Raw genomic sequence first — 57,671 nt, forward strand, 5'->3', positions numbered from 1 at the left:
TACGTATGTGTGAAAATAGCTACTCATCAGATCTTCACTCGCAATAGAGCAGATTTACACTGTAAAGTGCCTATAAGAATGACACTAGCAGTACTTGGTGGTGAAATCGATATTCAATCAATTGATGGAGCTAAAATAAAAGTAAAGGTCCCTGAAGGCACTCAAACTGGTACCAAACTACGTTGTAGGGAAAAGGGTATGCCATATATGAACTCACATGCTCGTGGTGATTTATACGTACAGGTAATAGTTGAGACTTTAAATCCAAAGAATTTAACCCAAAAGCAGATTGAGCTATTAAAAGCGCTTGAGGAAGAGGAACATGAAAGTGTAGAGCAGAAATCTGAAGGATTCTTTGGAAAAGTAAAAAAAAAATGAGAAATTTGCTAAATGATATAAAGAGGTAGCTGTCTACACTTAATTCTTTTTACCAATTTGAAAGCCTTCTCTTTTAGTGAAAAGATTTTTTTAAGTTATGCAAAAGTGATAAATTCCTTTATTTAAGGTCGAAGTTTTGCTATCCTCGCATTTTAATAATTTAAAATTAATGAACATAAACAAAAATGAGTTTTTATTTCTTCCTCTTGGAGGAGTAGGAAGAATTGGGATGAACGTTAGCCTATATCATTATCAAGGCAAGTGGATTATGATCGACCTTGGTATCGGTTTTGCAGATGAAACTATGCCAGGTGTTGAGCTGCTCATCGCTGATGTAGATTTTATTGCTCAAAGAAAAAAAGATTTGCTTGGAATAATCATTACACATGCACATGAGGATCACTGTGGTGCAGTGCCTCATCTGTGGGAAGAGTTAGAATGTCCCATATATACAACAAAGTTTACGGTTAACTTTCTCAAAGAAAAATTGAAAGAATTTCGATTGGAAGGTATAGTGCCTTTGAAAGAGGTGGACATAAATGGCATCATAAATTTGGGTCCTTTTACCGTTGAGTTTATAAATGTAACTCATTCAATTCCTGAAGCAAATTCAATATTAATTAGCACTGAAGCAGGTAGTGCACTTCATACTGGGGACTGGAAATTTGATCCAAAACCTGTTGTTGGATTAACTTCTAATATGGAGCGTCTAAAAGAAATTGGCGATAAAGGTGATCTGCTTGCAGCAATTTGCGATTCAACCAATATATTAAGCAAGCATCACCCTGAGTCAGAAAGTGAAATTTATGATAATATTTACAATATAATAAAGCGGTCTAAAAAATTGGTTGCTGTCTCGCTATTTGCCTCGAATGTGGCGCGAATTGAAACAATAAGCCAAGCTGCAAAAGCACTAAATAGAAAAGTGGTTTTACTTGGCAGATCTTTATGGAGAATAGTGAAAGTTGCGCAGGATAGTGGTTATTTAACTGATTCTCCTGAGTTTCTAGAAGCAAAGGAGGCAGTAAATTTTCCAAGGGAAAAGCTGGTGCTACTTTGCACAGGTTGTCAAGGTGAGCCACTGGCAGCTACCGCAAGACTTGCCGCTAAGAGTCATCAAGCATTTAAAATGCAGCAAGGTGATACCATGATCTTTTCATCAAAAATCATTCCTGGCAATGAAACTCGTGCACATAACATGCTCAATGCCTTTATTGAGATGGGAGTGGAAGTTATTACTGAAAAAACAGAGAATGTTCATGCTTCCGGACATCCAGTAAAAGCAGAGCTAAGGGAAATGTATTCTTTGATAAAACCTAAGATAGCTATTCCAGTTCATGGTGAGTATATTCATACGGATGCACATGTAAAGTTCGCTAAAGAGTGCGGTGTGAAAAAAGCAATAATGATTGCACCAGGTGATATTGTTAATTTGGAGAATGGAGAAAAAGTTAGTTCAATTGATGTTGACTACTTTGGTATTGATGGTACGTTGCTACGCCATCCAGAATGCAGCGTTATAAAGATGCGTGAGAGAATGAGAGATGCTGGGGTTATTGTAGTAACAGCAATTGTGAATAAGAAAAACAAATTGCTCGCTAAGCCAAAAGTATTTGCACCTGGTGTTTTCGAAGCGCAAGAAGATGCAGCCATTATGCAAAAGATCATAGAGAAGGTTGAGTCAGCATTTAGTCCACAACCGATAAAAAAAATAAGAAATAAGATTGAAAGTTCAATATTTAGTATCTTAAAGGAATATTTACTAAAAAGACCTATAATTGAAGTCCAAATAGAACAGGTATAGAAATATACCTCTTTTTATTAACCATTATTTGAGTAAGAAGTTAACAATGTATTCTTTGATGTTATTTCAGCATGAAATACTGGAATCCGTAAAAAAAAATCAGTGTCAGATCACACAACTATACAAACATTGTGATTTGAATCTACCAGAAGGGTGCCATCTCAACGCCCAGGCAAACATTGTAGTTTTAGAGCAATCTCCACCAGTAGAGTGTCATCCCAGTGCTCTGACACTGGAATCCAGTTTTTCATGCAATCTTGTCAAAGACGTTTATTTTAGAATAAAACAGCTACTTTTATGCTTGCCACCTCAGTGCACTTACTTGCAGTCAAATTTCTGGATTCCAGTGTCAAGTACTGCAGAAATTGATTTACTCTACTGTCATGCAGTTTAACTTCAAAAGTAAGCTATTTGCTGAGATGACAGGAGGTAATGCAAGAAATCTAATGAAGCTATTCGTTCAACTGGTGTTATTTATTTCGTTATTTATTCCTTATTCCACAAAAGCTGTTTTATATGTTGATATAAAAAAAAGCAATATTGGTAATATTGATCTTGTTGTATCTAAATGTGCATGCAAGACAGAAGTGGAAAGTGAGCTAAGTGAAAGCATCACAAAAGTAATTGAAACAAATCTATCTAATTGTGGCTTATTTAATGTGAAACGTAACACGAAAGTTGAGTCTTGGAAAAGCGATACTGTAGTCACAGTAAGTTTAAGTGAAGTATCAAACAGAAATTTAGAGCTATCTTTTCGTTTATCTGACAGCTTTACAAACAGAGAATTACTTACTCAGTCGGTTGTTTTTCTAGCAAAAGACTGGAGGAAAATTAGTCATCTTGTTTCAGATGTGATACATGATAGATTGATTGGTGAGAAAGGGCATTTCAATACAAAAATTACATATATCGCTGAAGAAAAAGATAGCAATTACAAATCCGTCCGTAAAATTGCTGTGATGAATCAAGATGGAAGTAATATAAAGTACTTAACAAATGGTGAGAAATTTGTGTCAACACCAAGATTTTCACCAAATGGAAAGGGTATTGTTTATATCTCATACACAAATGGTAAAAGTTATATAATATTAAAAAATTTAAAAGATAACACTGAATCAATAATCAGCGCATTTGAAGGAGTTATTTCTGCACCAAGATTTTCTCCTGATGGTAAATCTCTTTTTATTTCCCACTCATTGAGTGGTGAAACAAATATATTATCTCTAGACTTAAGCAGTAAACGAACAAAAAAAATTACTAAAGGTTCAGCTATAAGTACTTCTCCCTCTTTGTCTCCAGATCAAAAGTACATGGTTTTTAGTTCTGATATAAGTGGAAGTCAGCAACTATATATCATAGATTTCACTAAAAAAAGCAAAAAACCCAAGAGAATTAGTTTTGGAAATGGAAGATATGCTACACCTGTTTGGTCGCCAAAAGGAGATCTGATAGCTTTTACAAAAATTCAGTCAGGAAAATTTTACATAGGAGTTATGAAGCCAGATGGCAAAGAAGAGCGCTTGCTTTCAGAGGGACATAAAATTGAATCTCCGGCATGGCTACCAAATGGCAGAGAAATTATCTTTACTAACGCAGAATCACCAAGCAACTCTAAATTATATTTAGTAGATTTAGTAAAGAAAAATCAAAAAATGGTTTTTACTCCAACGAATGCTTCTTTACCAGATTGGTCTTATTTTTGAAAGTAGATCTATAAAATCGGTATAAATCTTGCTTTATCTTAATCGTTTATAACCTTCGGTACTACGAAATACCCATGCTCCGATTTTGTATTGGATAATATTTCTTCTTTAATGTTTTGAGAATTTATAATATCATCGCGTACATGGACATCCTTATCTATAGTTCCATAACGCATAGGAGAAACACCTTCAGTATTAACTTTCAACAAAGTATCATGTATCCAATCCAGCATTGTCAGTTCTTTTGAGTAGTATTGAATCTCATCATCGGATAACTTAATCCTCACAAGCTGTGCAGTTTTAAGCATTTCTTCTTTAGTAATTGTTATTTTTCTCTTATTTGCAAATTCTATTAACGAAGTGATAACATCTTCTGTTGATCTAGCTGGCACTTTTACCTCCTTGCATAAAGCAAATTAAAATATTTGCAATTGAAACAACCTCTATCTTATCATTTTTTTCAAATTTGTGAAATACGGTGTCCGTAATTACTAATTTATCCAAAGAAGAGGAAGAGATTTTCTCAACTGCATTTCCTGAAAGTATTCCATGTGTAATGCACGAAACTACAGACTTTGCTCCTCGGTTTTTTAAAGCAAGAGCTGCATTACATAATGTTCCGCCAGAGTCAACTATATCATCAACAATGACGCAATTTTTGTTTGCAACTTCTCCGATTACATTCATTACCTCAGATGTACCTGCTTTTTCTCTATATTTATCTACTACAACAATATCATTATCCAACTTGTGTTTTTCCTCTAAAATCTTTGCAAAAGCACGAGCTCTGCCAATTGCTCCAACATCAGGCGCAACTATTGCCAAGTTTTCCTTGTATATAGAGTTAACAAATACTTCAAAACAGCTTAGATTAGTAACTGGTATATCAAAAAAACCTTCAATTTGACTTGAATGCAAATCAATAGCAGCAACACTGTTTGCACCAGCTGTTTGAATAAGATTTGCAGTTAATTTAGCACTTAAAGCAGATTGCATATTATTGTTTTTAATAACCCTATCCTGCCTACTGTATCCGTAATAAGGAATAATAGCTGTTATTCTCTTGGCTCCAGATCTCTTTGCTGCATCAATTGTAAGCAGAAGCTCCATAAGGTTATCATTTACAGGGGAAGAAAGAGATTGTACTATATATACTTCTTGATTACGTAGATCATTTGCTACTTCTACATTTACCTCACCATCGGCAAATCTTGACACCTGATTGGGGAATAGCTGAGCATTTAGCCCACTTGCTATTGAATCTCCTAATCGTTTACTAGCGCTACCTATTATTACCTTCATATATACCAATTAAGTTTTGAAAATTATACAGAAACCATGGAATGATTAAAACTTTATTCTTGCCGTCAAGTAGCTCATAGAAAAGAAAAAGTTACTCGAAACATTTCACTAGCTTTCTTATCATAATAACGGTACTGGCTGAGTTCATTAAGTAATTTTATGCGCAGCGTAATGACAAAAAGTGTTATTCACAAACACATTTTACTACATAATCAGCGCTAATATTAAAATGCTTATAAAGAGCTTCATAAGGTGCTGATTCTCCAAAATTTTTCATGCCAATAAATATACCGTTTGAGCCTACATATTTATGCCAACCCATTTCACTTCCAGCCTCAATTGCAACTTTAATGCTGTCATTATTTAATATTGCCCCTTTATATTCATCACTTTGCTCGTCAAAAAGCCTCCAACACGGCATAGAAATGACCCTTGTACCTACACCTTTTTCCTGTAATTTTTCTCTTGCCTCAACTGCAATTTCAACTTCAGATCCGGTAGCAAATATCGTCACTTCTAGCTTCCCTGAATATTCGCATAGTATATATGCACCAAATTTTGATAGGTTGGCCAATTGGTCAGTATAAGAGTGCATGTAATTAATATTCTGCCTTGAAAGCGCAAATAGTGCAGGTGACTCTTTTTTTTCAAGTGCAATGCTAATGCACTCTAAAGTTTCAATTGCATCAGCTGGCCTAAAAACATATAGATTTGGTATAACTCGCAAAGAGGCTAAATGCTCTATTGGCTGATGAGTTGGACCATCTTCTCCTACTCCAATTGAGTCATGAGTCATTACATATATAACCTGCTGTTTCATCAAAGCTGAAAGACGTATAGCAGGGCGGCAGTAATCGGAAAATACTAAAAAAGTTCCACCATAAGGAATAATTCCACCATGAAGAGCCATACCATTCATACAAGCTGCCATAGCGTGCTCTCTCACTCCATAGTGGACATAAGAGCTACTATAATTATTACTATCTATTGTCTGCATATGCTTATATTTAGTACAATTTGAACCGGTAAGATCAGCAGAGCCACCAATTAGTTCTGGCATAGACTTAGTTAATAGTTCCATTACTCTGCCGAAAGAAGATCGAGTAGCTTCGTTTGGCATTAGCTTACATATTTGTTTCTTCAGATCAGCCAAATCACTCTCGATATTATTCGGCAAACGTTTCTCAAGTCTTCTTTGTAGTTCTTTATTGATCAAGGATGTATAGTTTTGCTTTGCCCTCTTAACTGTTTCTATCCAAGCGTTTCTCACATCTTCTGGTACATGAAATGGTTCATAGTCCCAATTTAATTTTTCTCTCATCTGTTTTACATCTTCCTCTGTAAAGGCACCACTATGAGCAGAAGATGTGCCAGCACGGCTTGAAAATTTTCCGATAATAGTTTTGCAACAGATTAGTGTAGGTTTATCAGACTTTTGCGCCTGCTCTATTGCAAGGGATATAGCATCAAAGTCATGCCCATCGATTTTGTCAACATTCCATCCATACGCTGAAAAACGCTTTTCTACATCATCAGAGCAAGAGAGGCTAGTAGAGCCGTCTATAGAGATGTCATTGTCGTCAAAAAGTGCTATCAGCTTATTTAATTTAAGATGCCCAGCAAGGGACGCTGCTTCATGGCTTATACCTTCCATAAGACAACCATCTCCTAGCATTACATAAGTGTAGTGACTGATTTCAAACTGCTTTTCAAGAATCGATTCAGCAAGTGCCATGCCAACAGCAGTGGCAAATCCCTGACCAAGCGGGCCTGTTGTTGCTTCTATACCAGAAGTTAAGCCAAATTCTGGGTGACCTGGAGTTTTTGATGTAAGTTGCCTGAAGTTTTTTAGTTCATCTATACTAATGTAGCCTGTCAGATATAATATAGAGTATTGCAACATTGAACCGTGACCATTTGATAGGACGAAACGATCTCTACTGATCCATTGAGAATCATCAGGGTTATGGTTTAGATATTTAGCAAATAATACAGTGGCAACATCTGCCATGCCAAGTGGCATACCTGGATGTCCAGAATTTGCTTTTTGTACTGCATCAATTGATAAAAAGCGGACAGCATTTGCCATGGATTTTAGTAGTAGATGATTCATGTATTAATAGGAAAACTTAAAAGTGAAGTATACTATATCATAGTGGTAAAAACAAGTTGACACTTAATGTTAAAATCATTAATAATTTATAGTTAGATTGTGAGAATTTTTGTATGACAACTGTTATCAATAGAAAGTATAGAATCAGTCGCAGGCTTGGTGTAAACTTATGGGGTAGAGCAAAAGATTCAGTCAATAAAAGAAAATACCCTCCAGGTCAGCATGGTATTCTTGGATTTAAGAAGTTATCTGATTTTGGTAAGCAGTTTGCTGCACATAAGAAATTTAAGTTCTACTATGCAATTTCAAGTAAGCAGCTTAGACGTACATTTTTAGATGCTTACAAAAGAAAAGGTTATACGGCTGATAATTTTATTGGTGCCTTGGAATCAAGGTTAAGTTCTGTTTTATATCACTCTGGTTTTGTGCCAACAATTTACTCGGCAAAACAGCTTATATCTCATAAACATGTTACAGTTAATGATAAGGTGGTTAACATATCAAGTTATAGAGTGAAGCCTGGTGATATAGTAAAAATAAGGGAAAGAGCAGCAAAAATTCCTATATTAATAGAGGCTGAACAAAAACAAGAACGTAAGGCTCCAGATTATTTAGGGGCAGATAGCAAAGCACTTTCAGTGAAGTATTTGAGAGCGCCTCAATATTCCGAAGTCCCCTATTCAGCAGACATGGAAGTCAATTTAGTAGTAGAATTTTACTCTAGATAAACAACATAAGGCCCGTGTGGCGGAATCGGTAGACGCAGCGGACTTAAAATCCGTGGGTTTTGCGACCTTGGGAGTTCAAGTCTCCCCATGGGCACCAGTTTAATTTATTAAAAAAGTATGAAATGGCTTGATATAGAAGATATTGCAGAAGCTCTAGAAGAGAAATTTCCAAATGAAGATATAATTAGTATTAGATTCACTGAACTTAAAAGAAAAGTCTTGGATTTAGAAGAGTTTGATGATGATGAAAAGTATTGTAATGAAAAAATATTAGAGGCCATTCAAGCAGCTTGGATTGCAGAAAGATCTTAAAAAACAGATAGCTATAAGAAAATTACTGCATACAGTAAAAAGATAATTTTCTTGGAAATACTATACTTTACCCGAATTTTAATTAGCTTCATAATAATTTAACAAATTAAAATTAAAAATGATTACAAGGTAGGAAACACAAAATTCTGGCAAATGCTAGATATACAAATACTGCTTTTTATGTGTGAGGCCGAGGATCATGAAAACAATAAGTTAGTTTTTTGTATAAGAAAGTTGTAATATAATTTAATTTTAAGCACTGGAAAGATGTTTAAATATAGCGGGCCAAAGAAATTAAAATCTATAATAGAAAACTATGCATTAAAATGCATGAAAAATAAGATCAGCAAAAATGAAATACGTCTTATTTTAAACTGGAAAAGTATAGTTGGAGAGGAATTAGCAGAATGTACAAAACCACAAAAGATCTCATACGCACAAAACGTAAATTCTGGTGTTCTGCATCTGTTAGTAACAAATGGCAGTAAAGCATTAGAAATGCAGCATATGGTTTCTCTTGTAATAGAAAAAATTACAGTGTTTTTTGGCTATAAAGCAGTATACGGTATAAAAATCAAGCAAGGGAGTTGACTATTTAACTATATCAGGTTAACCTAGTTACATAGGATAAATTGGTATATTGAAGTGAGTAGAATTTGTGAATTAACAAATAGAAAAAAGTCTTTTGGTAATAAGGTATCGCACTCAAATCGTAAAACAAAGCGTACCTTTCTCTTAAATTTACATAAGGTTACATTAACGAGTAATATATTAGACAAAAAGTTTAGCTTTCGTATAGCAACAAGAACTTTAAGAACTATAGATTATAAAGGTGATCTTGATGCTTTCTTGCTCAATACAAAAACAATTAAACTAAGTAAAGAAGCGCAAAAGATAAAAAGAAGATTAAAGAAAGTTTTAGCAAAACAAGAGGTAGAGCTAGCTGTTTCAAATGCATAGTAAGCCTACATGGCTCAGAGCAAAAGCTCCAGCTGGTAAAGTATTCAATGAAACCTTAAATACTGTTAAGCTACATAACTTACATACAGTATGCGAAGAAGCTGCGTGTCCAAATATTGGTGAATGTTGGAATAAACGTCATGCTACTGTGATGATTCTCGGTTCTGTTTGTACTCGTGCTTGTGCGTTTTGCAACGTTGCAACTGGCATTCCTGATAAGCTCGATCCTCATGAACCAGAAAATTTAGCAAAAGCAATAAAAAAGTTAAATTTAAAGCACGTTGTCATTACCTCTGTTGACCGTGACGATTTACCAGATGGTGGTGCAAATCAGTTTATAAGGTGTATAGAAGAAATTAGAAAGATAACTTCGGAAACAACAATAGAGATCCTCACTCCTGATTTTTTAAATAAGAAAGGAGCGTTTGAAGCAATAGCTATTGCATCACCTGATGTTTATAACCACAACATCGAAACAGTACCAAGGCTGTATGCAAAAATAAGACCAAGAGCTCGTTATTTTCATTCACTATATTTGCTAAAGATGGTGAAACAGATTAATCCTAAACTTTTCACGAAGTCAGGGCTTATGGTTGGTCTTGGAGAAACAAAAGAAGAAATCTTTCAGGTTATGGATGATTTACGTAGCGCCGAAGTTGACTTCATTACAATTGGTCAATATTTGCAACCAACTCCAAAGCATGTAAAGGTTGATAGATATGTTACCCCAGAAGAGTTTGAGCATTATAAATATATTGCTTATTCCAAAGGCTTTTTGGTAGTTGCATCAAGCCCATTGACTCGGTCATCGTACCACGCTGAAGAAGATTTTAACAGGCTCAAGGCTTGTAGTTAATATCTTAATTTTTTCAAAGTACAGTTTAATATAGTAATTAATATTTCGACCTTATTTAGAGTATAATTTAATATAGGTATTGATGAAGCGAAAAAGTTATGGGCGATTCTAACGAAAAAGTTGACTACACTGAGTTATCAAAATGTTCTTTTTCTGACAAAATAAAGCCAAAAAGAAAGGTAACATTTTTTCAGCAAGTCCAAGTTAAAGAAATTCCACTTGAAGGAAAAAAAAGGAGAGTGTAAACGACGCAAGAAAAAGAAACAGAGCAAAAAAAAGAATTGGACCCGAGGGCAGTACCCGGCGCCTTCACCATATTTTCTGTTAATACGGGGGCGAGTACAGAAAACACAATTATGGGAAAGAGGTGCAGCAATTATTGTTCCACCAGTAATTGGGCTTCTAGGAGGTTTAATAACTTTAACACTCATAACAGAAGAAATAAGTTCACCATTTTTAATTGCAGCTTTAGCTGCTATAGCAATTACAGCAGCAATATATGAACTTGAGTATTTACTTAAACCTGAATTGCTAGAAAAGCCTGGTAAAACTTTAAAGGATTTAGTAACAGATTCTTTTGTAAAGGAAGAAAAAAACTCAAGAACTGTATCACAATAAATCAGAAAAGCTTAGTGAGTTGCCCTAGGCTTGACTTTTTACTTAGCTGATCACAAAAAGTATGAATTTTACAGCACCTAAACCAGCTGTTTAAGATCTTATATAAGCAATTGACAGCTACTGAGATGCCAGTTAAAATATTTACATAGTATATTAACAGAGGGTAAGGTGGGTTTTAGTGGATATGTACATGATAAAGCTTTAACAATATCAGATGTAAGTGCTAAAATTGATATAAGAGAGCTAGCAAACTTTCTACAGAGTAAAAAAGGCATTAACGAGCTTAATTTAATAAATGTAGAGATTGATAGTAAAGATGTAAAAGAGTTAAGTAAACTTACACATCTTACTTCGCTCACTCTAAGGAACAATAAACTCGGTTTTGAAGGTGCAGGATATATAGGTCAAGGCAATCTAAAAAACCTTACTTTACTTGAAATAAGTAATAACAATATTGGAGACAGAGGTTTTGCATTTTTGATTGGCAGCAAACGTCTCCCAAATCTTACTTTATTAAATGTAGAAAACAACAACATTGTTGGAGTGTGGCGCCACCACTATGGAGGAGATATAGCACTCAAAAATCTCACCTCACTTTATGTAGAAGGTAACGGTAAAAATTCTTAAATGATAAAGAAGTTATCCTTGATAGTATAAAAAAAAGCTCAATAACCGAAGCGCCTGGACACTCTAGAGTAAAAGATGGTGAAGGTGCTACAAAAAAATTAGTAGCTAAAAGAAAAAAAACGATACAAGCTACCAATAGTCAGTCAGATCCTAGTAGTATGTTAAGCGTCAAACAAGATGGGCTGCGTGAAATAGTACTTGACACTGAAACTACAGGTCTTGATGTCAATAGCCATCGAATTATCGAAATAGGGTGTGTAGAACTAATTAATCATATTCCAACAGGCAAAGTATTCCATCGATACATCAACCCAGAAAGGAGCATAGACAAAGGTGCATTTAAAGTTCACGGTATCAGCGAAGAATTTCTAAAGGATAAGCCATTATTTTCAGAGATTGCATCTGAATTTCTTAATTTTATATCTAGCGATACTTTGGTAATTCACAATGCTGGATTTGACATTAAATTTTTGAACATGGAACTTGGTAAACTGAATGCCAAATTAATCTCTTCAGACAGAGTGTTAGATACATTACCGCTTGCAAGAAAGAAATTTGGACCACCGGCTTCTTTAAGTGCATTGTGTGAGCGTTTTGGTATATCACTAGAGAGTAGGGAGCTGCATGGAGCGCTAATTGACGCTGAGTTGCTAGCAAAAGTATATGTTGAGCGATTACAAACTCCTTTGGATCGATGTCAGCATGCAGTACGTAACTTATCTCTTAGAGGACACTTGCCAAGTAATGAAGAAGTTAGTGAGCAGTTAGATGAGATTAACGTATCTGTTCATGAGGGAGTAGTAGATAGAAGATTGTAAAAACGCCTTTTGCTTGGGAGTGTTAAATAAACTGTGTCAAACCGCATTTTTAATTCAACTCAATTTTCAATCTGTTCGGAAAGAAAATATCAAGTTGAGACACGGTTAATGCCCAATTTTGTACAGACATTGTCCATTTCTCTTCCACCTTTTTTATAGCACAATATACCTGTTTGTACAAGGCACTTATGCTGGTAAATGAGCCCTTGGTTTTGGTAAATTTTCTGATTTGTCTATGCAGGCCCTCAATTGGATTTGTAGTGTAAACCAGCCTTTTCACTGGGTCAGAATACTTAAAATAGCCAGACAAATTTTCCCAATTATTCTGCCAAGACTTTATAACCATTGGATATTTCGTGCCCCATTTTTCATCCAGCTCCAGCAAATAATTTTCAGCAATTTCCTTGTTTGAAGCCTGATATATTTTCTTCAAATCGCTCATAAAACTTTTCACATCTTTGCTAGACACATATTTCAGCGAGTTCCTTATCTGATGCACTATACATAGCTGCACCTCTGCATTAGGGAACACGCTATTTATAGCCGTAGGAAAGCTTTTCAGCCCATCTACACAAGCAATTAGAATATCCTCTACACCCCTTTCTTTGAGGTCATTTAACACACCGAGCCAAAAGTTAGCTCCCTCACTTTCAGCCAAATAGAAGCCCAAAACCTCCTTTTTGCCTTCTTGATCTACACCTAATATGTTATACATGCATTTGCTTACACACCGTCCGTCTTCTTTGACTTTGAAGAACATGCCGTCCATGAAAACTATCGGATATACAGACTGCAGCGGTCGACTGCGCCATTCATTTATCACTGGCAGTAATTTGTCGGTAATGCTTGATATCTCTGCCGCTGATATTTTGTGGTCATAAATTTCTTCAACATGCGATGCTATATCTTTGTAGCCCATGCCACTTGCAAACATACTCAGGATCTTTTTTTCAAGCTCAGGATGTAGATTAGTTTGCCTTTTCTTAACCGCCTGAGGTTCAAAACTCCCATTTCTATCTCTTGGCGTGAAGAGTTCAAATGATCCTGAACTTGTATTCAAAGTCTTTGAATTTCTACCATTTCTTCGGTTGTTTTCTTCGCTTTCAGTTGACAAATGGTTTTCTATCTCACCTTCCAGGCTCACCTCTAGCAGTTTTTTTATAAATGGTGTTAATGCACCATCTCTTCCTGTCAATGGTCTTCCTTCTCGTATAGATGATAAGATATTTGTTTCTAATTCTTTATAGTCTACCAAACCGGTAGTTCTATTTGCTATTTTTTGACTCATGTCAAACCTCCATTTTTTATATCAATTTATTACTTTACTTCTCGGTTTGACACAGTTTATTTAACACTCCCTTTTGCTTTCAGTAGCGAAATTATTCTCTCAATGAATGTGTTTTCTAGCTTTAAAAATGCGAATCTCAATATCTTATCTTGAATTACTTAACTGTTGGTTCAAGTTTAAGTTCTTATCATGGTATGTATTTACATCTTTTAACACTTTAAGTGGTTCACCTAGACTATGTTCCACTTTTGTCTCAAATTTAAATCCCAAATTTCCAAAAAATTCTTGAAAATACTCAATAGTAATGTCACACAAACTTCTACCACTTGCTTTATAATTTTTCAGCTCTTTCGGAATATTAATAAGCACTTTACCATCCTCATATGTTATACTTCTACCCTTAGATTTTAACTTAAATTTTATTGAACTGTGAAAATTTGGTGTTTTAATATCATTAACAAGATCACTGCTGCGTACCTTTATACAATCCATGCTAAAATTGAGTTTTAGACAATTGGATAGCCAAAATTGCGGTTAAAATAGACAACATTGACTTTACTATTTAAATCTAGCTGACTAATATTAACAAGTTTTGCAACGTTATTGGTAACCATCTCGCCAATTGGTATTTCAGTTTTCACTCCCCTGCCCTTTTGAATAAATTTCAGTTTTGAGTTCTGTTCAACCACATCAAAAAAATAGCACCTTCGCAGCATTTTAATAATTGAGCGTACGGGTTGCTGATCATTTATTACATACCCAGATAGTAATCCTTTAACATCACTTGTATCAAACTGATCGCCTTTGAGACCTACCTTTTGCAACAGATCAGACAAAACATCGGAAACATTAAGTTGTGAAATTTTTCCCTGAATCCAGTGCCCTGTTTGCCAATTATGGCAGTCAGTCCACATATCACACAAGTTGGGAAAATAAGGAAATGGCCTTGCATCCCACGCCCAGAGAAACATTTTCTCCACCATTTCTGAGCTTTGCCACTTTTTTAATGTTCCTTCGATTGCAGTTTTCTGCGAAAGAAAGCTCACCTCTCCGTTTGAGTATCGTGGATATTTACTCTCTATACTACCTTTATCAACAAACACATTGGGCTCATTAGTGCAGCCGTTCATACTGGGAAATCCATATTCGGTAAACCATATTTTCTTCATTTTTGGTTGCCATTTTGTTTTACTACCACCTGGATTTACATGAACTTCACTCCACCATTTCTCGATATTTTTCCACGCATATTCGCTGTCATTATACTTTATTTTCTCAGGATCACTTTTTGAGTAATCGTAAAAATAATCATACCCTACCCCACTGCTCCAACCACCCGTTACATCTTTCGCGGAATAGCCAAAAGGAGGTTCTGGGCCATCGGTGAGTGGAAAGTAAGCATCTATGCCAATAACATCGATGAACTGTGAAGACCATAGTTCATCCATATTATACCAACCATCATATGAATGATACTCACTCCAATCGGCAGCGTAAGTTACGTTTACTTCTTTTCCAAGCTGAAATTTTACTTGCTTTGCAACTTTAACTAGCTCTGCTACTGCAGGATAGTGACCCTCTACATCTTTCACTCTGGTGAGCTGCGCAAATTCAGACCCGATTATAAACCCTTCCACTTTAGTTTGTTTGGCAATGCTCGTGTAATGCTCTATGAATTTGCTATACTGATTCTCAAAAAAATCACTTATATCCTGAGGAGTACCGCTCAATTTTCCTCGCCACTCTTTGTTTTTTGTGTCAAGCAAGAGCATTGGATAGAGCATCACCTTATAACCTCTGCTATGCAGCTCTTCTATATATCTTATTAGTGCTGCATCGCTAACTGTACCACCATATCTTGGATTTCCATGATTATCTTTTGAAATGAGCTGGGCATTATCCCTGGTTATATTTCCCACTTGCCAATCATCAGGCACTATAGCAGAATCGTCTTGAAATTCAACTGCAGGATATATTTTACAATCTTTGATATTCAAACTGCTTGCAAACCAATTAACCACTACCGATGCCCATTCAACATTTGGTAAACTTTCCTTCAATTGGTCCAAAGAAAGCATAGCATCGCTCTTTTTTGTGTGATTATTGTGATTTACTCTTTGTACCGGTCCATAGGGAATATATTGACTACTGCTTATTTTTTCTCGTGCAATTTTCTTCTGTATTTTCGTATCATACACAAACTCCCCTGAACCTGGTATGATATTGATATTTTTAATGTTTTCTGCTACTGAGAATCCACTGAGCTTCAGTGCAGTTTGCACTTCAAATGTAAACACCGGAACACGATTACTATAGTCTGCCAAAGGGAAATTTTTGATGACTATGTAAGATATTCCTCTATAAGCTGGTACATTCTTCTCACCTTCTATTGATAACATAAACGGATCAGGGTTTTGGTCTTCTCTGCCGTGGTAAAAAGTATAATCTATTTGGTCAAAGCTAAGCGATTTTATATCCGCCCAGATTCGATTTAATTTTTCTACTTTCCCCTTGCAAATTGCAATTGCGAGTGTTGCATAGTAGTTATATGTAATATTTATACCTCTTCCTGTTTTATTTTGAGTGGTTATCGCCTCCTCTTTTATTGGCTGTGACCAAATAATGTTTCCAGCAATGCGAGCAGTGCCATAGATAATTGGAATTGTTTTGCCATAAGTTGAGGTTTGAACTTGCAGATTTTTCAGCCTCGCCCCATGCGTTATCTTTTGCTCGGCATCAAGACCAAATATTGCATTATCAAGCTGTGCACCAAGCAGAGCACCGAGTTCTGAGCCAACAATCTGGCCAATTGGCCCAAAAATACTGCCCGCTTTACTTAAAATTGATGATAAAATTATTGTAGACATAATATTCTCCTTTTTAATAGATTGTTTTGAATTTTTGAAAGAAGATCCCAGACTGGGATAAAATTGGGACCTACTATATAGTAGTGTCATGCGACTGGTATCCAGGAAAAAAAGGATATCATCCGAGTAGCCCTTTTCCTGTCATCCCAGTGCTTGATACTGGGATCCATTGTTCTTTATTTCTGGATTCCAGCGTCACGCACTGGAATGACATTAAATGATTTTTCTTTGAATTTGAGTTATGCAAGTAGCCCCTTCGATGTCACCCGAGTAGCCCTCTTCCTGTCATCCCAGTACTGGGATCCAACCTTTCTTACCAATAAAAAACTTGGCATAACTTGCGTGCTCAAAAAATTCCTGGATTCCAGTACTGGAATGACACCCTTTTAGAAGTTCAATGACCCTTCTGGATAAAAACTATTGTCAAGCACTGGAATGACATGATTCGACTTGCATGGCGTCATCCCAGACTGTGTAGTAATTCTCTTTATTCCTCGATTTGCCGCTTACTTCCTCGAGAAGATACATCACTCAATGAAGAGCTTACTGATGAACTTCTAGATAAGCTTCTAGATGAGAATGAGCTTCCAGAAGACCCCTCGTTTTTAGTTTTACTGTTACGATGTTTCTTATCTGGCTCATCTTTTATGTTATGTTCCTTCTTGAAATTTTTACATAAAGTGGAAAAAGGAGTACTTTTGCCTTTACTTTTCATTTTTTCCCTCTCCTTTTCTATATACTTGGCTAAACCAATCAGATTTGCTGGTGAAAAACCATTAGTATTATTTACAATAGTTTCAATATCTCTCTGGCTTAATTCTTTTAGATATTCTTTTAGTATCCCCCTACGTATACTTTCTTTCTCTAGCCCAGGAATCTCAATTTTTCCCAAGCGCTCATGCCTAACTAGTGTTTCATCTAAATCATTCGCACAATTAGTTGTGGCAATTACTATATTTTCTTCAAGAAAGGTTTTATTCAATTTATCGAGTAAATGAGTTAAAGATTCTACATTCTTGTTCTTACCACTCTTGCGATCTAGACCAATGCCGTCAATCTCTTCCATAATAATTATACAAGGAGTGTTTTTTCTTGCCCTCTCAAAAACTTGATCTATATTCGATATATTACATAAGGAAGATGCAGAAATACGCATAACAGCAAATTGAGATTTAATTTCACTCGCAATCGCTTCACAAATACTACTCTTACCAGTCCCTCCTTTACCATTTAAGAGATATCCTCCGCTTTTTGATTTACAAATCTCTCTCAAATTTTCTTTTATGTCACTTGGTAATATAATATCACTAAATGTTGTATTCCATCCTCTTTCTTCACCTTTTGCATAAAATGCTATATTCAACTTTACTTCTACTTCATTTTTTGTTGCAGGACTATTAATTAACCTTGCAGAAAGATCACTAACCTCTTTTTTTAACCCATTCACTTCATCTTTCGTTACAAAATTCTCTGAAATTCTATGAACTTTTTCTTCTAGACCACTAAACCCGTATTTATTTTCTTTATCCTTTCCATCTTCTAATTCTTCTTTAATTGGAGTTAGCTTATTTTCTTCTTTCCTTAACCCTTTATTCGGCTCTTCGACTTCAGCTTTCGAGTTTTCTTGAGATTTTTTATTTTGTTTAATCATTTTATATGAAAACACAATTACTACTGCAGAAAGCGCAAATAAAATAAAAATAACAGGGGGAGCTATATTTAAAGCTGCAACTGAAGATAAAAATGCAACGTAAGGAGCTACAGCAAAAACTCCAGATGTAATTAATGTAAGGGAAGCAATAGCACCAGCTATAAAAAAAGTTATATTAGCTCTATTAGACATATTTTAGCTTATAAACAGTTAATTTATAAATAATACATTTAAAGAGTACAAGCTTTTCATAGTAAAGCAAGACTAACTTAAGGCATCCTTAATCAATCTATGATCGAGGTATTATGCAGTATTAAGATATAAGATGGTATGTTGTATTTTTAATTCAGTGTTCTTTTTCTATCATTCCAGGGTACTGGAATGATAAATGCTATGATAAGAAATTCAATAACTTAAAGTAGGTAATTAAAGCCTCTAATTAAGATCTAAATCTATAGTTATTATAAGCAACACTAAAGAAGTGCGGAAGTAAAAAGTTACGAAAGAGCATTATGTATAAGTATGCTTTGTAGATTCACATTTTGCCACCCTTCTGTTAAGCTTTGCCTCCCTTCCATTACGTTTTGTCGCTCTTTTATTTCTTTTATTTCGTTATCGAATTTTGACATTAGATATTTAGCATAACCAGATGTTAATGATGTTGATGCAGATACAGCTATTGCTGCCGTAACAGATGTTAATGTAATTTCCATTGTCTCGGTTATAAAAAGCGTCGATGTTACAAAATTCCCTAACATGGCAACTAAGCCACCAACAACTACACTACCTTGAACTACTTTATTTTTTAAAAACCCTTTTATACTCTCTACCGTATCTTCTTGGTGATTTATAATGGCATAATACAAAGGAGTTTTCTTCAAACTATCTTTTTCATAAACATCTGCACCTCTGTCTAGTAGAGCATCTACTATCTCTAAATAGCCATTTTTAGCAGCATAATGCAAAGGAGTACTACCATTTCTATCTTTTACATGAACACTTGCGCCTTCAGCTAACAGAGCATCTACTACCTCTACATGGTTACTTAAAGTAGCATAATGCAAAGGAGTACTACCACTTCTGTCTTTTACATTAACATCAGCACCTTTTTTTAGTAGAGCATTTACTACACCTACACATCGACTATAAACGGCATGATGCAAAGCAGTCTCTCTATTTTCACCTTCTACATGAACATCCGCATGCCTATCTAATAAAACATTCACTAAATCCTTACAGCCAGCTGCTGCAGCTGCAATTAATAATGTAAATTCGGCATCAGGATCACTTTGGATGAATGTATGATTTATACTAAAATTTTTATTTTCCCACTCTTGATACGCTATTGTATCTTCCCTTCGCAATACCTCTTTTATTTTATTAATTACGTTATCTTTATTTACACTTGCATCTTTATCAATTGCACTTAATATCTTTTTCAGATTTTCAAAATCCATCTTTACCTCCTATAACTTTACGTTGCAGTTACTACACAATTACAAACAAAAGTAAACACATTTTTGGAAATTATTTAGAAAAAGAATCCATTAAAAAAGTCAGTGATTTGCAATAAATAACTGATCTATTTAATTGAAAGAAATATGTGATGTAACTATAGTCATTATAAACAACAATAGAAAAAACACGGAAGTAAAAAATTTATATTGATCTTATCATATTTATTATTAGCATAATTATAAACATGGGAAAGCAAATACAAGTCAACTTATCTAAAAAAAATAGTGAGGGGGTCTTATCTGGCGCAAAATGGATGGCCAACCTTAGTGAAAATTATTTTGCATCATTGAATAATAACAGCATTAAACCAGCCAGCTCTATAAGAAAACTAATAGAGGCTTTTTTACTTGTTCCAATTATTACATCCAGTGCTATTACACTAGCATGTACCTATTTTTTTCTGAATGCAGTGAGTATTCAAAAATATGATTGCAGCTTTGAATAAGGGAAAAATTATGGCGCCTATGATTTTTGAAGGCTATTGCGATACAGACGTTTTTAATAGCTAGTTCAAGCTTTTTGCTGGGTGATTTTGGATAATGCAACTTTTCATAGAAAATAAGTGACTTTGTTAAAAGTGTCGGTGCTGAAGTTATATATCTGCCTCCATATTCTCCTGATTTTAATCAAACCATTGGTTTGTTATAAAAAATTTAGCCAGAAAGAATATTCAGCTATTCGAACTATTAGAAAAAGAGCTATAATTATAGACTCCGTATACACTATAACTAGACTTTTTTTTAAGAGGAATGATACAGAAGTTAGTACTAAGACACTAAACAGTTTTCAAAAATGAAAATTATACCTTAAAGCTGATTTTCATACAGTTCTTGCAAGCGATAGCACTCTCACTTCTCTTGCACCAGAGTTTAAAATTTCCTGAGAGCAAGACCTTGCGGTTGCGCCAGTTGTTACTACATCATCAACCAATATCACGATTTTGTTTTTGATAATTTCGCTGTTACTTACTTTAAAAGTATTTTTCAAATTTTTTTCACGCTGTTTAAGTGAAAGACCAGCTTGAGGTTTGGTGTGACGAATACGCTTTATTGCAAATGGTGTATAAGATAAATTAGATAACTTACTTAATTCCTTCGCGAGCAATGCTGCTTGATTATATTTACGTTTAAATAAGCGTATTTTATGTAGCGGTATGGGAACTATGACCTCTGCATTTTGAAATATGTCTTTGTTAGTTGTGTACATCCACTTTGCATAGACTTTCACATAATTTAAATTATCAAAAAATTTAAAATTTATAATCATATTTTTGCTATGTTCATCATAAGCAAAAACTGATCTTAATACTTTAAATGGTGAAGGGTTACTGATGCATTTACCACATGTATCAATGTTATCTGGAATTACTACACCACAAACATTACAGTAATGCTTAGTTAAAAAATTGATTTTTTTATTGCATTCACTACATAAATCATAACTTTTATCAATTATACGTTCACAACTTACGCATACGTTTGGAAATATGAGATCTGTAGCTTTTTTTAATAAGAGAAGATTCATGAATTAAATATGTTAGGTATACCTTTTAAAATGCTCCTCGTAACCTAATTATTAAGAAATAGTCGATACTTGATCCAATAAATATGTTTTAAGATACTTGCCTGTAACGCTTTTTGGAGTCTGTGCAACTTTTTCTGGAGTTCCTACAGCAACCACTTCGCCACCTTTTACTCCACCCTCTGGACCAATATCTATTATGTAATCAGCAGTTTTTATAACATGTAAATTGTGCTCAATAACTATAACAGTATTTCCTAAATCAACTAGCCTATGGAGTATTTTCAGTAAATTATTTACATCTTCAAAATGTAACCCAGTTGTTGGCTCATCGAGAATATACAATGTTTTCCCGGTAAATCGCTTTGATAGTTCCTTAGACAGCTTTATTCGTTGTGCTTCACCCCCGGACAACGTTGTTGACGACTGTCCAAGAGTTATATAGCCAAGCCCTACTTCCTGTAAAGAAATCAACTTTTCCTTTATCATTGGAAGATTTTCAAAAAAGTCACATGCTTGATCTATTGTCATATCAAGCACATCAGAAATTGATTTTCCCTTGTAAGTAACTTCCAATGTTTCTCGGTTATACCTCTGTCCTCTACATTGCTCACATTTCACATAAACGTCCGGTAGGAAATGCATCTCGATCTTTAAATGCCCATCACCTTTACAAGCTTCACATCTTCCTCCCTTGGTATTAAATGAAAATCGGCCTATATTGTAACCTCGTGCCTTCGACTCTGGGAGACCTGCAAACCAATTTCTGATGTGAGTAAACATACCAACATATGTTGCTGGATTTGATGCTGGGGTCCTACCAATTGGCGATTGATCAACTTCTATAATTTTATCTATATACTCAAGGCCTTCTATTTTGTCGCATTGACCATGCCTTGCAGATGAATGATTTATCTTGTGTGCTGAGTATTTATATAATGTTTCTATCACTAAACTTGATTTCCCTCCTCCTGATATTCCAGTAACACAAATAAAATTCCCTATAGGAAATTCAACATTTATATTTTTTAAGTTGTTCTCACAAGCATTAACTACCTTTATGAACTGAGTTGTTTGCTTTCTTCTTTTTGAAATTGAAATTTCCTTCTTTCCACTTAAATACTGTCCTGTTATGCTTTCTGAATTTTTTTGTACCTGATCTGGTGTTCCTTCTGCAACGATTTTTCCTCCATTCACGCCAGCTCCAGGACCAATATCAATCACATAATCAGCAGCCATTATTGTGTCTTCATCATGTTCAACAACAATCACAGTATTACCCATGTCTCTCAGATTTTTAAGTGTGGTAATTAATCGATCATTATCACATTGATGAAGGCCAATTGAGGGCTCATCAAGCACGTATAGCACTCCTGTTAAACCAGAGCCAATTTGCGAAGCAAGCCTGATCCTCTGGCTTTCACCACCAGAGAGAGTGCTAGATTCACGGTCAAGTGTAAGGTAATTTAGCCCTACATTCTTTAAAAATGTCAGCCTTTTGATTATTTCGTTTAATATTTTATTTGAAATTTGCCTTTGTTGTTCTGTAAGTTTGTCTGATAAATTTCCAAACCACTTAAGGGATTCATCGATGCTGAGCCTTGATATTTCACCTATATGTTTTTCGTCAATTTTCACTGTAAGTGCTTCTTTTCTCAATCTATAGCCAGCACATTCTTTGCAGTCAGTAACAGAACAATACCTATCAATAAGTGATGCATCGTAATCCATCTGGCGTTCTAGGATACTGACCAAACCTTGAAATTTCATTTCTCTAGAGCCAAAAAGTATTAAATCCTTCACTTTTTGGTCTATATTCTTCCACGGAACATCAAGGCTAAATTTGCAATTTTCAGCCAGTGATAGAATTGCATTTTTTAGCAATCCATAGTTTGTATGCACTTGACGGAACATTGATCCAATTGGCTTTAAAGCACCTTCAGATATCGAGAGCGTTTCGTCTGGCACTATTAGCTTTGCATCAACACTTAGTTTTTTACCGAGCCCACTGCATGAACTGCATGCACCGTAGGGGCTGTTAAAAGAAAACAATCTTGGCTCTATTTCTTCAAGAGTAAAGCCAGACTCAGGACATGCAAAATTCTCTGAGAAAGTTAAAGTTTGACCATTTTTATACTCGGAATTGTGGTTATCAGGTAAGTTCACTATTTCTGCATACATTAAGCCATGGCCCAGCCTCAATGCTGATTCTATACTGCCTGGTAGTCGATTTCCTATATCATCTGACATGGAGATTCTATCTGCAATAACAAAAATATCATGTTTCTTGTTTTTGTCGAGTTTAGGCAAGTCATCTATATTGTATGTTTCACCATCTATTTTTAGTCTCACGTAACCCTGCTTTTTAATTTCCAATATCTCTTTGAAGTGCTCTCCTTTTCTGCCACGCACAATAGGAGCAAGTATATATATTTTAGTTTCTAAAGGTAATGCTATAATAGTATCTACAATTTGAGATACAGCCTGTTTCGTTATTGGCAACCCAGTTACAGGCGAATAAGGTATTCCCACTCGTGCATATATCAAACGTACATAATCGTAAATTTCAGTAACGGTTCCAACAGTTGATCTTGGATTTTTTGAGATCGACTTTTGATTAATTGATATTGCAGGAGAGAGGCCTGTGATTGACTCAACATCTGGTTTATCTTGAATATTAAGAAATTGACGTGCATAAGCCGATAGACTTTCGACGTATCGGCGTTGGCCTTCTGCATAAATCGTATCGAATGCAAGGCTAGACTTACCAGAACCACTTAGTCCAGTTATAACAACTAACTTATTTTTTGGTATATTGACATCAATACCCTGCAAATTATGCTCTCTTGCACCTTTAACTCTGATCATACTTCATGTACCTTTGACCATTACAGCCTCAAAATACATAAACTCACAACAACTTGCTACTAATTTTTTCAACTGTTATGGAAAACGAAGTAGCATAACTAGTGCAAAACATTTTGCCACACAACTATATGAACATCTGTTTTCGCCAAGTTAGTTCGTACAACAAATGGTGTCATAAAAGTATGTTTTCTACAATCTCATCAAAAACATGCTTACCAATTTTTGGAAACAGGAAATTTTATTTTATATAAAATATAGAATTTTGATAAATTTAACTTTTTTGTGAGATTATGCAGTGATAAAAATAAATTGAGAGGGAAAGGTTGTGGCAATAGAGAAGGAGAAGTTTTTTGAAATAATAAATGAGGTAAGTAAAAGTGGAGGTTTGGATGAAGATAATTTACTTGAAAGAATAAAGAATGAGTTAAAAGGAAAAGATGCAGGAGAGTACAACAAGTTTAGTAAAAATTTTAGTAAAGAACATCAATTTAGTATAAAATTTTCAGAAGAAGCTGCAGAAGATTGGACGTTGTTACATCTTGCTGCAGCATGCAACAATCTTTTGATAGCGGAATTTCTAATGAAAAAGAAAGCAAGTGTTAGCGCTCGAGTAAAAGATGGTTCTAAAAATGATGGGCTAACTGCTTTGCATATTGCTGCTTCTTGTGGACATGAAAGCATGGTAAAACAACTACTAAGTGATGATCGAGTTAATCCTTCATTAAAAAGCAAAAATAAGACTCCAAGGGAGGTGGTTGGTAATATAGAAAATAAAGAAGCTATAGTAAAAATGTTAAAGGAAGCAGAACAAAATTTTTGTACAAAGCATGAGAAAAAAACTGCTGCACCAGCAGATGTTATAAATTCTGTGAAACAATATGATACCATACGTAGTGGTGCACAGGCTCCTGTTACGTGCGAAAGTAGTGACAGTTTAGTAAGTGAGCAAGACTTACGTGTTAGTGTTAAGAATATGGTAGAAAAATTTGAGTCACCGCAAAGAAAAAGTGCTACATGTAGTGGTAAACAGACTCCTATTGACGAAAGTGTTAGTAGTGATGACAGCGGTCTAGAACTTGAAACTACATTTAATACCTCTTCCTGCTCCGAAATAAATCACGACGAGGCAGTTGATAATCAAACTTTAGAAAGTTTGCCATCTCAAATTCAGTTGCGAGATAGCCAAATCCAGAAATTACAAGAGGCAGATGAGGAATTAAAACGGGTAAAGAATTGCATGGGTGGACATGAGAATAGGTTAGAAGTACTTGATAAACTCAGTGAAGAGAATCAATCACTAAAACAACAAATACAAGATCTAAAAAGTAAAAATACAACACTTAATAGTGAATTAAGCAAAACCAAAGCAAATAAAGTATTACTAGAAAAAACAGAAAAAGGACAACTGTGTTTCTTAAAAGTTGCTTCTGTAAACCTTGTAACCATGTTGACAGTAGGTGTTATCTTTAGTGTAGCTTTCCAATTACCAATTCTATCAATGATTGCAATTTCTGTGATGTCTTCATTGATAGTCGGTGGAGTTACATACGCACTATCACCGCAACCTACTGAATTAAAAGAAGTAAGTATTCAATGCTCAATGCAACATGATGCTTGTAAAACTTAACTTGTGCGCTTCCTGGTAATTTTGATATAGTTATTTCAGTTGAAATTTACAGATTTACAAATGGCAAGCTTAAGTGTAAGAGAAGCGTTATGCACGGCAATCAGAGAAGAAATGCAAAATGACCCTGATGTATTTATCATGGGTGAAGAGGTTGCAGAGTATGATGGTGCTTATAAAGTAACAAAAGGATTACTGAAAGAGTTCGGAGAAAATAGGGTAGTTGATACACCTATTACCGAACATGGATTTGCTGGTCTTGCTGTTGGAGCAGCATTTGCTGGACTTAGGCCAATAGTGGAGTTTATGACTTTTAATTTTTCTATGCAGGCTATCGACCAAATTGTGAATTCCGCAACAAAAACAAATTATATGTCGGGTGGACAACTTGGATGCCCTATAGTATTTCGTGGACCAAATGGAGCTGCAGCAAGAGTTGCTGCACAACATTCTCAGTGCTTTGCATCTTGGTATTCGCATGTTCCAGGGTTGAAAGTAATAGCACCTTACTTTGCCTCCGATTGCAGAGGTCTGCTTAAAGCTGCAATTCGTGACCCTAATCCGGTAATATTTCTAGAAAACGAGATCGCTTATGGACATGAGCATGAAGTTCCTGACTCTGAGCTATCAAATAAAGATTATCTACTTGAGATAGGCAAAGCTGCTGTTATACGGGAAGGAAAGGATGTAACTATCACTGCTTTTTCATTGAAACTAATGGATGCGTTAAATGCAGCAGATTTACTCTCTAGTGAAGGAATAGAAGCTGAAGTTATCGACCTCAGAACCTTAAGACCACTTGACACTGAAACAGTTATTAACTCTATTAAGAAGACCAATAGATTAGTAAGCATAGAAGAGGGTTGGCCATTTGCAGGAATAGGAGCAGAACTCTCAGCCATGGTTATGGAACAAGGATTTGACTACCTTGACGCTCCGGTTGTACGGGTAACCGGCAAGGATGTCCCCTTACCTTATGCTGCAAACCTAGAAAAGAAAGCATTACCACAAGTGGAAGATATAGTTGAAGCTGTGCACCAAGTCTGCTTTAGAAAGAAATAGTCCTATTGACTCTTTTTTTTATCTCCCGTTCCACATTCTTCCATAAAAGAGGCATTTGTAGAGTTTATACCACCCATTACTTTTATGACAATAGTTTTAGCGCCAAAAAACACAGCGCAAAATACACCGAGGGCGAAAAGAGCAGGCCACGGCATTCTACCAAATATTGCAAGTAAAGCTGCTCCTATTATCACTACGGTCATAAGCGGTCCACCTATTCCCCAAACGTAGCCAATAATATTACATATTACTTGAGCAGTTGTATCGTCATTAGAGTTAGCAGCACTTCCAACATGAGAAAAAGAAATAAATAATGCTATAAGTAGAATACAAAAAACCTTTCTAATTGTAGGGTTCATCCCTATACCTTAAGTTTAAATATTATAATTATATCTAAAATAGTATAATTTTCAGTAAAACTAGCATTGTGATTTATACAATATTGCATAGCAAATGATGTCTATTGGTTATCAATCACTGTCAATTACTTGAGAGCTTATTTCGACTTTCGAAAAAGAGCAATAACACCCATGAGTAAAATTTCACATTACCACTTTTATGTGTTATGATAAGCTTAAATTTATAAAGAAAATAAAATTGAAAGAATTGAGAGAGAACCGGATAGCAAGAACGAGAAAGTTTTTATCTTCACTGTTTTTTTTGCTACTAATTGCTCTATCAATACGCAGTCTTTTATTTGAGCCATTTCATATTCCTTCTGGTTCAATGAAAAGCACTCTACTTGAGGGAGATTATATTTTTACTAGTAAATATTCATATGGTTATAGTAAACACTCTTTTCCATTTTCTCCAAACATCTTTAGCGGTAGAATCTTTTATACCCCTCCGGAGCGTGGTGATATAATAGTTTTCAAGCCTACAAGAAATGACAGCATTAGATTTGTTAAGCGGGTAATAGGAATACCGGGCGATAAAGTGCAAATGATAGAGGGGGAGTTATATTTAAATGATCAGAAAGTAAAGCGAAGACAAATTGAAAATTTTTTTGATTATGAGTCAAAGCGTAATATAGCAAGATACATCGAAACACTCCCGAGCGGCAAGGAGCATGAAATTCTAATAGATAATCTTTCTAATAAGTTATCATACAATACTCCAGTTTATTATGTGCCTGATGATCAATTTTTTGTTATGGGAGACAATAGAAATAATTCTTTTGATAGCAGGTTTTCTGAAATTGGGTTAATACCAACTGAAAATATAGTTGGACGCGTAAGCATGGTTGGTTTATCGTTTAAATTAGGCAAAGTTGATTGGTTGCCGTTTGATTTTAGGTTACCTATTGCTCTGAGATTTGACAGGGTACTTCACAAAGTTGTATGAACTCTATCTGTCTGCTGATTCGCATAATTCTAAAGCAGAGTTTTCTAACTCAGAGATAGCATTATTAATGTTGTCTAAGTCATTTTCCTGTAAAGCGTCTTTTACGTTCTGTAGTAAAATTTTTAACTTTTGCTCAGTGGAAACATTTTCAACTAGATGTATGAGCTTGTTACCGTTAATTTTAGCCTCTGCAAGGGAACGAGCCTTCATGTCTTCATCAAAGTTACTTACTGACTGATTGACCATATCTTGAATATCTTCTTCACTTAAGCCAGAGCTTGAATTTATTTCAACTGTCTGTTCGACTCCAGTAGTTTTTTCTCTTGCAGTGACAGTCAATATTCCATCAATGCTAACTGTAAATCCTATTTCAACTTTTGCAGAACCTGCAGGCAATTGTGGTATACCTTTGAGTTCAAATCGTGCTAGAGATTTATTATCTTTTATCATTTCACGTTCTCCTTGACAAACGTGAATTTTCATTGCTGTTTGCCCGTTAGCGTAAGTTGTAAACTCTTTTATTTCTGAAACTGGTAGTGGTGTATTTCTTGGTATAATTTTTTCAACTATTCCCCCCATAGTTTCTATGCCAAGTGATAAAGGCAGCACATCAAGGAGAATATTCCTATCTTTTGAGTTTGAAGTTAAATAATGAGCCTGCAAAGCTGCCCCATTGGCAACTGCTTTGTCCGGATCCACATCATTCAGCACTTTATTGCCAAAGAGTTTGATTAGTGAATTTTGCACTAATGGCACTCTAGTTGCGCCACCAACTAAAATTACCCCTTTTATATCATCGATTTTAAGATCTATGTTGCTTATAGTACGAGTAACTATATTTATAGTCTTATTAACCAAAGGACTGATTGCTTGCTCGAATTCTTCTTTGGTAATTTTGCACTTAAATAATTCACCATTGATGCTGAATTCAAAAGTGCCAGAGGTATCTTCACTTAGGTACTCTTTTATAGCACGTATATTGCAGATACCAGTTTTAGTGTATGAATGTTGTAATTTGTAGGTAGTTGTATCAGATGGTGTCATTCCAGTGCTTGACACTGGAATCCAGTTCTTATTATATAACTTTCTGGTGTGTTCACTTGCAATCAAACTTTCTGGATCCCAGACTGGGATGACACTAGAGCATTTTTTATTTAAACCTACCTGTTCTCTATACTTTTCAAGCACGATTAAACTAAGTAGATGATCAAAATCATCACCACCAAGTTTAGTATCACCACCAACTGCAAGAACTTGAAACACTCCTTGATGTAATTTTAATATTGAAATGTCAAATGTTCCACCACCGAGGTCATAAACTGCATATATGCCACTGTTATTGTTCTTTCCAATGGAGTAAGAAAGTGCTGCAGCGGTTGGTTCATTAATGAGGCGAAGAACATCTATGCCAGCTAATTTTGCTGCATATTTGGTTGCGTTACGTGCTGAATCATCAAAATAAGCTGGTACAGTAATCACTGCTTTGTTAACTTTCATCCCTGTGAATTTTTTTACCCTCTTGCATAGAGTTTTGAGTATCTCAGCAGAGATCTCAATAGGAGTGAGATACTTTTCTTCTGAGCATTTTACCCTAATAACTTTTTCACTTTCGTTATCTATTTCACAATTGATACCTTCTTTATGCAAGTCTTTAACACTTTTACCCATTAAGCGTTTTATAGAGCAGATAGCGTTTTCGCCAACATCGTAGCCTACTTTTAGTACATCCTTTTCATATGAAATGACAGAAGGTAATAGTTCACGACCTTGCTCATCTTTAAATATTTCTACATTGCCAGCTTTATTTACCATGGCAATTAAAGAGTTAGTAGTTCCAAGATCTATACCAAAAACTACCTCATTTGAACTTGGTTCAGAAATTTGAACTGGCCGCATTTTCCTTCATCTCCTCAAATGACTTATATAAATATCTCAATCTAAAAACTTGCGTAGCAGCTTCATCAAAATTTTTTGTAGCAAAAGCATTAATTAGGTTTTTAGTACAATCTTTTACCTTTTCATCAATCATCCTACTTGCAAATTGTAAATCATCGCAGTCTAGAAAGTATTCTCTTATTTCCATTGATTCATTTAATATTTCAGGATCAAGATGCTCTTTTTTGCTTTGTACGTCAAAAAGATCCAACAAATGTTCGGCACGCTTTAGCGGTGACTTCAGTACCTGATAAGCTTTGTTGATACTTTCCATATTTTTGGACTCTCTTTCATTTATATCAGTTTTGCTTAGCTCAATATATTTTTTCTCCAGCTCATCAAAGCTGATGTTAAAAGCCGGTTCAATTCCAAATAATGTGAAATGGTTGCTAGACATGAAAACTCTCTCCACAACCACATTTTCCTTTCTCATTAGGATTTTTGAAAATAAAACCTGATGAGAATTTTTCCTCTACATAATCCATTTCAGAGCCAAGGATAAACATGATAGATTTTGGATCGATCAGCACCTTGACTTTTTGATCATCACTGCAGCTTTCTTCAATTACCGACTCCAAAGGACGAACATCATATGCATATTCAATATCATATTTTAAACCAGAGCATCCTTTTTGCTTAATTAGAACTCTTATTCCTATTGCTTCTTCAAGGTTAGCATGCTTCTTTTTGTCCAATAAAAACCTTACCCTCTCTACTGCATTTGCAGTTAGAGTGATAGGTTTTTTAACAGAATTTACTCCTTGAAATTCACTCATGTTCCTCAATGTTTTTGTTTATTTTGATAATCATGAATAGCAGCTTTTATAGCATCCTCAGCAAGTACTGAACAGTGTATCTTTACTGGCGGCAAAGACAATTCTTCCACTATTTGAGTGTTCTTTATCTTTGTTACATTCTCAATAGTTTTCCCTTTGATCATTTCTGTTAACAAAGAGCTTGAAGCAATGGCAGAACCACAACCAAAAGTTTTAAATTTTGCGTCTTCAATAACACCTTTATCGTTGACCTTTATTTGCAGTTTCATTACATCTCCGCATGATGGTGCACCAACTAAACCAGTACCAACATTTGGATCATTTTTGTCCAAAGAGCCAACATTCCTTGGATTTTCGTAATGATCTAAAATTTTCTCATTATAACTCATAGAACTACCCGTAAACCATTACTTACATTATAACATATTTAGGTTAAAAACTAAAGTAAAATACACTAGCAAGCGGTACATTTTACTCACAAAATATATAGGTTACTAGTGTATTTACTTTACAAATACATATAGTGCATGTCATTCTTTATATGGTAATTTTAGAAGGAGTATTTCTTGAGTTTATTCAGTAATCTTTATCAAGGACTATTAAAAACCTCCTCCCGTTTTAGTGATGGAGTAAAAAATATTTTTTCTGGCAAAAAAAAATTAGATCAGTCGCTTTTAGATGATCTGGAAGAGCTGCTGATCAGCATGGACATAGGTCATAAAACTTCTAGATTGCTTATTGATAAGCTCGCAAGTATCAAATTTGAATCAGAAGTTGAGCACAACGTTATCACACAGCAGTTAATGAGCGAAATAGAAGCAATATTAAACCCTGTTGTGCAGCCGCTCATTTTGAATAAAAAACCACACATAATAATGGTATGCGGAGTGAATGGTAATGGAAAAACTACAACTATAGGTAAACTTGCCTATAAATATAAGGAAAAAGGAAAATCCGTTATGCTTGTTGCGTGCGACACATTCAGAGCTGCTGCGAGTGAGCAATTAAATATTTGGGCAGAACGTTCTGATTGCTCTATTGTTACTGGAGAGCACGGCAGCGATTCTGCAAGTGTGGCATATAGAGCTGTAAATCAAGCGATCAAAGATAGCGTTGATGTTGTTTTAATTGATACAGCAGGAAGGCTACAAAACAATGTAAATCTCATGCAAGAGCTGTCAAAAATACATAGAACGATAAAGAAATTGGATGATACTGCTCCTCATGATGTTATTTTAGTTCTTGATGCAACTACTGGCCAAAATGCTTATAGCCAATTAGAGGCGTTTAGTAAAATGGTTGGTGTTACCGGGTTAATTGTAACAAAGCTAGATGGTACTGCCAAAGGTGGAGTAGTGATTGGGCTTGCAGAAGCTTATAAGGTGAAATTACACGCTATAGGAATTGGTGAAAGTATAGAAGACCTGAGGGAATTTACTGGCAAAGAGTTTGCTGAAGCGCTGTTTAAATATGATTGAAGATCTCTTTAATTTTCTCATATGACCAAGCTTAATTATCATGAGAAGCCGTTTTTAGATGGTATAATTCCAGTACTTCCTATTTGAGTAGCCTTTTCTTGTCATCCCAGTCTGGGATCCAGATTGCAAGTGGGTTGGGTGAGCCGTTAACGTATAAAAATTACTTCCGCATATTTTCAATCTCATTATAATTACAAATAGAGATATTTTAAGAGCTCAAAATCTATCTTTAGTCTGCAGACTTTTTAATCAAACTTATTAAAAAATGTATTCTTCAGTGTATATCTGTCGTATGTGCACTGCATTTTTTTTCTAACTCTTTTTTATACAGGAGGATTTTATGTCCAGAATTCCAGATACTTGACCTTTACTTTAGCCAATAAAAATCAATGGGCGCCCATGGTTTTTATAAAGAAAGTATAAGAAAAAAAATATTTTAAAGAATATGAAATAAGGATCTAATATGTTTTGTGGGCAACCAAAAACCACTTCAGCTTGTCACTCATGCCTAAAAAGTAATTATATTAATGTAATATTCATACTTATATTCTAATATAAGTATTGGCTTTTAATTAAGGAGTATATTATGAAACAACAAGCACCAACAGAATATGCAAAATCTCGATGTGAAATGAAATGCTATAACTACAGAGACGGCTATACAGATCAATACTATCGATGCGTCGACGAATGAATTCAGAGGCACAGTTCTGAAGTTTTTAAACCTCATTCACAAATTAGTGAGAAATTAGCAGCTAGCGCAAAAAGTCTCTTTGATGAGAGCGAAAAATTATCGCTTATAGCAGAGGAAATATATAATCAAGATCCAATGAATTTTTAATTACAGTAAAAACAGTAAAAAAAGAAGCCAGTGTCACCTACTCAGATGACATTATGGAAGCTGGGATGACATCCTTCTCACAAGCAAAATGTTCATGCAGATAATATTTAATTGTGATTGAAGACCTCTTTTAACTCTTTTATATGACCAAGCTTAATTATCTCAATATCATGAGAAGAATAATTGCCATTTTTAGGCATAATCGCTTTTTTAAATCCTAACTTTTGTGCTTCCCTTAATCTGAGATCAGCATGCGAAACATTTCTAATTTCTCCTGAAAGTGCAACCTCACCGCAGATTATTGAAGAAATTGGCAGCGGTAAATTTACTAAACTTGAAATAAGGGAAGCAGCAACAGCAAGGTCAGCTGATGGTTCCTGTATTTTGAGTCCTCCCGCAATGTTTAGGTATACTTCTTTATCATGCAAAAACATTTTACAACGAGCACTTAGAACCGCGATTATCATAGCTAATCTATTAATATCCCAACCAACTACTGCTCTTCTTGGAGTTGCCATATTAGTCCTTGCTATTAATGCTTGCACTTCCATTAAGATTGGTCTTGAGCCTTCAACTCCTGCAAATACGGCGCTGCCAACTACTTCTCTATCATGTACGGTCAAGAATAATGATGATGGATTATCAACAGGCATGAGTCCTGCTTTAGACATCTCAAAAACACCAATTTCATTTGCAGGGCCAAATCTATTTTTAATAGTACGTAAAATGCGATATTGATTACTATTTTCACCCTCAAAATATAGTACTGTATCTACCATATGCTCCAGGGTTTTAGGTCCCGCTATTTGTCCATCTTTCGTTATATGGCCAACTATTAAGAGAGAAACACCATATTGCTTTGCAAGAACAGTCAATTCATGAGCGCAGGTACGGACTTGAGTTACAGTTCCTGGTGCTGATGTGACTTTGCTATCATACATAGTTTGTATAGAATCAATTATCAAGAACTTAATACTTTTATTTTTCCTTATTGTTGCTACTACATCAGTTAAAGATACTGTAGATAAAAGCTTAATTTTAGGTTCATTTATCTTAAGACGCTTTGCTCTGAGGCTCACTTGCTCTAAAGATTCCTCGCCAGATACATAAAGACATTCAAAAGAGGAAAGTTGTACAACATTAGCTGCAATCCTAAGCAAAAGAGTAGATTTTCCAATTCCAGGTTCACCACCAATTAAAATGCTAGCACCTTGAACGATACCTCCACCAAAAACTCTATCTAACTCTTCTATTCCTGTTAAAAAACGATCGGGGGTAATAATTTCACTATCTGATAACGCTTTTATTGAAATTGGTGCAGATGTACTTCTCGTTTCTGTTTTTAGTACTATTTCTTCGACAACCGTATCCCAACTGTCACATGCAATACACCTTCCTACCCACCTTCCAGTGCTATGACCGCAGAATTGACATACGTATGCAGTTTTCATAAAAGCCAAAATTATAATTGTAATAAAAATTAGCTAAATAAGTGAAATAAATTTAAATAGAGAAAATTACCAATCACACTTTTTATCTTGTGGTTTTATTTGCAATATTGCTACTAAGCTGACTAATAAGCAAAAAATTACATAAAGCCCAGCAGCAAAGTCTATTTTAGGAAACATTATAGTAAACCAAGTGCATATCATAGGAGTAAATCCTCCATGCAAGGCAAAAGAGATGTTGCGTGATAAGCTAACACCACTAAATCTAACATTAGTAGGAAAAAGTTCAGCAGTAACTATCCCTATAGGATTAATACCCCTCTCGATTATAGAAAGAGCCATAACACTCAACATGATTATAAGATAGCTTTTATAGTAATATGCAATAGACAACATAGGACAACATAATACCATTGTTATCACTATAAATAAGATTGCAGTGCGTTCTCTTCCTGTTTTATCAGCTAAAATTCCAAGCACTATTGAAGATATCGGCATTAATATGCTGGTTATAATGAGTACAACTTCGTTGACATACGTTGTTACATAAGTTTCAACAGACACTATTTCTTTTGCAATTGTTCTAAGAAATATGGTAAATCCAACAGCAACATTAACAGGTACAGATATTAAAATGGCAAGTATCAGGGCTCTTTTATAGCGTTTTGTAAGCTCTATTATTGGTAAATTAGGTAAATTTCTTTGTTCTCGATTTTTTTCATACGCTGGAGTTTCTCCTAGTGTATATATACTATATGCGCTTATTAATCCTAAAATGGCTGAAAAAATAAACGGCAGCCTCCAACCCCAAGCGTTAAAATCAGTGGTTTTTTTACAAATGATCACTGCAACCACAGAGAGCAATATGCCAATGGAGCGACCAAAACTTATTATTCCAAAAAACATTCCTAGTTTTTTCTTATTAGGTAAATGCTCTATGAGATAAACAGAGCTACCTCCTTGCTCAGCGCCAAGTGCAACCCCTTGTATCAGATGGATTGTAAGAAGCAACATAGTAGAGGTTATTCCTATTTTACTATAACTTGGAATAAACGCAACGAGACTAGAAGGAATCGATATTAGCAAGATAGCAATCGTTAACGCCATTCTCCTTCCATACCTATCACCAATGTGACCAAATACAGATGCACCAAGTGGTCTTACCATTGCACCCATTCCTGCAATTCCAAACAATTGCAATATGCTGTAGTAGATATCTTTTGCATAACAAAATTCTCTACTAATTATATTAACCAGATCAATAAAGAGCATATGGTCATACCATATTGCGATTCTACAGAGTATTGTTGCAATCAATACTCTTGTTTGTTGATTGTACACTTAGTTTAATTTGTAAATGTCTACTTATTTTTATTTTGGCTGCTTTTTAGAACTTTGCAACCCAAGCGTATGGCTTATATGTAAATATTATTAAAATTGGAACTTGCATAACCAGCCAGTCTGGGATCAAATAAAAAAATCTGGTCATCCGCTGGAATGACATGGTGGAATGTGTCATTCCAGTACTCCTTTTCTTGTCATCCCAGTGCTCCGACACTGGGATGACACCTCTCTTAAATTACTTTAGCTACAAACATCAAGAAATTTACCAAGTAGAAAAAAGACAAAAGAACCCCCCTATTAGCTAGTTGTGACTCCTGAAAATTGGCCTGTCTTAAACAGCCCGTTTCAGCTTATATGGTTAAAAAACTGGAAGTTTTGTAAAGAAATAAGATGCACATAGTGCAAAAAATTAAAAATAAGACGACAACTGCGTTATGCTTTTGTCGTTTAATCTCCACAGACGAAGATAAATAGTATAGCGTTATCCTTATGGTAAGGGAGTTGGGAAAATTTGTAAAGTAGGCTCTTTCATTAGGTTTTTTGCTAACATTAAAACAATTCACTTAAAAAACTGAGAAGACCATTAAAATATTTTTTTACTTTTTATTCTATATATTTCAACATATTACCTTTAAGTACTAATAATTATGGCATTATTGATAGTTGAGTCGCCGGCAAAGGCAAAGACGATAGGTAAATATTTGAGTAAAGAATTCAAAGTGGCTGCATCCTTTGGCCACGTCAGAGATCTGCCAGCGAAAAATGGTTCTGTTGATCCTGATAATGACTTTACCATGAAGTATGAGATTATTGAAAAAGCAGAAAAGTATGTAAAAGAGTTAGTCAAGGAAGCTAGTAAAACATCAGATATATACCTTGCAACAGATCCAGACAGAGAAGGAGAAGCAATAGCTTGGAATGTGATAGAGGCACTAAAGGAAAGAAAAGCAATCAATGATGAAAGCAACATTCATAGAGTAGTCTTTAACGAAATAACAAAAAGAGCAGTGCAAGAAGCTATAAAAAATCCACGTGAAATTAATATGGACTTAGTGCGTGCACAGCAAGCACGCAGAGCTTTGGATTATCTAGTTGGATTTAGCTTGTCACCGCTGCTGTGGACAAAATTGTCGGGAAGCAAATCTGCAGGGCGAGTGCAGTCTGTTGCATTAAAGCTTATATGCGAACGAGAGGATGAAATCAGTAAGTTTATAACACAGGAGTATTGGAGCATAAAGGCAGAAATGCAAAATAGCAAAGATGAGGCTTTTTTTGCTATGCTAAGCCACTATGACAATAAAAAGCTAGAAAAATTTGATATTAAAAATGAAGAAGAGGCAAAGAACTTAGTCAGGGAGATCGAGTCAAGGCAGTATGCTGTAAGCACAGTAGAACGCAAGCAAGTTAAGAGAAACCCGCTTCCTCCATTTATCACCTCAAGTCTTCAGCAAGATGCAGTGAATAAACTGTATTTTAATGTGAAAAATGTTATGCGAGTAGCGCAAAATTTATATGAAGGTATCAATATTGGTGGTGAAACCGTAGGGTTGATAACTTACATGCGTACAGATGGGTTTCATATTGCAGATGAGGCTATAAACTCAATCAGGAGATCAATTAAGTCATTATATGGTGATAAATATTTACCGCAGTCTCCTCGTAAATATGTAAAAAAGGTCAAAAATGCTCAAGAAGCACATGAAGCAATCCGGCCAACTGATATTAATAGAACACCGGGTAGTATTAAGGATTACTTAACGCCAGAGCAATTTAAATTGTACGATTTAATCTGGAAAAGAACCATCGCAAGTCAAATGGAATCGGCGATTCTTGATCAAGTGGTAGTTGGAATTAGTTCTATTGACCAGAAAGTGATTCTGCGAGCAAGTGGATCAAGTATATTCTTTGATGGTTTTTATAAAGTCTATCAAGATAACATGGAAGCCGAAAATGAAGGCCTGCTACCTGCCATGAAGGAAGAGGAAGCGTGCAAGTTGATTTCTGTTGATCCGAAACAGCACTTTACTCAACCGCCACCTCGTTATAGTGAAGCGAGTATAGTAAAAAAAATGGAAGAAGTCGGTATAGGTCGCCCATCAACTTATGCAACAATTATTTCGGTATTACAAGATCGTGAATATGTTTCATTGGATAACAAAAGATTTATTCCAAGCAGCCGCGGTAAGATCGTGACTATATTTTTGGAAACTTTTTTTCAGCGTTGTGTAGAGTATGACTTTACAGCACAAATGGAAGAAAGGCTTGATTCAATCTCAAATGGACATGCAGATTGGAAAAAAGAACTAGGCTATTTTTGGGTGCCATTTTTTAATCATGTAAATTCTGTTAAGCAAATGACACATGATGAGATTTTTAGTGGTATTCATGATTTGGTAGTCAATTGGTTTTGCTCAGAGGAAGGAAAGGAAGAAATAGGTAAAAAATGTCCTAATTGCTCTGGTGGTATATTGAAATTAAATTTTGGAAAAGCCGGTGTGTTTCTTGGATGTTCTAACTATCCTGCATGCAATCATACAAAAGAAATTACGGGCAGTAATGACAATTCAGAATATCCAAAAAGTTTGGGTATAGATGATGTGACAGGCCAAGAGGTAATGATCAAAAAAGGTCCTTTTGGACTTTATCTGGAGTTTAATAGTGAGTCAGAAAAGAAAAAAAAGATTTCTGTACCAAAAGATATAAATGTTAATGATATTGATCTAAATACCGCCACTCGATTACTTTCCCTGCCGAAAATAATCGGAGAACACCCAGAAACTGGAAAGGAAGTAAAAATAGGTCTTGGACGATTTGGGTACTATATTCTCTATGATGGTCGATACTTTTCTCTTAAAAAAAGCTCTAAGGAGGTATTAGACACACAATTAAACGAAGCTATACAAATTATTGAGAGCAGCCCACGCAAAGAGCTAAAATCTCTTGGTTTTAATGAAAAGGGAAAAGAAGTTTTTATCTGCAACGGTAGGTACGGATTCTATATAAAATGCGGTAAAACAAACGTTGCTTTGGGCAAGAATGCAGATATTGAAAGTATAGATCTGAAGAAGGCTTTAGAGTTAATTAAGAATAAAAAGTAGACTTCTTGCATAACCATTCTTTATATGTTCTTTATTGTTGTTCCAGCGCTACACGCTGGAACTGAGAAAAAAAGAGCCTGAATTACAAGAAAGAAAATATTCAGATAACGAGAAAGTTGTCACCTGGTTAGCAGCTACAGTCGTGTGACGCAGACGTGCTACCAGGAAAATAGTCTCTATCAGAGTTAAGCTTTGCTTGCAAAATGAAAAGTAAGACCAGCTTCTATACCGTGTGTGTGAAAAAAGCCATTCTGTATGGTAGTAGTCATTTTATTATCACCTGTTTGTTGATCCATTTTGTTTGTTTTAGCATCCAACTTTAAAGTTTCCGGTTTGTATTCACTGCTACCAATAACACCAAAACCTCTATATCCGATATGCATATTTACATCTTCATTTATATGATAATCAAAGCCAGCCTTTAATTGACCTGCAGGTCTTATTGACGATTTTTCAAACATTGTCATTCTTGTTGCACCAACTCCAATACCAACATAAGGAGAAAAAGAGAAACTCTCACTTTTCCAATGATGATAAACATTTGCCATTACAGATATGTTCTCAATTTTGTCATGGTTAATAATTGATCCATATTGATTGCCGCCTTCTGTGTACGATATTGTCATCTGGCCGCTTGTTAAACCAACATTATCCACTTTCACGGAAGAATACATTCCTTCTAATTCAGCTCTATAGCTATTATTACCTAATTCCCCTGTATAACCAAGTGCTACATTTGCAGCAAAAGGTGGATTATAATCTCCTTCATACTTGTTTAGTAGCTGACCTTCTGTACTCTGAGCACCCCTGTCATTTACAGATACCTTATTGGCATCTGTAGCATCTTTACTTCCAATTTTTGCTTTCAACTTACCAAAGTTCAAATATTGACCGTAATATCTAGTACCAAAGTAAAATCCTTCCGTTTCACTTGCAAAAGATTGTTGTGACAACAATAAAGCAAGTGCTGTAACTGCTAATGTTTTTTTACTCATCATGACTATTCCTCTAGTTAAAATAGCTAATCTAGTACTAATTAATTAAAAATGATTTAATATGAAAAAACTAATTATTTTCTAAGCTAAAAAATAGGTAAAATTAACCTCTATCCTCGATTTTATTGCCGTCTAGTTTGTCCTCATCTTCAAATTCATCATCATCTTCAAATTCATCCTTACTGTCTTCATCATCAAACCCATCATCGTCTTCCTCATCATCAAAACCATCACCACCTTCAAATTTATCATCAATATCCTCGTCTTCAAATCCATCTTCAATCTCTGGCTCATCGTATACTGCATCTTCAGTTTTAGCTTCAACAGGATAATCAGCATCTTCAATAGCATTACTCTCTTCTTCATTACTAATCTTATCTTTGTTAGCAGCAGAAAAGACCTTGTTTGGATCATATGGCTCTTGTGTAGGCACACGTGTTGGTTTAATCAGCCTTCTTGTGAATGTGCTATCACTATAGTACAAAATTTTCTTTGACTTAATTGGATAAGTCGATTCTATCAAAATTATTTGATCATCACGTGGCAGCATAATAATTTCTTGAGGTAAGAGCAATGCTCTCTGTGTTTCAGAGATATGCAATGATCTTGATGCAGGATTCAAGTCTAAAAATTTAGGTTTGTTTAATGATTCTTGTTGTACAGTTTTGTTTCCTATAAGCTGAGATATCAAATTAGCCGTTTCAATATTATTGGCTGCAAAAGTTATTCTATAGGTTGAGTTTGATAAAAAGGAGTTCATTCCTGCTTCTTCATATATTCCTTTAAGCTGTTCAGTATCTTGAACAATTAAAAATAACCTTACTCGATAGCCACGAAAGTATGCGATGCCCGTTTGAAATTGCTCCATTTTTCCAAGTGTTGGAAACTCATCCATTAAAAATAATACGCCGTAAGGCTCGTCATCTGATGGCAATTTTCTACATAAAAACTCAGTTGCCTGTTGGTAAAAAACCTGCATTAAAGGCCTGAGCCTAGTTAAGTTATCAGGAGTTAAACCAACATAAACTGTAGTTTTCTTCCTTTTAAAATCCAAAATATTAAAATCACTTGATGCAGTTGCAGTATCGATCAATGGGTTTGCCCACAATTCAAGCGACGAGTTCATAGTTGACACAACACCTGATCTTTCTTTGTCAGCCTTTTGCAAAAAAGCTGCAATGTTCATATACGCTACCGGATGTATTATTTTACCCATTGTGTCCAAAACTACAGCAAGATTGTAAACTACGTCATCGCTACGCATCGTACGCACAACCTCACCAAAAGATTTAACTTTCTCTGGTGCAGCAAGTAAATATAGTACCACCCCAACAAATAAGCTTCTTGCTTCGTTTTGCCAAAAATCTTGTTCAGGCATGATTAGGTTAGCTATTTTTTGCACATCGTCAACCATCTGTCCAGGTTTTTCACTAATCCATTCCAGTGGATTATAACAATGGCTTACCCCATCTGGCTGCGCTGGGTTCCATACATATACTTTTTGTCCTTGTCGCTCTCGCCAACCACTTGTTATTTCATAGTTTTCTAATTTTATATCATGCACAATTACCGAATCATTCCAAAATAACAAATTAGGAATTACAAAACCAACACCTTTACCAGAGCCTGTAGGTGCAAAGAGCAACGCATGCTGAAACCCATCAGCAATAAAATATCCTCTCTTATCTTTACCAAGCAATAGACCTTTTTTGCTTCTTAATCCCGATTTTCGTATGTCTTTCTCTGATGCCCACTGTGAATCTCCATGAAGTGATTCTTTCTTTTTAAATGGCCGCCACTCAATTAGTCTTTCTCTCACATTCCACAAAATAATCATCAAAACAATTTGAGGCAGTAGAGAAGATACAACTAATTTAATTTTGAGCTCAAAGCTATATAGCTCTGGATGATGCCAACAATATTGTATATGATCAAAAATTGTCGGCCAGAGAGCTTGAGGAAAAGGTGTCAAGCTAGGATTAATTGCTCTAAAATCTACACCATCTGGACCGTCAACAAACAGGTAGAATAATATACCAGACAAATAGAAGCAAAATTCAAGTATGCTAAAAGATACTACACCTCCTATGAGAATATTGCGTAGGTGATTTCCATTACTCATAAACTACTTTTTCTTAACTTACGTATAAATTTAAGTATTTTCATTTGAAGATCTAGTAAATAATATTTCAGAAATGCTTCTTTTGCCTCCACTGGTTCTTTTTAGCTGAATAACAATATCAATTACATTTCTAATGTATGGTATGATCTGATCTGGGGGAATTCCAAGATTTGCTTGCATAACCATAAGTTTTATTTGCTCAAGAGCCATTGCCGGACTATCCGCATGAAGAGTTGATATTGACCCTGGGTGGCCAGTGTTTATTGCTCTAAGAAAACTAAAAGCTTCTGCTCCACGCAGCTCACCAACTATTATTCTATCTGGTCTTAAACGTAAACATGCCTCTATCAAATCTTGAGTGGTCACTTTTGCCCTGCCTTGCCCTCCTTTAGAAGCAATTAAATGTACTTTATTGGGATGATCATTCAAAACTATCTCTCTTGCATCTTCAACAGTAATAATTCTTTCTTCAGATGGAATAGCACGCAAAGTAGCATTAGTAAAAGTGGTTTTACCAGTGGAAGTTCCACCACTAATTATGATATTTTTCTTATTTATTACAGCATATTCTAAAAACTCTTTTATTTTTTTTTGTTTCAGTAGCAAATCTAGGTGACGATCTACTGGATTATCGGTGACTCCTATAACAGTTTCAGAAAAAGCCCCCATTTTTTCATAATCATCCAATGCCAATTGCATAGAAGAAGGTTTACGAATTGAAATGACTACTTTATCAGGCTCACATGCTGGAGGAAACACTATCTGTATACGATAACCATTTGGTAATGTAGCTGAAAGCAGCGGTGTCTCTTCGCTCAGTTTTTGTTCTGTAGCTTGAGCAATCAACCTGCTAAGAGATTTTAAATGATTAAGATCAAATATTTCTAACTTTTCGCATCTTATTTCACCGCGATTTTCAATCCATACTTCCTTCGGTTTATTTATTGATATTTCATTTACACCTTCCTCTTGAAATATCCCTTGTAATGGCTCCAAGTATGTATCAAGTGCAGCATAGTTCATTTCAGTTATTTAATATTGACTGTGGAGGAAATACTATATCTTGGTTAACAAATACTTTCAATGCAGTTCCTTGATTAACATAAATAGTTGGTTTTTTATCTACACTCCTATCAACTATATCTCGCATGTCTTTGGAAAAATCATTAATTGATTTTTCAATTGCACTTTCATAAACTGACTTACTTTTTTTCTGAATTTGCTTTAATAATGCCTTCACATCTTCTAAAGTAATAGGGATATCCTCTTCAGTAACTTTTTGACCTGCAAGTGCTGTGCTTAGAACCTTCGCGATCTCTTCTTTCATGATCTCAAATAAATTTTGCTCGCTAGAAGCATCTTGAATTCTACTAATAGCTCTAGGACCTAATTTCCATTCTTCTTTTTTAACGGCTTTAATTGCTGTTTTAATATCACCTTCCCCCAATCCATTTACAATCACTTCTTTGAAAGAGAAAATGTCTATTTCAGTGCCAATGATAGATTTTACTGCGTCCATAACAGTTAACACATCGACAATATTAGAAGCCTTTTGTCCTATAATAGCTGAGCCAATTGAGATACTGGCAAGTGCTACTGAAGAAAACAACGCACTTGCTATTTTATTATCAACTATTCCAGCTATCCCTGCCCTTCCAATCTCATCGGTACCAGATGATGCAATAGCAACATCTATACCATGAGGAAGAATGATCCTATTCCAATTTATGTTCACGCGGGCTTTTGCAACATTTGAGTCGAATGAATAACCACCTATTAACCTTGAACCTTTTGGTATTAAAATTGTATCACCAGTTTCTGCATAAACGTCTCTACTAACAACAGCACGGAGCATTCCTTGTAAGTCAGAACTTATTGCAGTTTCAAGAATAGCGTCAATAACTTTACCTTGAATAATCATTAAACCAAGCTTTCCTACTTTGGTAGCTTTGCTCGATTGTGCTGAGGTATTGGATAAAACAGCATCTGTAGCTTTACCTTCCCCACTACTACCTGAAATTGCTAACATTTGTGCACTACGTCTGTCTCTAGGATAACCGCCACCCCCTATTGTAGGAAATGAAGTAGGCAAATTGCTAATAACATTACCAGAAGGAAAATTTTGCTTTGGTAAAACAGGTATATTTGACAAGGGAATTTCTTTTAGTTGCTCTTCTTTTTTTGTCACTTCCTCTTTTTTGATTTGTTTTACTTCTGGTATGACTTGTGGAATAGGAAGAGGAGGTAAGGGTGGCAAGAGATCAGTTACTACTCTTTCGGAAACTATTGCATTATCTGGAACTTGTTCTAACTTTCCTTTCAATTCTTGAATGTTTTGCTTTGTTTCCTCTTTTTTAACAATCTCTGGACCCTCTTTATTAGAAGGACTAAAATAAAGATAGTACACTCCACCAACTAAGAGCGCTACCATAACTATCATCAATGCCTTATAACCTTGATTAGAGCCAACTGTTACTACCTTGCTTTCTATCTCTGATTCATCTTCTACACTATTATGCCTTTCTTTACTCATATTATATGTACCACAACTAAAGTGACCTATTTATAACTTCAACTTCACTACCTTCATAACGCATTAATAGCTTTTTATGTACTCCTTTTATTATAACATAATCATCAAATAACAGCCTTTTACAGGATTCGCCTTCTATAAAAATCTGAGGAATTTTATTACTATTTCTAAACTTTAAATAGGTTAAATAACCATCATCGAATAACTCAATTGGAACTATATCTACGTTACCACCTTCATCAATATATGTATAGTTGTACCTCGTATTATTTTCTTGTATTATTTTTTCTGGCTTTTCTGTAATGTATTGCATTTGAGTAGGTAAAGAAACCTCATCTAAATCAACATCAAATTCATCTTCTTCTTGAGGATAATAAAAACGTATTACGTAAGATATATCCTTTTCAACGGAATAATCATGATCCACTTTTTTAGCATCAGCATCTGGGTATTTATCGTAATTTGGTCTTGAAATTAGATCAAAAATGTAATTTCTCTTTTTAGTTGTCGTAATAATCATGTTAGTGCGACTACTGACTTCAAATGGCATGACAAGCAGTTTATTATCATAAGGATTAATTTTCCAACTTGATGCATCACCAACAGCAATATTTTTGACTTTTTCCCCTTCTGCAAACTCAATATAAGAATAGTAACCTTGACTAAAAATTACTGTAAACACCTCATTAGAGCTATATACAAAAGTCTTTATTCTACTATCTACAGAAATAGGTTTATTATTAATAGATGCATTTAAGTTGCCACTTATTAGTAAGGCTAAAACTAACAATATCCTACACATATTCATCATCTACTCTATATGAAATAACTTGAAACCCTAACGGGTTAATATATCTTTGCTGATCATTCATTTCAAGCGATGCATATTTATACGACATCACAACTATCTTATTTTTCCTTGAGGAATTTCCATCTTTTCGTGTAAATTCTATAGAAAATCTCACTTGAAGAGCATCATTACCTAATTTTTGAATTGAACGAATTTTCAACTCACCTTTAGCATCTGAATATAAATTAAAAAGGTCATTCATATTCTGCGATTTTATATAATTGCTAAATTCACTATATACACTAGGCGAAGAAAACAACCTTACTTTTGTATAATAATTATAATTATAATTATATGGGTCAAAAACCTCCCTTGCTTTTATATACTCTGAAATAAAATAATCGTTCAGCGTTTCATTTGCAGAATATTGTTTTACTGTAACAGGATCAACCAATTGCACTATTCCTGACTTTTTATCAATTTCTATAACGAATGGCTCAATAGTGCTACTTGTGCTAATTTTAAATATAGCTAATATGCTTATAGAAATTGCAACTAGTAATATTAATGTAAATAAAAGTAAAGTATTTCTCTGAGCAACAACTGTGCTATAGCGACTTGAATTCCAATTTATATCCTTATCCAATGACTCATTACTTTTTTCTTGTTTTAAAAATTTCAGCATCTCAATATTCTTAAAAATCTTAACTTATATTAATTAACATAGCAAGCTAACAAAGTAGTTATAACAAAAAAGCTAATAAACCCTTAATCCATGGCCTAACTTGCCAAATTTTGTTTCCATATATGAATCATTATATTCATTGCGTTCCATAATAAGTGGTATACACTTTGTAACTTCTATACCGTTATTTTTCAACTCTGATAACTTTCTACCATTGTTTGTAAGTAATTGTATTTTGTTAATGTTCAATTTCTTAAGTATTTTAGCTGCAACAGCAAAGCTCCTTTCATCATCTTCAAAACCCAATACTCTATTTGAATCAACAGTATCAAGATTATATTTTCTTTGCATACTGTATGCTCTTAACTTATTAGTTAAACCAATGCCTCTCCCATCTTGCATCAAGTATAATATAATGCCATTCCCAAAGTCGGTCATTATTTGAATCGCTTGATGCAACTGGCTTCTGCAATCACATGATAAGCTGTCTAATAAGTCTCCTGTATAGCATGAAGAATGAATTCTCACTAATGGCTCATTATCTTTATCTGGATTGCCAATGATAATTGCATAATGTTCTCTTCCGCCACTTTTGGTTCTATAAGATATGATATCTACTTCTTGAGTCTGTTTTAAAAATAATGATGTTTTGCACACTTCATACACACTATGATTTTGTTGAAAATCATTCACAAGTAACGTATTTAGTGCAATAATGTCATTTTCTTCACACCAATTTCGCATTTCATGTTTATTCTCAAAAGTCATATCAGCCACTAACGCGTATGGCAATAATTCTGAGAACTTAAGCAAGGCAACAGCATACGCATCTATTGTCTTTGAGCATTGCAACTCTTTTATCCAATCTTCCTTTGAACAGTTTATTAAATGGAGCAGTTCATCAAAATTGCTTATCAATAGACGTTTGCTACTATGTTCTTTACTCTGACATATGTATTTTACCTTACTTGCAGTCAAAGTAACATACACATTACCTGATATAAGCTTATATTGACTAAATAAATTTTTTTCTAAAGTTTCAGCAGCAGCAAACAATAGATAGTTATTTTCATCATCATATATTAAAATTGGAAGACCACGCCTGACTTCACTGATGGCCCTTTCTACTTTATTTCTACTTTGATTTCCTATAAACATTTCACCTACACCAAACAACTTGGTGCGGTCGAGAAGACTTGAACTTCCAAGGCTTTGTGAGCCACAGCGACCTCAACGCTGCGTGTCTACCAATTCCACCACGACCGCACTTTATTCTAGTTTCTATATAATTACTTTAAATTACTTAATCATTTTAGGATTTTTCATCTAAAGTGTCAATCTGATACTAGGATAATTTAGGAAATGCCTATATAATTTAACTATGAATTTTATGGTTACAAACTTTAATCATTTAAGATAATCTTACTACTAATTCTTAATTTAGGTCTTTATACAAATGAAAATAGCTAATATCTTCATTTTTTTAATTCTATCTCTTACAATTAGCTTTTACCCCACTCATGCACAAATATTGTACACATGGTCTCAAATCATTCCAGAAAATAAATTAAGCATACGTGCGATTATAGACAATAACATGTGTCCCATTGCTTACGTCGATAATAAGGCAGTAGAAATGCTAAGTCGCAGCTCAATTAACAATACCGAAACAGTTTGTGAACTGATAGTAGAAACAAATGCTCAAAACATTAGTATTGACAATATAAAAGTTCCCGTATTAGCGGAAAAGATCAGCAAAATTGCCTTCATTGGCGATACAGGATGTAGAATAAATATGTTATTTCAGCAAGAATGTAATTCTGTAGATAACTGGCCTTTGAAAAAAAATTTAGATTCAATCGCTTTTCATAAACCAGATTTAATTATCCATGTTGGTGATTATCATTATAGACAAACAAAATGTAGAAACACAAAAAAGTGCAGCGATATTTATGGATATAGCAAAGAAGCTTGGTACGCTGATTGGTTTGAGCCTGCAAAAGATATTTTAACACAATCTCCTTTTCTTTTTGTTCGTGGAAATCATGAGAGTTGTAATAGAGCTTATGAAGGATGGTTCAGATATTTAGATTCATACCCCTTTTTCCCTCAAAAATGTGAAGATCTTATTTCCAGTTGGTTCTTAGATGCTGGGCCGATGAAGTTTTTTATCTTCGACTCTTCATCCGGTGAGGAAATTTTTACAACCCAAAGCACAGTTGATGCTTTTGAGAGGCAGTTTGATAAAGTGATACAAGATAAGCCCACGTGGTTTTTGACTCATAAACCACTTTGGAGATCTCCAAAAAAAGAATTTTTGACATTAAAAAGCCATGGTAATCTTACACAAATTGAAGCTTTTGGAGATAAATTTCCAAGCAATGTTACTACCATAGTTTCTGGCCACATTCATATAGCCCAGATTTTATTAATGGATAATGTTCCAGATCAGATTATAGTTGGAAACGGCGGTGCATTATTACACGCTCAAGATCAAGAACCTGTTTATCAAAACGTAGAATTTAACTATCCAAATAGTAGAAATTACTTAGCACACGAAGTTAGAAACTTTTTCGGCTTTGGCTTTGCAATATTAGGTTTAGACGATCACAAATTTACTTTCTATAACCAAGATAATAAGGAAATGTATTCTGCAAACCTAACGAAAGACTTTAAACTTAAAACAAATTAAAATTAGGACTATTTAAGGACGCAGAAAAAACGTGCTGAGCTTAAAAAACTCATAGCAACAAAAAACACTGAAATTCTTGTATATATCGACTAATCTGGAATTGATAACACAAAAGTCAGCGTATTAGTATGATTGCAGCTTTGAATAAGGGAAAAATTATGGCGCCTATGATTTTTGAAGGCTACTGCGATACAGACGTTTTTAATAGCTAGTTCAAACTTTTTGCTGGGTGATTTTGGATAATGCAACTTTTCATAGAAAATAAGTGAATTTATTAAAAGTGTCAGTGCTGAAGTTATATATCTGCCTCCATATTCTCCTGATTTTAATCAAATCATTGGTTTGTTATAAAAAATTGAGCCAGAAAGAATATCCAGCTATTCGAACTATTAGAAAAAGAGCTATATATGAGCATGTTTTAGCACAGACATTATTTTTGTAACTAGGCAAATGCAATCAGTGTTAGCGGCTTGAAAGGATATCAATTAATAAAGAAATGCATCTATAGTAATTAGAAGAAAGAATGAAAAAGTACAGAAGTAGAAATGTGAGTTGACAAAATAAGAGAAATATACTATATTGATGATAGTAAGACTATTTAAAATTAATTATGCCAGTAGTAGTAAATACACCAGGTAACATACAAAGAACGTCAAAATTAAGAGATATTTTACTAGCCCCTGTGAGGTGGCTAGTCATTGGTTTAGCTGTAGTATTACTAATAGCATCTATTGTTCTTGTTCTAGCATTAACTCTAGTCGCTCAAGCATTGAGTAAGCTATATGTTCTTGCAGGAGGCAAATTACCAGAATGGTTAGAGCAAAGAACTGAAGCATTTATGGAGGCAGCGCGTATCCAACAAACAACGCATGATACTAATGTAAATGATGCAATTAATATTAACGTTCAAAAGCTAAAAGAAAACTATGGTGAGCCTGATGTTGATGATAAGTTTATAGAGGAAATAGAAGGATTTATTGATCAGTTAGAGTGCATAGCAAATGGCATACAAAAAGCTGTAGATAAAGATCAACTCACATCAGATGAGAAAAAACATGCACTTGAGTGCCTAAAGCGTATAAAAAATGACCCTAATTCACATAGTGGAAGTGGATTAAGATTGAAGCAAGTTTTAAGTTTGGTTTGGAAAGCTTGTAAGGATAAAAATAAAAAAAGTACTGATAATAATATAGATACTAATACCCGCATATCACAGAGAAAATATCAACTGGTTAAACATTTAGTAGAATCGCAAACAGAATACGGAGTACTTGTTGGCAGTGCATGTTTTACTGGTACCTTTAACAGTATTGTCTCTTCCTTGTACACTTTTGAAGAGTTTTCCTTCTTGCAAAGAGCGGATAAGGCTACTGTAAAACAAGAATTTCAAAATGAGCTACAAAAAAAAGGTGAAGAATTATTTAATCAGCTTGCCAATGATGAAGAAAAAAAAGAAGTTGCAAAAGCTTTAAGTAATCCTTCTACAAATTTCTTTATTAGCTTTATAGAATCATTTAAAAATCACTCTGCACGTGCAGTTTTAGGTGATAAAAAATGTGATGAACTAATAAAAGAAAATTTTGCTAATCTTCAATACAAAAAATCAATATCTAGCTTTATCTAAAGTAATCACTTAACTAACGGCAAAGTGATACCACACTGATTCATATATTTTCCTTTCATATCATCATATGATTTCTCACACTCACTTTCGCCGCTTAAAAACACAAATTGGCATGCGCCTTCATTAGCATAAATTTTTGCAGGAAGTGGAGTAGTGTTTGAGAATTCAAGTGTGACATGACCTTCCCATCCAGGTTCTAAAGGTGTGACGTTTACTATAATACCACATCTTGCATAAGTTGATTTGCCAACACAAATTACTAGTACATTCCTTGGTATACGAAAATACTCCACTGTGCTGGCAAGTACAAAACTATTTGGTGGGATTATACATACATCTGTTTCCTTATCTATGAAACTATTCTCAGAAAAATTCTTGGGGTCTACAATAGCTGAATTAATATTAGTAAAAATCTTAAACTTATTACTAACTCTTGCATCATAGCCATAAGATGATAATCCGAAAGATACGACACCCTTACTGCTTTTATGATTCACAAAAGGTTCTATCATTCCAGAGTTTTCAGCTTTGTCCCTTATCCATTTATCTGGCATAACTGCCATAATTGTCCTTTAAAGTTTTGTAATACTTATAATAATATGTAATAGAATTTAAATGTAAACCTGAATTAGCGTTACACTCTGGAATGGCAAAGTTTCCAGTATAAACTACCTATACAAAAATAAATTGGCAATATTTCAAGCCTGCCAAGCAGCATCAAAAACGATAGAAATAGCTTTACTCCACCACTAAAGGAGGAATAATTACCTGAAGGACCTATTAGGTTACTAAATCCTGGGCCAGAATTTGTAAGCATTGCAGAAACAGAGCTGATGCTAGTTATAAAGTCCGCATTGCTCAAGTAAGACATCACTATTGATGATATAGCGAACGTTAACATGTAAATCGCAAAAAACGTAAAGACAGATTGAACTTCATCATTCTCCAGTATTTTACCATTGAGTTTTACTCTATCGCTTTCACTTGGATTTAATAAAGAGCTAAAGTAATTCCTTATAGATTTTAGAAAAATGACTAAACGGAAGATTTTGATTCCACCACTAGCAGAACCACCACATCCACCAATAAAGGCTAAAAAGAAAGCTAAGACTGAAATAAAGCTCCAATTCAAGTAGTTGCACATTACATAGCCAGTTGATGTGATAAAGGAGGTAATGGTGAATGTGCTGTACCTAAATGATAAAAATACTCCTAAGTCAAAATTTTTATATAACCAAAAACAAGCAAGCAAAGATGAGATAACAACTATCTTAATAAAGTAAGAGACCTGTTCATCATAACAAACGTCTAATCGTCTTATAATTTTTAAATAGCTCAGAAAAGGTAAAGAGCCTAAAATCATAAAGATAATTGTTATGACCTCCAATATAGGGTTATTGTAGTAGCCTATAGAATCGTTATAGTTGGCAAATCCACCAGTTGATACAGCGGACATTCCGTGACATACTGCGTCAAATAATGGCATGCCAGCTAGATAGTAGGAAAATATGCACAATAAAATTAGGCAGTAATATATTTCTGCAATATGTATTACTACGCTTCGCGTATGTGGTAACTTTCTTTTAAGAGCATCTGAGTACTCAGAATAGAGTAAATTATTTAAGCTCAAAACCTTAAATATGGGAAAAATTGCAATTCCTACTGTAATTACTCCAAAACCACCTATACCGTGCAGCATTGCTCTCCACAGTAGTATACCCGGAGATTGTTGCTCGATGTAACTTAGAACAGTTGCTCCTGTGGTTGTAATCCCAGATACTGCTTCAAACAGTGAATCAATGTAGCTTAAACTATCAAGATAAAATGGAATAGCTGCAAATAGAGATAATGCAATCCAGGTACAACTGGTAATCGCAAAAATTGCCGGCATTCCATGTACCCTATTTAGTTTACCCAGTAGAATAAAAATCGCACTAAATGTGCAGGTAACTATAAATCCAACCAGAAAATTTTTCCATTCGTAACCTAGATAATTATTAGTAATAGCAGGAATAAGCATTGCTACGCCAAACAACAATAGAAAAATTCCCACAATAAACGCAATTGAACGTAAAACTTGCAGACTTTCCATAGACAGTACTGTGAAAGCTATATGTTATTAAAACTTCAACCGCTTTGCTAATTTTTTCTCTTGACTTGATTATAAATACGTATAATTATAGCGCTAAATTTGCCATAAGAGATAGAGGTAAGGTATGTTATTAACCAACAGACAAAAAAACATTCGAGATTCATTAATTAGTGAAGCTATACAAGGCAACTTTGAGAATATAAAAAATAATTACGATAGCGATATACAAGAAGTTTTGAAAAGCGAATTACCTAGTAATATACAAAAAGAGTTTAAAGACGATCTACCTAACCCTTGTACCACTTCACAGTTGATTATATTCAAAAAAAATCAAAAGGAAATTAATCAATGTATACAGAAAATGGAGCAAAAAATTGAGAGTATTTCGTGTGATATAGCTATGCAAGAAGCGAAAGGAAATGATGATTCGCATATGCAAAAAGTGAAAAACTTAAAGAGAACAAGTGATCTTCACCACAAATTACGTCAAGCAATAGATTATTTAGATGTTAAAAAAGTTAAAGCAGTATTAGAAGATTGTGATACAAATCTAGCAATGATTTTAAATAGACCTATACATTCACAGAGCAAAACTACCCTTTTACTTTATCCTCTGCAAGTTGGTCTTAATAAACGATATATAGGTGATGGTAAAAGATTGAAACAAGAAGATCTGAGAAATATAAAAGAAATTACTAAACTTCTTTGGGATAAAGCTTCTCCTGATATTCGCAATTTCTGGTTTAAATTCCATCAAGATCAACAAGAAGAAAGTACAAAAGACACAAAAGCAACCTTTGAAGCTCATTTGAAAAAAGCTCCTCCTGATATTCGTGACTTGTGGCTTAAATATCAAAGAGTGCCTGAAAATCAAGATGCAGCTGTAATAAAACTTCTTAAAGGTGAGCAACAACGACATGCCAAGATAGGTAGTGAGAAGTGGCTTGAAGATTTCATTCAAGAAGTTAAAGATTACAGAGAACAAAAAAGCATAGAAGAAAACCTTGAAATAGCTACAGAGAAACCTACAACAAAATCTGTTCTACAAGACGCACAACTTTCTCAAATAAATAGAACTTGTTGTATTTTGTAGTAAATAAGTTCTTAGGAAATCTAAGTATGATAACAATAAAAACAAGAAATTTAAACGTTCTATTTTTAACCTAGTATCCAGAATAAAAAGGGAGTGTTAAATAAACTGTGTCAAATCGCATTTTTAGTTCAACTCGATTTTTAACCTACCAGGAAAAAAGATATCAAGTTGAGAGATAGTTAAAGCCCAATCATGTATAAGCATAGTCCATTTTTCTCTTACCTTTTTTATAGCACAATATACCTGTTTATACAAGGCATTTGTGCTAGTAAATGAGCCCTTGGTTTTAGTAAATTTTCTGATCTGTCTATGTAGTCCCTCAATAGGATTTGTGGTATAAATTAATTTTCTTACAGGGCCAGAATATTTTAAATAACTAGACAGATTTTCCCAATTATTCTCCCAAAACTAAAGTATATTTTTCTCCTATGATTATTGTCCAGTAGAAATTTCAAATTTTGTAAAATCTTTAAAAACACAGTTATTTTTAAGAGTGTAGAAAATAGTTATAAGAAATTTTCTAGCAGTAGCAGTTATAGCCTTAGCAGAACCACGCTTCTTTTTTATATGTTCATAAAAGCTTTTCAAGTAAGGACTGTAACGTACAGCAATCCAAGTACATTGAACTAAAGAAGTACGCGCTATTTTTGACCCTCGTTTGGTAATTCTTCCAATTGTACATTGCTGATTAGATTGAGAAACTCTTGGTACAACTCCAAAATATGCAGTAAGTTTCTCAGGTCTACGGAAATCATTAATGTCTCCGATTGTTACAATAAAAACAGCTGCAGAAATTGGACCTATTCCCTTTATGCTGATAAGATTGCTGAACCCAGGAAGTTGTTTAGCGAAAGCTATAATTTCCTTTTCAAGCTTTTTAAGGCTTTCTCGGATAGCTTCTAAATGATAGCTAATCACTTCAATTTCAACTTTTTCTAAAGGATCCCAATTATGCTTTTGAGTAGCACGTTCAAATCCTACTTTAGTTGTAAGTACTTCTTTTTTAATTTTTATTCCATGGTAATTAAAAAGACCATGAACTTTATTGATTAAAGATACCCGTGACTTTACTAACTGATCTCTCATTTGAAGAAGAGAAGCTAACTGCTGGCATTGTTTGTTTTTGCACCTTGCCTCAGGCAACATATCTTTGCTGAGAAAGAAAGCAATAGCTCGTGCATCATGCTTATCTGTTTTGTTCACAGAGCGACGAACAACTTCAAACTGCCCAGGAGCAATTATTACTATGCGTTTAACGTAAGGTGAAACTGCATCATAAAAGAAACAGCTGTTACCTGTTGCCTCTATGGCTACTTCATCTGTTTCTTGAAGATCTTTGGTGAAATTATCCAAGTCTTTTAAGCGAAACGTTTGAATATGCTCAGGTTTCCCTTCTTGTAAGTAACAAACAGTAAAACTATTGGTATGTAAATCGACTCCAATGTGACGCATATTTTTTCCTCTTGTTCCAAACTCCTATACGAGGTCATCACATTTTGTGAGCCTCACGATGATTTTCGGTGGCAGGGGCAGTTAATCTCCCCCACGAAGTCTTCTTTCTACTCCCTGGGCAAGAAAGTGCTTCAGAAAAACATCCAACCTGCCACCTATCCACTCTGAGAAGTCATTATCTTCTCTTGCTTCCAACCAAGCAATACTTATTCATACCATCTCCCTATTTTTCCTCCAGTTCAAGTAAATAATTCTCGGCTATTTCTCTACTTGATATGTTTTTTTCAAATCATTCATGAAAACTTTTGCTCGATACATATTTCAGTGAATTTCTTATCTGATGTACTATACATTTCTGCTTTAGGAAATACACTGTTTATTGCTTTAGGAAAGCTTTTTAACACATACAATCAGGATATCTTCTACTCCTTTCTCTTTTAAGTCATTTAACATCCCTAGCCAAAAGTTAGCTCCCTCACTTTCTGCTATATAAAAGCCTAAAACTTCTTTTCTGCCATTTTGCTAATATGTTATACATACATTTGCTTACACAATGCCCGTCCTCCTTGACCTTAAAAAACCATGAACACTATTGGATATACAGATTGCAGCGGACGACTGCGCCATTCGTTGATTACCAGTAACAATTTGTCAGTAATACTTGATATCTCTGCTGCAGATATTTTATATTTCTTCTACATGCGATGCTATATCCCATGCCACTGGAATATGTACTTAAAACCTTTGCTTCAAGTTCGGTTGTTTGCCTTTTTCTGACTACTTGTGGCTCGAAACTTCCTTCTCTATCTCCTGGTGTCAATAGTTCAAATACTTGTCCGTAAAGTCTTTGAATTTCTTCGGTTGTTTTCTTCGCTTTCAGCCGACAAATGGTTTTCTATCTCGCCTTCCCTCTAGCAGTTTTTTTATAAATGGTGTTAATGCTCCATCTCTTCCTGTCAATGGTTTTCCTTCTCGTATAGATGATAAGATATTTGTTTCTAATTCTTTATAGTCTACCAAACCGGTAGTTCTGTTTGCTTGACTCATTGTCAAACCTCCATTTTTTTATCAATTTATTACTTTACTTCTCGGTTTGACACAGTTTATTTAACACTTCCAAACTTCCTGCAATTCTTTAATCTCACTTATGGAAAGACCTGTACACTTTACAATAGTATCAATATCAACATTATTAGCCAGCATCGCTTTTGCTACTTCAATTTTCCCTTCCTCTCTAGCGTCATCAAGTTTTTGAGCGAGGATGGCTTCTCCTTTACGTAGATCCATTATTCTCTCTTCATAAGCTACTAAATCTTTTTCATTCCAGCGAAACCTATCTAATTCATCATATGCTAGCTTTATTATTGGTGATTTTTCTGCTATTTTTCTTAAATCTTCATCGGTCGTTTCTTCTGCATATTTGAAGAAAAATAGCCAACGATCTACTACATTTTCTATCTGCTCTTCTCTACTCTTAGGAAACTTTGGTAACTCAATGAAAATAAATTGAAAATCTTTTAAGTCATGCTCGTTAGTTTTTTCATCTCTTATGGTATGGCTAGATATATAATCAGGCTTATCAGGAAATAAATTACAATTGGAAATAGCAATAAAGAAAACCTTCTTTAAATCAATGTACTTACCACCTTTATTATACTTCCTTGCGGAGTGCCAGCAGTTGTGGGATACAGAGTTTTCGATTCTAGGAAACCAGCTTTTAACCATCTATGAAGAATTTTCTTCTCCATAGGAATATGCTTCATAAGCCATTCATGGTTAATGTTGTCAAAGCACCCTTTGATATCACCTTCTAGTATCCATTGTGGTCGATTGCGTCTTGCCAGTAATAAGTGACAAGCAGCAATAGCATCCGCGCAGGATCTTTTAGGTCTAAAGCCATAGGAGTGACGGTCGCTGATCGTTTCAGATACTGGCTCCAGGGCAAACAGATATAATGCTTGCATGGCTCTATCTTTTATCGTTGGTATTCCAAGAGGTCTTCTTTTGCCATTAGATTTACTGATATAAATCCGTTTTAGCGGAGAAGGTTTATATCCTCTTTGCTTTAACTGCTTTATTCCTTGAAATTTAGCATTGCAAGTTAACCACAGTTGACGATCTACACCTGCCGTGTTTTTTCCTTGGTTTTCAGTTACTCTTTTAACAGCTAAAGCTTTGCTGCTAAAGGAGCGTGTGAGAAGACGCTGTAAAGCTTTTACCTTACCCCATCTTCCCTGTTGGACAGCTTTAACAATACGTCTTTGTAGCCTTATAACAACTTTTTGGCACTTCCTCCATGGCAATTGTTTCCATGCTTCGGAGTTGTCGGTAGGTGCACTTACAGTTTTATCTGTAATCATCTGCTTTCCTCCCTTAAGTGGTTAACAAAGTTTCTTGTCACGAGGGACCAAATGGAAGTCTGCTCGTTTTCACGCGAATTAATGTTACAAATTCTATCCATTTCGTTACAAAATGGCATTCGCTTTCTCCATTCTCCTTTACCTGCACTTTCATCAGCATTCCTTGCGGTTTGCTTGCCATGTAGGCAAAAATACAGGTTTACCCTGTTCCTTCTGTCATACAATAGTAGGTTAGGTGACTTCTCTATACCGGTGGAGTTATTATTTGCGTACATCTAGAAATGAAAAATGTAACTTATCCACATTACCTTTTGGTCAGAGCTTATCAGCATCTTTAGCTCCTTAATCATT

At 34.8% G+C, this 57,671-nt stretch carries 49 protein-coding genes, 2 tRNA genes and 5 pseudogenes (1 of these 56 running past the window's edge); 23 read left to right on the forward strand and 33 right to left on the reverse strand.

Annotation, left to right across the window (positions count from 1 at the left end; translation table 11 throughout):
• From dnaJ to ONG78_RS06245, 3 genes are all read left to right on the forward strand, one after another.
• Positions 1-378, forward strand: partial view of a molecular chaperone DnaJ gene (dnaJ, locus tag ONG78_RS06235; RefSeq protein WP_012481762.1) — the 3' end only. 741 nt of this gene lie to the left of the window's left edge; only the last 378 of its 1,119 coding nucleotides appear in the window; the start codon falls outside the window, past its left edge; the stop codon is at positions 376-378.
• A 169-nt stretch (positions 379-547) separates the two neighbouring features.
• The gene (locus tag ONG78_RS06240) at positions 548-2,182 is read left to right on the forward strand and encodes a ribonuclease J (RefSeq protein ID WP_264377945.1); all 1,635 of its coding nucleotides are present in this window, start codon (positions 548-550) and stop codon (positions 2,180-2,182) included.
• 446 nt (positions 2,183-2,628) lie between these two features.
• Entirely contained in the window at positions 2,629-3,885 is a 1,257-nt protein-coding gene (locus ONG78_RS06245; RefSeq protein WP_064085826.1) for a Tol-Pal system protein TolB, read from the forward strand.
• 38 nt (positions 3,886-3,923) lie between these two features.
• Here the strand turns inward: ONG78_RS06245 and gatC are convergent, their stop codons facing one another.
• The 3 genes from gatC to tkt form a co-directional block, all read right to left on the reverse strand.
• Entirely contained in the window at positions 3,924-4,277 is a 354-nt protein-coding gene (gatC, locus tag ONG78_RS06250) for an Asp-tRNA(Asn)/Glu-tRNA(Gln) amidotransferase subunit GatC (RefSeq protein ID WP_010401704.1), read from the reverse strand.
• Positions 4,267-5,187 carry a ribose-phosphate diphosphokinase gene (locus tag ONG78_RS06255; RefSeq protein ID WP_149168843.1) on the reverse strand — a complete coding sequence of 307 codons (921 nt, stop codon included), beginning with the start codon at positions 5,185-5,187 and terminating at the stop codon, positions 4,267-4,269. Before ONG78_RS06255 ends, gatC begins: the two co-directional genes overlap by 11 nt.
• A gap of 184 nt (positions 5,188-5,371) precedes the next feature.
• Complete coding sequence (gene tkt / locus ONG78_RS06260) at positions 5,372-7,300, reverse strand: transketolase (protein ID WP_264377946.1); 1,929 nt, start codon at positions 7,298-7,300, stop codon at positions 5,372-5,374.
• Positions 7,301-7,413: 113 nt separating this feature from the next.
• Here tkt and rpsD point away from each other — a divergent pair, with 113 nt between their 5' ends.
• The 10 genes from rpsD to dnaQ all read left to right on the forward strand — a co-directional run bounded on the left by rpsD (position 7,414) and on the right by dnaQ (position 12,219).
• Positions 7,414-8,028 (forward strand): 30S ribosomal protein S4, encoded by a 615-nt coding sequence (gene rpsD, locus ONG78_RS06265; RefSeq protein ID WP_264377947.1) that lies wholly within the window; start codon positions 7,414-7,416, stop codon positions 8,026-8,028.
• A 10-nt stretch (positions 8,029-8,038) separates the two neighbouring features.
• Positions 8,039-8,125: transfer RNA gene (locus ONG78_RS06270), tRNA-Leu, on the forward strand.
• 20 nt (positions 8,126-8,145) lie between these two features.
• Positions 8,146-8,340: a Fe-S cluster assembly protein IscX gene (iscX, locus tag ONG78_RS06275; protein WP_007302643.1), complete on the forward strand. Its 195-nt coding sequence runs from the start codon at positions 8,146-8,148 to the stop codon at positions 8,338-8,340.
• A gap of 267 nt (positions 8,341-8,607) precedes the next feature.
• Positions 8,608-8,931, forward strand: coding sequence for a DUF721 domain-containing protein (locus tag ONG78_RS06280; protein ID WP_006012687.1), 324 nt, complete (start codon positions 8,608-8,610; stop codon positions 8,929-8,931).
• Positions 8,932-8,985: 54 nt separating this feature from the next.
• Positions 8,986-9,300 carry a 50S ribosomal protein L28 gene (gene rpmB, locus ONG78_RS06285; RefSeq protein WP_006012685.1) on the forward strand — a complete coding sequence of 105 codons (315 nt, stop codon included), beginning with the start codon at positions 8,986-8,988 and terminating at the stop codon, positions 9,298-9,300.
• A complete protein-coding gene (gene lipA, locus ONG78_RS06290) occupies positions 9,293-10,156 on the forward strand; it encodes a lipoyl synthase (protein ID WP_264375331.1) in 864 nt (287 codons plus the stop codon). The genes rpmB and lipA overlap by 8 nt, the downstream gene beginning before the upstream one ends.
• Positions 10,157-10,254: 98 nt before the next feature.
• Positions 10,255-10,401 (forward strand): hypothetical protein, encoded by a 147-nt coding sequence (locus ONG78_RS06295; RefSeq protein WP_264377948.1) that lies wholly within the window; start codon positions 10,255-10,257, stop codon positions 10,399-10,401.
• Positions 10,376-10,774, forward strand: a complete 399-nt coding sequence (locus ONG78_RS06300; protein ID WP_264377949.1) for a hypothetical protein — start codon at positions 10,376-10,378, stop codon at positions 10,772-10,774. Before ONG78_RS06295 ends, ONG78_RS06300 begins: the two co-directional genes overlap by 26 nt.
• A gap of 168 nt (positions 10,775-10,942) precedes the next feature.
• The gene (locus ONG78_RS06305) at positions 10,943-11,401 is read left to right on the forward strand and encodes a leucine-rich repeat domain-containing protein (RefSeq protein ID WP_264377950.1); all 459 of its coding nucleotides are present in this window, start codon (positions 10,943-10,945) and stop codon (positions 11,399-11,401) included.
• A gap of 158 nt (positions 11,402-11,559) precedes the next feature.
• Entirely contained in the window at positions 11,560-12,219 is a 660-nt protein-coding gene (gene dnaQ / locus ONG78_RS06310; protein WP_264377951.1) for a DNA polymerase III subunit epsilon, read from the forward strand.
• 49 nt (positions 12,220-12,268) lie between these two features.
• Here the strand turns inward: dnaQ and ONG78_RS06315 are convergent, their stop codons facing one another.
• From ONG78_RS06315 to ONG78_RS06335, 5 genes are all read right to left on the reverse strand, one after another.
• The gene (locus tag ONG78_RS06315) at positions 12,269-13,507 is read right to left on the reverse strand and encodes an IS256 family transposase (RefSeq protein WP_019078875.1); all 1,239 of its coding nucleotides are present in this window, start codon (positions 13,505-13,507) and stop codon (positions 12,269-12,271) included.
• A gap of 144 nt (positions 13,508-13,651) precedes the next feature.
• The gene (locus tag ONG78_RS06320; protein ID WP_264377952.1) at positions 13,652-13,999 is read right to left on the reverse strand and encodes a hypothetical protein; all 348 of its coding nucleotides are present in this window, start codon (positions 13,997-13,999) and stop codon (positions 13,652-13,654) included.
• 14 nt (positions 14,000-14,013) lie between these two features.
• Positions 14,014-16,374, reverse strand: a complete 2,361-nt coding sequence (locus ONG78_RS06325; RefSeq protein WP_264377953.1) for a baseplate megatron protein TIM-barrel domain-containing protein — start codon at positions 16,372-16,374, stop codon at positions 14,014-14,016.
• 487 nt (positions 16,375-16,861) lie between these two features.
• Positions 16,862-18,217 carry an AAA family ATPase gene (locus tag ONG78_RS06330; RefSeq protein ID WP_264377954.1) on the reverse strand — a complete coding sequence of 452 codons (1,356 nt, stop codon included), beginning with the start codon at positions 18,215-18,217 and terminating at the stop codon, positions 16,862-16,864.
• A gap of 305 nt (positions 18,218-18,522) precedes the next feature.
• Positions 18,523-19,482 (reverse strand): ankyrin repeat domain-containing protein, encoded by a 960-nt coding sequence (locus ONG78_RS06335; protein WP_264376432.1) that lies wholly within the window; start codon positions 19,480-19,482, stop codon positions 18,523-18,525.
• A 483-nt stretch (positions 19,483-19,965) separates the two neighbouring features.
• Between ONG78_RS06335 and ONG78_RS06340 the strand changes: the two are divergent.
• Positions 19,966-20,247, forward strand: a pseudogene (locus tag ONG78_RS06340) (transposase); the annotation flags it as partial.
• Positions 20,248-20,362: 115 nt separating this feature from the next.
• On the opposite strand, the gene ONG78_RS06345 reads toward ONG78_RS06340, so the two are convergent.
• On the reverse strand, positions 20,363-21,067 hold the full coding sequence (locus ONG78_RS06345) for a ComF family protein (protein WP_264375339.1): 705 nt from the start codon (positions 21,065-21,067) through the stop codon (positions 20,363-20,365).
• A gap of 51 nt (positions 21,068-21,118) precedes the next feature.
• The gene (uvrA, locus tag ONG78_RS06350; protein ID WP_010405033.1) at positions 21,119-23,932 is read right to left on the reverse strand and encodes an excinuclease ABC subunit UvrA; all 2,814 of its coding nucleotides are present in this window, start codon (positions 23,930-23,932) and stop codon (positions 21,119-21,121) included.
• Positions 23,933-24,257: 325 nt separating this feature from the next.
• Between uvrA and ONG78_RS06355 the strand changes: the two genes are divergently transcribed.
• Positions 24,258-25,559, forward strand: a complete 1,302-nt coding sequence (locus ONG78_RS06355) for an ankyrin repeat domain-containing protein (protein WP_264377955.1) — start codon at positions 24,258-24,260, stop codon at positions 25,557-25,559.
• A gap of 60 nt (positions 25,560-25,619) precedes the next feature.
• A complete protein-coding gene (locus ONG78_RS06360) occupies positions 25,620-26,618 on the forward strand; it encodes a pyruvate dehydrogenase complex E1 component subunit beta (protein WP_264377956.1) in 999 nt (332 codons plus the stop codon).
• A 2-nt stretch (positions 26,619-26,620) separates the two neighbouring features.
• On the opposite strand, the gene ONG78_RS06365 is transcribed toward ONG78_RS06360, so the two are convergent.
• The gene (locus ONG78_RS06365) at positions 26,621-26,977 is read right to left on the reverse strand and encodes a TrbC/VirB2 family protein (RefSeq protein WP_264377957.1); all 357 of its coding nucleotides are present in this window, start codon (positions 26,975-26,977) and stop codon (positions 26,621-26,623) included.
• A gap of 199 nt (positions 26,978-27,176) precedes the next feature.
• On the opposite strand from ONG78_RS06365, the gene lepB reads away from it, so the two are divergent.
• A complete protein-coding gene (gene lepB, locus ONG78_RS06370; RefSeq protein ID WP_264377958.1) occupies positions 27,177-27,962 on the forward strand; it encodes a signal peptidase I in 786 nt (261 codons plus the stop codon).
• A gap of 3 nt (positions 27,963-27,965) precedes the next feature.
• On the opposite strand, the gene ONG78_RS06375 is transcribed toward lepB, so the two are convergent.
• From ONG78_RS06375 to iscU, 4 genes are read right to left on the reverse strand one after another with little or no spacing between them, the layout of a single operon-like run.
• Positions 27,966-29,858 (reverse strand): Hsp70 family protein, encoded by a 1,893-nt coding sequence (locus tag ONG78_RS06375; protein WP_264377959.1) that lies wholly within the window; start codon positions 29,856-29,858, stop codon positions 27,966-27,968.
• On the reverse strand, positions 29,836-30,294 hold the full coding sequence (locus ONG78_RS06380) for an iron-sulfur cluster co-chaperone HscB C-terminal domain-containing protein (RefSeq protein WP_264375344.1): 459 nt from the start codon (positions 30,292-30,294) through the stop codon (positions 29,836-29,838). Before ONG78_RS06380 ends, ONG78_RS06375 begins: the two co-directional genes overlap by 23 nt.
• Positions 30,287-30,673, reverse strand: coding sequence for a HesB/IscA family protein (locus ONG78_RS06385; RefSeq protein WP_006012614.1), 387 nt, complete (start codon positions 30,671-30,673; stop codon positions 30,287-30,289). Before ONG78_RS06385 ends, ONG78_RS06380 begins: the two co-directional genes overlap by 8 nt.
• A 5-nt stretch (positions 30,674-30,678) precedes the next feature.
• Entirely contained in the window at positions 30,679-31,062 is a 384-nt protein-coding gene (gene iscU, locus ONG78_RS06390) for a Fe-S cluster assembly scaffold IscU (protein ID WP_007302620.1), read from the reverse strand.
• A gap of 177 nt (positions 31,063-31,239) precedes the next feature.
• Between iscU and ftsY the strand changes: the two genes are divergently transcribed.
• Complete coding sequence (gene ftsY / locus ONG78_RS06395) at positions 31,240-32,151, forward strand: signal recognition particle-docking protein FtsY (protein ID WP_264375346.1); 912 nt, start codon at positions 31,240-31,242, stop codon at positions 32,149-32,151.
• Between the two features lie 948 nt (positions 32,152-33,099).
• Here ftsY and radA read toward each other — a convergent pair.
• Positions 33,100-34,443 (reverse strand): DNA repair protein RadA, encoded by a 1,344-nt coding sequence (radA, locus tag ONG78_RS06400; protein ID WP_264377960.1) that lies wholly within the window; start codon positions 34,441-34,443, stop codon positions 33,100-33,102.
• Between the two features lie 66 nt (positions 34,444-34,509).
• A complete protein-coding gene (locus ONG78_RS06405) occupies positions 34,510-35,781 on the reverse strand; it encodes an MFS transporter (RefSeq protein ID WP_264377961.1) in 1,272 nt (423 codons plus the stop codon).
• A 650-nt stretch (positions 35,782-36,431) separates the two neighbouring features.
• On the opposite strand from ONG78_RS06405, the gene topA reads away from it, so the two are divergent.
• Positions 36,432-38,882: a type I DNA topoisomerase gene (gene topA / locus ONG78_RS06410; RefSeq protein WP_264377962.1), complete on the forward strand. Its 2,451-nt coding sequence runs from the start codon at positions 36,432-36,434 to the stop codon at positions 38,880-38,882.
• 185 nt (positions 38,883-39,067) lie between these two features.
• On the opposite strand, the gene ONG78_RS06415 is transcribed toward topA, so the two are convergent.
• The 8 genes from ONG78_RS06415 to ONG78_RS06450 all read right to left on the reverse strand — a co-directional run bounded on the left by ONG78_RS06415 (position 39,068) and on the right by ONG78_RS06450 (position 47,273).
• Positions 39,068-39,880 (reverse strand): P44/Msp2 family outer membrane protein, encoded by an 813-nt coding sequence (locus tag ONG78_RS06415; protein WP_264377963.1) that lies wholly within the window; start codon positions 39,878-39,880, stop codon positions 39,068-39,070.
• A gap of 100 nt (positions 39,881-39,980) precedes the next feature.
• Positions 39,981-41,999: a type IV secretory system conjugative DNA transfer family protein gene (locus tag ONG78_RS06420; RefSeq protein ID WP_264377964.1), complete on the reverse strand. Its 2,019-nt coding sequence runs from the start codon at positions 41,997-41,999 to the stop codon at positions 39,981-39,983.
• 30 nt (positions 42,000-42,029) lie between these two features.
• Positions 42,030-43,022, reverse strand: a complete 993-nt coding sequence (gene virB11, locus ONG78_RS06425) for a P-type DNA transfer ATPase VirB11 (RefSeq protein ID WP_264377965.1) — start codon at positions 43,020-43,022, stop codon at positions 42,030-42,032.
• Position 43,023: 1 nt separating this feature from the next.
• The gene (locus tag ONG78_RS06430) at positions 43,024-44,532 is read right to left on the reverse strand and encodes a TrbI/VirB10 family protein (protein ID WP_264376436.1); all 1,509 of its coding nucleotides are present in this window, start codon (positions 44,530-44,532) and stop codon (positions 43,024-43,026) included.
• Positions 44,533-44,548: 16 nt separating this feature from the next.
• Complete coding sequence (virB9, locus tag ONG78_RS06435) at positions 44,549-45,340, reverse strand: P-type conjugative transfer protein VirB9 (protein WP_264377966.1); 792 nt, start codon at positions 45,338-45,340, stop codon at positions 44,549-44,551.
• On the reverse strand, positions 45,327-46,007 hold the full coding sequence (locus tag ONG78_RS06440) for a VirB8 family type IV secretion system protein (RefSeq protein WP_007302609.1): 681 nt from the start codon (positions 46,005-46,007) through the stop codon (positions 45,327-45,329). The genes virB9 and ONG78_RS06440 overlap by 14 nt, the downstream gene beginning before the upstream one ends.
• A gap of 72 nt (positions 46,008-46,079) precedes the next feature.
• Positions 46,080-47,165, reverse strand: a complete 1,086-nt coding sequence (locus tag ONG78_RS06445) for a GTP cyclohydrolase II (protein WP_264377967.1) — start codon at positions 47,163-47,165, stop codon at positions 46,080-46,082.
• A gap of 20 nt (positions 47,166-47,185) precedes the next feature.
• Positions 47,186-47,273, reverse strand: a tRNA-Leu gene (locus ONG78_RS06450).
• 190 nt (positions 47,274-47,463) lie between these two features.
• Here ONG78_RS06450 and ONG78_RS06455 point away from each other — a divergent pair.
• The 3 genes and pseudogenes from ONG78_RS06455 to ONG78_RS06465 all read left to right on the forward strand — a co-directional run bounded on the left by ONG78_RS06455 (position 47,464) and on the right by ONG78_RS06465 (position 50,323).
• Positions 47,464-48,699, forward strand: a complete 1,236-nt coding sequence (locus tag ONG78_RS06455) for a metallophosphoesterase family protein (protein ID WP_264375375.1) — start codon at positions 47,464-47,466, stop codon at positions 48,697-48,699.
• Positions 48,700-48,714: 15 nt separating this feature from the next.
• Positions 48,715-49,055, forward strand: a pseudogene (locus ONG78_RS06460) (transposase); the annotation flags it as partial.
• Positions 49,056-49,309: 254 nt separating this feature from the next.
• Positions 49,310-50,323 (forward strand): hypothetical protein, encoded by a 1,014-nt coding sequence (locus ONG78_RS06465; protein WP_264375376.1) that lies wholly within the window; start codon positions 49,310-49,312, stop codon positions 50,321-50,323.
• 5 nt (positions 50,324-50,328) lie between these two features.
• Here the strand turns inward: ONG78_RS06465 and dcd are convergent, their stop codons facing one another.
• Both dcd and ONG78_RS06475 read right to left on the reverse strand, forming a co-directional pair.
• A complete protein-coding gene (dcd, locus tag ONG78_RS06470) occupies positions 50,329-50,886 on the reverse strand; it encodes a dCTP deaminase (RefSeq protein WP_264375377.1) in 558 nt (185 codons plus the stop codon).
• Between the two features lie 71 nt (positions 50,887-50,957).
• Positions 50,958-52,415 (reverse strand): TrkH family potassium uptake protein, encoded by a 1,458-nt coding sequence (locus tag ONG78_RS06475; protein WP_264377968.1) that lies wholly within the window; start codon positions 52,413-52,415, stop codon positions 50,958-50,960.
• 124 nt (positions 52,416-52,539) lie between these two features.
• On the opposite strand from ONG78_RS06475, the gene ONG78_RS06480 reads away from it, so the two are divergent.
• A complete protein-coding gene (locus ONG78_RS06480) occupies positions 52,540-53,508 on the forward strand; it encodes a hypothetical protein (RefSeq protein WP_264375379.1) in 969 nt (322 codons plus the stop codon).
• Between the two features lie 123 nt (positions 53,509-53,631).
• Here the strand turns inward: ONG78_RS06480 and ONG78_RS06485 are convergent.
• From ONG78_RS06485 to ONG78_RS06510, 6 genes and pseudogenes are all read right to left on the reverse strand, one after another.
• Positions 53,632-53,913 (reverse strand): annotated as a pseudogene (locus ONG78_RS06485) (transposase); the annotation flags it as partial.
• Between the two features lie 27 nt (positions 53,914-53,940).
• On the reverse strand, positions 53,941-54,960 hold the full coding sequence (locus tag ONG78_RS06490; RefSeq protein WP_264377526.1) for an IS110 family RNA-guided transposase: 1,020 nt from the start codon (positions 54,958-54,960) through the stop codon (positions 53,941-53,943).
• A 226-nt stretch (positions 54,961-55,186) separates the two neighbouring features.
• A pseudogene (locus ONG78_RS06495) lies at positions 55,187-56,007 on the reverse strand (IS256 family transposase); the annotation flags it as partial.
• Between the two features lie 60 nt (positions 56,008-56,067).
• A pseudogene (locus ONG78_RS06500) lies at positions 56,068-56,613 on the reverse strand (Rpn family recombination-promoting nuclease/putative transposase); the annotation flags it as partial.
• Positions 56,586-57,320, reverse strand: a complete 735-nt coding sequence (locus ONG78_RS06505; RefSeq protein WP_264377969.1) for a reverse transcriptase N-terminal domain-containing protein — start codon at positions 57,318-57,320, stop codon at positions 56,586-56,588. The pseudogene ONG78_RS06500 and the gene ONG78_RS06505, both read right to left, overlap by 28 nt.
• The gene (locus tag ONG78_RS06510; RefSeq protein WP_264377970.1) at positions 57,317-57,595 is read right to left on the reverse strand and encodes a hypothetical protein; all 279 of its coding nucleotides are present in this window, start codon (positions 57,593-57,595) and stop codon (positions 57,317-57,319) included. The genes ONG78_RS06505 and ONG78_RS06510 overlap by 4 nt, the downstream gene beginning before the upstream one ends.
• Positions 57,596-57,671 lie beyond the last annotated feature (76 nt).

Origin of the sequence: Wolbachia endosymbiont (group B) of Philonthus cognatus, assembly GCF_947179345.1 — a bacterium.
Classification (GTDB): domain Bacteria; phylum Pseudomonadota; class Alphaproteobacteria; order Rickettsiales; family Anaplasmataceae; genus Wolbachia.

Coding starts and splice junctions, on each gene's coding strand:
- ONG78_RS06375 (WP_264377959.1), bottom strand. CDS start 29,858: ATGCGGCCAGTTCAAATTTCTGAACCAAGTTCAAATGAGGTAGTTTTT.
- dcd (WP_264375377.1), bottom strand. CDS start 50,886: ATGGCAGTTATGCCAGATAAATGGATAAGGGACAAAGCTGAAAACTCT.
- radA (WP_264377960.1), bottom strand. CDS start 34,443: ATGAAAACTGCATACGTATGTCAATTCTGCGGTCATAGCACTGGAAGG.
- ONG78_RS06480 (WP_264375379.1), top strand. CDS start 52,540: ATGTTATTAACCAACAGACAAAAAAACATTCGAGATTCATTAATTAGT.
- ONG78_RS06335 (WP_264376432.1), bottom strand. CDS start 19,482: ATGGATTTTGAAAATCTGAAAAAGATATTAAGTGCAATTGATAAAGAT.
- ONG78_RS06505 (WP_264377969.1), bottom strand. CDS start 57,320: ATGATTACAGATAAAACTGTAAGTGCACCTACCGACAACTCCGAAGCA.
- iscX (WP_007302643.1), top strand. CDS start 8,146: ATGAAATGGCTTGATATAGAAGATATTGCAGAAGCTCTAGAAGAGAAA.
- ONG78_RS06445 (WP_264377967.1), bottom strand. CDS start 47,165: ATGTTTATAGGAAATCAAAGTAGAAATAAAGTAGAAAGGGCCATCAGT.
- ONG78_RS06385 (WP_006012614.1), bottom strand. CDS start 30,673: ATGAGTGAATTTCAAGGAGTAAATTCTGTTAAAAAACCTATCACTCTA.
- ONG78_RS06510 (WP_264377970.1), bottom strand. CDS start 57,595: ATGTACGCAAATAATAACTCCACCGGTATAGAGAAGTCACCTAACCTA.
- ONG78_RS06420 (WP_264377964.1), bottom strand. CDS start 41,999: ATGAGTAATGGAAATCACCTACGCAATATTCTCATAGGAGGTGTAGTA.
- ONG78_RS06315 (WP_019078875.1), bottom strand. CDS start 13,507: ATGAGTCAAAAAATAGCAAATAGAACTACCGGTTTGGTAGACTATAAA.
- ONG78_RS06430 (WP_264376436.1), bottom strand. CDS start 44,532: ATGAGTAAAGAAAGGCATAATAGTGTAGAAGATGAATCAGAGATAGAA.
- ONG78_RS06490 (WP_264377526.1), bottom strand. CDS start 54,960: ATGCGTCACATTGGAGTCGATTTACATACCAATAGTTTTACTGTTTGT.
- ONG78_RS06380 (WP_264375344.1), bottom strand. CDS start 30,294: ATGTCTAGCAACCATTTCACATTATTTGGAATTGAACCGGCTTTTAAC.
- ONG78_RS06365 (WP_264377957.1), bottom strand. CDS start 26,977: ATGAACCCTACAATTAGAAAGGTTTTTTGTATTCTACTTATAGCATTA.
- ONG78_RS06465 (WP_264375376.1), top strand. CDS start 49,310: ATGCCAGTAGTAGTAAATACACCAGGTAACATACAAAGAACGTCAAAA.
- ONG78_RS06320 (WP_264377952.1), bottom strand. CDS start 13,999: ATGGATTGTATAAAGGTACGCAGCAGTGATCTTGTTAATGATATTAAA.
- virB9 (WP_264377966.1), bottom strand. CDS start 45,340: ATGAATATGTGTAGGATATTGTTAGTTTTAGCCTTACTAATAAGTGGC.
- ONG78_RS06255 (WP_149168843.1), bottom strand. CDS start 5,187: ATGAAGGTAATAATAGGTAGCGCTAGTAAACGATTAGGAGATTCAATA.
- ONG78_RS06295 (WP_264377948.1), top strand. CDS start 10,255: ATGGGCGATTCTAACGAAAAAGTTGACTACACTGAGTTATCAAAATGT.
- rpsD (WP_264377947.1), top strand. CDS start 7,414: ATGACAACTGTTATCAATAGAAAGTATAGAATCAGTCGCAGGCTTGGT.
- ONG78_RS06240 (WP_264377945.1), top strand. CDS start 548: ATGAACATAAACAAAAATGAGTTTTTATTTCTTCCTCTTGGAGGAGTA.
- ONG78_RS06330 (WP_264377954.1), bottom strand. CDS start 18,217: ATGTCTAATAGAGCTAATATAACTTTTTTTATAGCTGGTGCTATTGCT.
- virB11 (WP_264377965.1), bottom strand. CDS start 43,022: ATGAACTATGCTGCACTTGATACATACTTGGAGCCATTACAAGGGATA.
- lepB (WP_264377958.1), top strand. CDS start 27,177: ATGTGTTATGATAAGCTTAAATTTATAAAGAAAATAAAATTGAAAGAA.
- ONG78_RS06280 (WP_006012687.1), top strand. CDS start 8,608: ATGTTTAAATATAGCGGGCCAAAGAAATTAAAATCTATAATAGAAAAC.
- ONG78_RS06245 (WP_064085826.1), top strand. CDS start 2,629: ATGAAGCTATTCGTTCAACTGGTGTTATTTATTTCGTTATTTATTCCT.
- dnaQ (WP_264377951.1), top strand. CDS start 11,560: ATGTTAAGCGTCAAACAAGATGGGCTGCGTGAAATAGTACTTGACACT.
- uvrA (WP_010405033.1), bottom strand. CDS start 23,932: ATGATCAGAGTTAAAGGTGCAAGAGAGCATAATTTGCAGGGTATTGAT.
- ONG78_RS06360 (WP_264377956.1), top strand. CDS start 25,620: ATGGCAAGCTTAAGTGTAAGAGAAGCGTTATGCACGGCAATCAGAGAA.
- tkt (WP_264377946.1), bottom strand. CDS start 7,300: ATGAATCATCTACTACTAAAATCCATGGCAAATGCTGTCCGCTTTTTA.
- ONG78_RS06440 (WP_007302609.1), bottom strand. CDS start 46,007: ATGCTGAAATTTTTAAAACAAGAAAAAAGTAATGAGTCATTGGATAAG.
- lipA (WP_264375331.1), top strand. CDS start 9,293: ATGCATAGTAAGCCTACATGGCTCAGAGCAAAAGCTCCAGCTGGTAAA.
- iscU (WP_007302620.1), bottom strand. CDS start 31,062: ATGAGTTATAATGAGAAAATTTTAGATCATTACGAAAATCCAAGGAAT.
- ONG78_RS06325 (WP_264377953.1), bottom strand. CDS start 16,374: ATGTCTACAATAATTTTATCATCAATTTTAAGTAAAGCGGGCAGTATT.
- topA (WP_264377962.1), top strand. CDS start 36,432: ATGGCATTATTGATAGTTGAGTCGCCGGCAAAGGCAAAGACGATAGGT.
- ONG78_RS06345 (WP_264375339.1), bottom strand. CDS start 21,067: ATGAATCTTCTCTTATTAAAAAAAGCTACAGATCTCATATTTCCAAAC.
- ONG78_RS06415 (WP_264377963.1), bottom strand. CDS start 39,880: ATGATGAGTAAAAAAACATTAGCAGTTACAGCACTTGCTTTATTGTTG.
- ONG78_RS06475 (WP_264377968.1), bottom strand. CDS start 52,415: ATGGAAAGTCTGCAAGTTTTACGTTCAATTGCGTTTATTGTGGGAATT.
- ONG78_RS06455 (WP_264375375.1), top strand. CDS start 47,464: ATGAAAATAGCTAATATCTTCATTTTTTTAATTCTATCTCTTACAATT.